Annotated in this window: 42 protein-coding genes, 3 tRNA genes and 1 pseudogene; 34 read left to right on the plus strand and 12 right to left on the minus strand. The window is 41.4% G+C overall.

What is annotated here, in order from left to right; translation table 11 throughout:
- Nucleotides 1–1,450: 1,450 nt before the first annotated feature.
- The 26 genes from BN161_RS22575 to BN161_RS22700 all read left to right on the plus strand — a co-directional run bounded on the left by BN161_RS22575 (nt 1,451) and on the right by BN161_RS22700 (nt 28,863).
- A complete protein-coding gene (locus BN161_RS22575) occupies nt 1,451–2,023 on the plus strand; it encodes a UpxY family transcription antiterminator (protein WP_034753688.1) in 573 nt (190 codons plus the stop codon).
- 18 nt (nt 2,024–2,041) lie between these two features.
- Nucleotides 2,042–2,518 carry a UpxZ family transcription anti-terminator antagonist gene (locus BN161_RS22580; protein WP_044270461.1) on the plus strand — a complete coding sequence of 159 codons (477 nt, stop codon included), beginning with the start codon at nt 2,042–2,044 and terminating at the stop codon, nt 2,516–2,518.
- A 49-nt stretch (nt 2,519–2,567) separates the two neighbouring features.
- Nucleotides 2,568–3,650 (plus strand): GDP-mannose 4,6-dehydratase, encoded by a 1,083-nt coding sequence (gene gmd / locus BN161_RS22585; protein ID WP_044270463.1) that lies wholly within the window; start codon nt 2,568–2,570, stop codon nt 3,648–3,650.
- A 135-nt stretch (nt 3,651–3,785) separates the two neighbouring features.
- The gene (locus BN161_RS22590) at nt 3,786–5,105 is read left to right on the plus strand and encodes a nucleotide sugar dehydrogenase (protein ID WP_044270465.1); all 1,320 of its coding nucleotides are present in this window, start codon (nt 3,786–3,788) and stop codon (nt 5,103–5,105) included.
- A gap of 220 nt (nt 5,106–5,325) precedes the next feature.
- Nucleotides 5,326–6,417 (plus strand): polysaccharide biosynthesis protein, encoded by a 1,092-nt coding sequence (locus BN161_RS22595; RefSeq protein WP_044270467.1) that lies wholly within the window; start codon nt 5,326–5,328, stop codon nt 6,415–6,417.
- Between the two features lie 16 nt (nt 6,418–6,433).
- Nucleotides 6,434–7,291 (plus strand): SDR family oxidoreductase, encoded by an 858-nt coding sequence (locus BN161_RS22600; protein ID WP_044270469.1) that lies wholly within the window; start codon nt 6,434–6,436, stop codon nt 7,289–7,291.
- A gap of 2 nt (nt 7,292–7,293) precedes the next feature.
- Nucleotides 7,294–8,421, plus strand: a complete 1,128-nt coding sequence (gene wecB / locus BN161_RS22605) for a non-hydrolyzing UDP-N-acetylglucosamine 2-epimerase (RefSeq protein WP_044270471.1) — start codon at nt 7,294–7,296, stop codon at nt 8,419–8,421.
- A gap of 246 nt (nt 8,422–8,667) precedes the next feature.
- The gene (locus BN161_RS22610) at nt 8,668–10,215 is read left to right on the plus strand and encodes an MATE family efflux transporter (RefSeq protein WP_044270473.1); all 1,548 of its coding nucleotides are present in this window, start codon (nt 8,668–8,670) and stop codon (nt 10,213–10,215) included.
- Between the two features lie 61 nt (nt 10,216–10,276).
- On the plus strand, nt 10,277–11,176 hold the full coding sequence (locus tag BN161_RS22615; RefSeq protein ID WP_209441921.1) for a polysaccharide pyruvyl transferase family protein: 900 nt from the start codon (nt 10,277–10,279) through the stop codon (nt 11,174–11,176).
- A gap of 35 nt (nt 11,177–11,211) precedes the next feature.
- Nucleotides 11,212–12,402, plus strand: a complete 1,191-nt coding sequence (locus tag BN161_RS22620; RefSeq protein WP_044270478.1) for a glycosyltransferase — start codon at nt 11,212–11,214, stop codon at nt 12,400–12,402.
- Complete coding sequence (locus tag BN161_RS22625) at nt 12,399–13,100, plus strand: EpsG family protein (RefSeq protein ID WP_044270479.1); 702 nt, start codon at nt 12,399–12,401, stop codon at nt 13,098–13,100. The genes BN161_RS22620 and BN161_RS22625 overlap by 4 nt, the downstream gene beginning before the upstream one ends.
- Nucleotides 13,061–13,486: an EpsG family protein gene (locus BN161_RS22630; protein ID WP_044270482.1), complete on the plus strand. Its 426-nt coding sequence runs from the start codon at nt 13,061–13,063 to the stop codon at nt 13,484–13,486. Before BN161_RS22625 ends, BN161_RS22630 begins: the two co-directional genes overlap by 40 nt.
- Nucleotides 13,487–13,492: 6 nt before the next feature.
- Nucleotides 13,493–13,903, plus strand: coding sequence for a hypothetical protein (locus tag BN161_RS22635; protein ID WP_125910911.1), 411 nt, complete (start codon nt 13,493–13,495; stop codon nt 13,901–13,903).
- Complete coding sequence (locus BN161_RS22640; protein WP_044270486.1) at nt 13,888–14,736, plus strand: glycosyltransferase family protein; 849 nt, start codon at nt 13,888–13,890, stop codon at nt 14,734–14,736. The genes BN161_RS22635 and BN161_RS22640 overlap by 16 nt, the downstream gene beginning before the upstream one ends.
- A 247-nt stretch (nt 14,737–14,983) precedes the next feature.
- On the plus strand, nt 14,984–15,889 hold the full coding sequence (locus BN161_RS22645; RefSeq protein ID WP_044270488.1) for a glycosyltransferase family protein: 906 nt from the start codon (nt 14,984–14,986) through the stop codon (nt 15,887–15,889).
- Nucleotides 15,890–16,212: 323 nt separating this feature from the next.
- Entirely contained in the window at nt 16,213–16,938 is a 726-nt protein-coding gene (locus BN161_RS22650; protein ID WP_167332568.1) for a WecB/TagA/CpsF family glycosyltransferase, read from the plus strand.
- Nucleotides 16,899–17,456 carry an acyltransferase gene (locus BN161_RS22655; RefSeq protein ID WP_044270490.1) on the plus strand — a complete coding sequence of 186 codons (558 nt, stop codon included), beginning with the start codon at nt 16,899–16,901 and terminating at the stop codon, nt 17,454–17,456. The genes BN161_RS22650 and BN161_RS22655 overlap by 40 nt, the downstream gene beginning before the upstream one ends.
- A 33-nt stretch (nt 17,457–17,489) precedes the next feature.
- On the plus strand, nt 17,490–18,341 hold the full coding sequence (locus BN161_RS22660) for a polysaccharide deacetylase family protein (protein WP_044270492.1): 852 nt from the start codon (nt 17,490–17,492) through the stop codon (nt 18,339–18,341).
- Nucleotides 18,342–18,351: 10 nt separating this feature from the next.
- Nucleotides 18,352–19,326 carry an NAD-dependent epimerase/dehydratase family protein gene (locus BN161_RS22665; protein ID WP_044270494.1) on the plus strand — a complete coding sequence of 325 codons (975 nt, stop codon included), beginning with the start codon at nt 18,352–18,354 and terminating at the stop codon, nt 19,324–19,326.
- A 21-nt stretch (nt 19,327–19,347) separates the two neighbouring features.
- Nucleotides 19,348–20,304 (plus strand): MraY family glycosyltransferase, encoded by a 957-nt coding sequence (locus tag BN161_RS22670; RefSeq protein WP_044270496.1) that lies wholly within the window; start codon nt 19,348–19,350, stop codon nt 20,302–20,304.
- A 364-nt stretch (nt 20,305–20,668) separates the two neighbouring features.
- Nucleotides 20,669–22,441 carry a sensor histidine kinase gene (locus tag BN161_RS22675; protein WP_244436598.1) on the plus strand — a complete coding sequence of 591 codons (1,773 nt, stop codon included), beginning with the start codon at nt 20,669–20,671 and terminating at the stop codon, nt 22,439–22,441.
- Nucleotides 22,442–22,479: 38 nt separating this feature from the next.
- Nucleotides 22,480–24,195 (plus strand): bifunctional metallophosphatase/5'-nucleotidase, encoded by a 1,716-nt coding sequence (locus tag BN161_RS22680; protein ID WP_209441923.1) that lies wholly within the window; start codon nt 22,480–22,482, stop codon nt 24,193–24,195.
- A 55-nt stretch (nt 24,196–24,250) separates the two neighbouring features.
- Entirely contained in the window at nt 24,251–24,580 is a 330-nt protein-coding gene (locus BN161_RS22685; RefSeq protein ID WP_044270499.1) for a hypothetical protein, read from the plus strand.
- A gap of 78 nt (nt 24,581–24,658) precedes the next feature.
- A complete protein-coding gene (locus tag BN161_RS22690) occupies nt 24,659–26,980 on the plus strand; it encodes a TonB-dependent receptor (protein ID WP_044270501.1) in 2,322 nt (773 codons plus the stop codon).
- A 186-nt stretch (nt 26,981–27,166) separates the two neighbouring features.
- Nucleotides 27,167–28,039 (plus strand): helix-turn-helix domain-containing protein, encoded by an 873-nt coding sequence (locus BN161_RS22695; RefSeq protein ID WP_044270503.1) that lies wholly within the window; start codon nt 27,167–27,169, stop codon nt 28,037–28,039.
- Nucleotides 28,040–28,101: 62 nt separating this feature from the next.
- On the plus strand, nt 28,102–28,863 hold the full coding sequence (locus BN161_RS22700) for a creatininase family protein (protein WP_044270504.1): 762 nt from the start codon (nt 28,102–28,104) through the stop codon (nt 28,861–28,863).
- A 14-nt stretch (nt 28,864–28,877) separates the two neighbouring features.
- Here BN161_RS22700 and BN161_RS22705 read toward each other — a convergent pair whose 3' ends face one another.
- The 5 genes from BN161_RS22705 to BN161_RS22720 form a co-directional block, all read right to left on the minus strand.
- Nucleotides 28,878–29,282 (minus strand): DUF4878 domain-containing protein, encoded by a 405-nt coding sequence (locus BN161_RS22705; RefSeq protein WP_044270505.1) that lies wholly within the window; start codon nt 29,280–29,282, stop codon nt 28,878–28,880.
- A gap of 31 nt (nt 29,283–29,313) precedes the next feature.
- Nucleotides 29,314–29,946: a C40 family peptidase gene (locus BN161_RS22710; RefSeq protein ID WP_044270508.1), complete on the minus strand. Its 633-nt coding sequence runs from the start codon at nt 29,944–29,946 to the stop codon at nt 29,314–29,316.
- Between the two features lie 377 nt (nt 29,947–30,323).
- On the minus strand, nt 30,324–30,476 hold the full coding sequence (locus tag BN161_RS30190) for a hypothetical protein (RefSeq protein ID WP_209441922.1): 153 nt from the start codon (nt 30,474–30,476) through the stop codon (nt 30,324–30,326).
- 140 nt (nt 30,477–30,616) lie between these two features.
- Nucleotides 30,617–31,201 (minus strand): Crp/Fnr family transcriptional regulator, encoded by a 585-nt coding sequence (locus BN161_RS22715; RefSeq protein ID WP_044270509.1) that lies wholly within the window; start codon nt 31,199–31,201, stop codon nt 30,617–30,619.
- 89 nt (nt 31,202–31,290) lie between these two features.
- Entirely contained in the window at nt 31,291–32,631 is a 1,341-nt protein-coding gene (locus tag BN161_RS22720) for an MATE family efflux transporter (RefSeq protein ID WP_044270511.1), read from the minus strand.
- A gap of 265 nt (nt 32,632–32,896) precedes the next feature.
- Between BN161_RS22720 and BN161_RS22725 the strand changes: the two genes are divergently transcribed.
- From BN161_RS22725 to BN161_RS22745, 5 genes are all read left to right on the plus strand, one after another.
- Nucleotides 32,897–32,983 (plus strand) — tRNA-Ser (locus tag BN161_RS22725).
- Between the two features lie 9 nt (nt 32,984–32,992).
- A tRNA-Glu gene (locus tag BN161_RS22730) sits at nt 32,993–33,064 on the plus strand.
- Nucleotides 33,065–33,082: 18 nt separating this feature from the next.
- Nucleotides 33,083–33,155 (plus strand) — tRNA-Lys (locus BN161_RS22735).
- Nucleotides 33,156–33,271: 116 nt separating this feature from the next.
- Entirely contained in the window at nt 33,272–34,936 is a 1,665-nt protein-coding gene (locus tag BN161_RS22740) for a putative transporter (protein ID WP_044270513.1), read from the plus strand.
- A gap of 118 nt (nt 34,937–35,054) precedes the next feature.
- A complete protein-coding gene (locus tag BN161_RS22745; RefSeq protein WP_044270514.1) occupies nt 35,055–37,037 on the plus strand; it encodes a fructose-bisphosphatase class III in 1,983 nt (660 codons plus the stop codon).
- 1 nt (nt 37,038) lies between these two features.
- On the opposite strand, the gene BN161_RS22750 is transcribed toward BN161_RS22745, so the two are convergent.
- From BN161_RS22750 to BN161_RS22775, 6 genes are all read right to left on the minus strand, one after another.
- Nucleotides 37,039–38,271, minus strand: a complete 1,233-nt coding sequence (locus BN161_RS22750) for an LA_2272 family surface repeat-containing protein (protein WP_044270516.1) — start codon at nt 38,269–38,271, stop codon at nt 37,039–37,041.
- Nucleotides 38,272–38,276: 5 nt separating this feature from the next.
- A complete protein-coding gene (locus BN161_RS22755; protein ID WP_044270517.1) occupies nt 38,277–39,833 on the minus strand; it encodes a sulfatase in 1,557 nt (518 codons plus the stop codon).
- Nucleotides 39,834–39,869: 36 nt separating this feature from the next.
- Nucleotides 39,870–41,528 (minus strand): long-chain fatty acid--CoA ligase, encoded by a 1,659-nt coding sequence (locus BN161_RS22760; RefSeq protein WP_044270518.1) that lies wholly within the window; start codon nt 41,526–41,528, stop codon nt 39,870–39,872.
- A 223-nt stretch (nt 41,529–41,751) separates the two neighbouring features.
- A complete protein-coding gene (locus BN161_RS22765; protein WP_044270521.1) occupies nt 41,752–42,828 on the minus strand; it encodes a GDP-L-fucose synthase family protein in 1,077 nt (358 codons plus the stop codon).
- 21 nt (nt 42,829–42,849) lie between these two features.
- Nucleotides 42,850–43,926 (minus strand): GDP-mannose 4,6-dehydratase, encoded by a 1,077-nt coding sequence (gene gmd, locus BN161_RS22770; protein ID WP_007213539.1) that lies wholly within the window; start codon nt 43,924–43,926, stop codon nt 42,850–42,852.
- 153 nt (nt 43,927–44,079) lie between these two features.
- The gene (locus BN161_RS22775) at nt 44,080–45,234 is read right to left on the minus strand and encodes a dicarboxylate/amino acid:cation symporter (RefSeq protein WP_044270535.1); all 1,155 of its coding nucleotides are present in this window, start codon (nt 45,232–45,234) and stop codon (nt 44,080–44,082) included.
- A gap of 126 nt (nt 45,235–45,360) precedes the next feature.
- On the opposite strand from BN161_RS22775, the pseudogene gnd reads away from it, so the two are divergent.
- The 3 genes and pseudogenes from gnd (at nt 45,361) to pgl (ending at nt 49,150) form a co-directional block, all read left to right on the plus strand.
- Nucleotides 45,361–46,847: pseudogene (gnd, locus tag BN161_RS22780) on the plus strand (decarboxylating NADP(+)-dependent phosphogluconate dehydrogenase).
- 93 nt (nt 46,848–46,940) lie between these two features.
- Complete coding sequence (gene zwf / locus BN161_RS22785) at nt 46,941–48,428, plus strand: glucose-6-phosphate dehydrogenase (protein ID WP_044270523.1); 1,488 nt, start codon at nt 46,941–46,943, stop codon at nt 48,426–48,428.
- On the plus strand, nt 48,425–49,150 hold the full coding sequence (gene pgl, locus BN161_RS22790; RefSeq protein WP_044270525.1) for a 6-phosphogluconolactonase: 726 nt from the start codon (nt 48,425–48,427) through the stop codon (nt 49,148–49,150). The genes zwf and pgl overlap by 4 nt, the downstream gene beginning before the upstream one ends.
- A gap of 20 nt (nt 49,151–49,170) precedes the next feature.
- On the opposite strand, the gene BN161_RS22795 is transcribed toward pgl, so the two are convergent.
- Nucleotides 49,171–50,214 carry a DUF2776 family protein gene (locus BN161_RS22795; protein ID WP_044270526.1) on the minus strand — a complete coding sequence of 348 codons (1,044 nt, stop codon included), beginning with the start codon at nt 50,212–50,214 and terminating at the stop codon, nt 49,171–49,173.
- Between the last annotated feature and the right edge of the window lie 1,260 nt (nt 50,215–51,474).

Raw genomic sequence — 51,474 nt, forward strand, 5'->3', positions numbered from 1 at the left:
TTCAGCTCTATCTGGAGTTTATGCACACTTTTACCTACACGCTTACACTCACCTTCTGCATCGCCCTGTTCATCGGCAATAGAGTGGAGTGTAGGTAAGTGTAGGCAGAGTGTAGGCAAATTTACCTACACTCCACCTATATCAGAGATATATCTTTGATTATCTTTCCGTTACCCCTCTTTTTTGCCTACACTATTCGTTTTTACACCCTTTCATTTCAGGCGTTTTTCCACCTACTTTTGTCCATCCAAAGCAGGGATTGTAAGTGTCAATCCCTTATGTCCATTGCGCAAACTACGCATGTATACTCTGTTGACATAGAGTGTTTTAGATATGACTACGATCGTGAACATCGTGACTCACAGTAGTGATACACGTGCTTTACAGCAGTGAAGCACGTGCACTACAACTGTACGCACATCCAAATGCAACATTCTAAAACAAAGGAGAAAGGATCTGAATCCAAAGAAAAAGCTATGTAATAACAAGTAAAAGGGCATGTAATTCATAAGGAAGTAGGTACCAAGCGTTCATCAACAGACTATTGTAGCAGTGTATTTCAGCAGGTAAACGTTTGTAAGGCTATTGAGGTGAATAATGATTTAACTACGCATTTTTTTTAATAGACCTTTCTTACTTCTTCAATTTTAGTAATTGTATTCTTCGGTAATATCTATTAATGTCTGTATTAATAGCTTTATGTTTATTATTATTGTTTATAGATATTCCTTTTTTGCACAAGAAATGTGTAATCACAGTCAATCTGTTTTTCCATATGTACACAGGAGGTTCGTTGTGTATAGCTCTATTAAATTTGTTCTTTACCATACTTCTATGATTTTTAATGTCTGAATTAGTGATGGAAAAATATGTTTCAAGCTACGAAGATTAGTGTAAAAAAGAAAGAGTAAGTAAGAATCTTAGAATAATATTGATTATATATACTGATTTACGGCGATTAATTGGCTGATATATAATTTATTGGAGTAAAAATGGATAGGTGTTCAAAAAACGTTCGTTTAATGGACACCAATATTTGTAAAGAAAATGTCTCTTATAAAAACATCAAGTTGAATAGATATTAATGATATTTTTTCAGAATGTAAAATCTTACACATGAGATACTTACATAAAAAAAAGAGGGTCTGAGAAAATATTTTTATCAAACATTTTGGTCATTCAAAAAATACCTTTTACCTTTGCGCCCATTAAACGAACGATTAAAAGACAACTAATCTTCCTTAATCACCCGTTTATAGCTTTTGACTCCAGAAGCTCCACATAGATGTTTCACAGCTTCTTTTTCCGCGATGGTAGGAAGTTCTGAAATGAAATGAATGCAGCATAAGTTATTTAAAATAATCGCATTACATAATTTGACCGGTAGGTATTTCACTACTCCGGTGTCCCTAAAAAATATCCTTACGCGAAGTTGCTTTGCGAAAATATCATGACTGAAAGTACTCACTCTCAGCTTTCAACTTTCAACTCTCAAAATCTCCATTGGTTTGCTGTTCGTGTCTCTTATAGTCGTGAACTGACTCTTAAGTCTATTCTTGATAAGGAGAACATAGAGAGCTTTATTCCTATGTGCTATGGAATGGTGATGAAAGGTGGTAAGCGTGTCCGTAGATTGGTGCCCGCCATACATAATCTTGTCTTCGTTCATTCTACGCGCAAACGTATTGATGCTTTGAAGGACGAGCTTGAGGGAACGATGCCTATACGTTTCATTATGAATCGTGAACATTGCCGTCCGGTAGTTATTCCTGATGCGCAGATGCGCAGTTTTATTCTGGTAGCGGGTAGTCACGATGAGCCAATTCTTTATATGGAAGCAGCCGAACTGAATTTGGTAAAAGGTCAGAAGGTTCGTATCACTGATGGTGTTTTCAAAGGCGTAATCGGTGAGTTTGTCCGTATTCGCCATGATCGCCGTGTGGTAGTCAATATTGAAGGTGTCATGGCTGTAGCTACTACCTTTATCCCGCCTTCGCTTGTTGAGCCGTTAACTGTTGATTGAAATAAAACATTTAATAATATGAATTCTAATTCTTCATCATTATTTTCCTTAGCCCATGATCTTCTAACCTACGGGCTTGATGGAAGTCCCATTTATGCGGACCAATTTACGCGTTTGAACCGTGATGTTTACGAACAGGCTATCGAACTTTACAACATTCATGGAGCTACGGCCGAAGAGGAGGCTGAACTTTGCCTTGGTTTGTTAGTGGCTTTCGCTGCAACGATTTATGATAATGGCTGCAAACAGGAATATATTCAGAATGTTCTGGATCGTAGCTGGGAGGTACTTCCGAAGCTTTCTGCGTCATTGCTGAAGGTGCGTTTGTTAACTTATTGTTATAGTGAGTGTTATGATGAGAGTTTGGCAAAGGAGGCTCATGAAATTATAAATACTTGGGATAAGGCAGGGTTGAGCTTGGAGCAGGCGGAGATTGCAGAGGAGTTGAAGGGGTTTGAGGAGAATCAGTATCCGTGGGAAGCGGTGGAAGAATAGTTATTCTATTTAGGAATAAGATTCACAATTGAGCATTATATAGTATAATATGAAAAAAATAGCATTAATTACAGGTATCACTGGACAAGACGGTTCTTTTCTTGCTGAATTTTTAATAGAAAAAGGTTACGAAGTTCATGGTATTCTTCGACGTTCTTCCTCTTTCAACACTGGGCGTATCGAGCACCTTTATTTGGATGAATGGGTACGCGATATGAAGAAAGATCGTCTGATAAATCTTCATTATGGAGACATGACGGATAGTAGTTCACTAATTCGAATTATTCAGTTGGTTCAGCCAAACGAAATATACAACCTTGCTGCACAAAGTCATGTGAAGGTCAGTTTTGATGTACCTGAATATACTGCGGAATCGGATGCAATTGGTACTCTCCGGATGTTGGAGGCTGTCCGTATTTTGGGATTGGAGAAAAAGACAAAGATTTATCAGGCCTCCACTTCGGAACTTTACGGTAAAGTGCAGGAAGTTCCCCAATCGGAAACTACTCCTTTCTATCCCCGTAGTCCATATGGAGTAGCTAAACAATACGGCTTTTGGATAACGAAGAATTATCGTGAGAGCTACAATATGTTTGCTGTTAACGGTATTCTGTTCAATCATGAGAGTGAACGGAGAGGAGAGACGTTTGTTACGCGTAAGATTACATTAGCAGCCGCCCGAATAGCTCAGGGCTTTCAGGATAAACTGTACCTGGGTAATTTATCTGCCCGTCGTGACTGGGGGTATGCCAAAGATTATGTGGAGTGTATGTGGTTGATCCTTCAGCATGATGTTCCCGAAGATTTTGTAATAGCTACAGGTGAGATGCATACAGTTCGTGAATTTGCTACTTTGGCCTTCGGGGAGGTGAATATTGAACTTCGTTGGGAAGGTGAAGGAGTGAATGAAAAAGGGATTGATATGAAGACCGGTAAGGTATTAGTTGAAGTTGATCCTAAATATTTCCGTCCTTGTGAAGTTGAACAGCTATTGGGAGATCCTACTAAAGCCAAGACTTTGCTTGGTTGGAATCCTACAAAAACAAGTTTATCTGAATTGGTGAAGATAATGGTAGAGCATGATCTGAAATTTGTGAGAAAATTGCATCTGAAAGTACAAATTGCAGAATAATTATTAGGATATTTCAATATTCTTGGTGGATAAACATAAGTAATTACCTTAGGCTGAAATGGGTATAAAGTGGCTGCTTATGAAAATAATAAGAGAAGTTCATTTTTTACTCTATACTTAATTATATCTAAAATTATGCCCAGAGAAATAAAAATAGCTGTAGCCGGTACTGGCTACGTCGGACTGAGTATTGCCACTTTGTTGGCACAACATCATTCGGTGATAGCAGTGGATGTGATACCCAAAAAGGTAGAGATGTTGAACCGCAAGCAGTCACCTATTCAAGATGAATATATTGAAAAGTATTTATTGGAGAAGGAACTGAACCTCACAGCTACTCTTGATGGAGCAGCTGCTTATCGTAATGCAGATTTTGTCATTATTGCAGCACCTACTAATTATGATCCGATTAGAAATTATTTTGATACTCACCACATTGAGGATGTGATTGATTTGGTGTTGAGTGTAAATCCAGATGCTGTAATGGTAATTAAATCTACTATTCCTGTGGGATACTGTCGCAGTCTCTATGTAAAGTATGCGCAGAAAGGATTACAGAAATTGAATTTACTATTCTCACCGGAGTTCCTACGTGAGAGTAAGGCGCTTTACGATAACCTTTATCCTAGTCGCATTATTGTGGGATATCCCAAGCTCATTGTAGATGAACAGTTTAAGGAGGAGAACGAAGCTATTTGTCACATTGCTGATATTCCGGCATTAAAACAAGCTGCTTATACTTTTGCAGGTCTATTACAGGAGGGGGCCATTAAACAGGATATTCCTACACTCTTCATGGGTATGAAGGAGGCGGAAGCTGTGAAACTCTTTGCTAATACCTATCTTGCTCTTCGTGTCAGTTATTTTAACGAGTTGGATACCTATGCAGAAGTTAAAGGTTTGGACTCACAGTCCATTATTCAGGGCGTGGGCCTTGATCCTCGTATTGGTACACATTACAACAATCCCAGTTTTGGCTATGGTGGCTATTGTCTGCCGAAGGATACCAAACAGCTGCTGACTAATTATCAAGATGTTCCGCAGAATATGATGAGTGCTATCGTGGAAAGTAACCGCACGCGTAAGGATTTTATAGCCGACAGGGTTCTACGTATGGCTAGATATTATGACTATTATAATAAAGGCGATTATAAACCATCTGAGGAAAAAAAATGTGTGATTGGAGTTTATCGCCTCACTATGAAATCAAACTCTGACAATTTTCGTCAATCCTCTATTCAAGGAGTAATGAAACGTATTAAAGCTAAAGGAGCAGAAGTGATTATTTACGAACCTACTTTAGAAAATGAAACAACTTTTTTTGGTAGTAGAGTGGTAAATGATTTGGCTAAATTCAAGCAACAGTGTCAAGCCATTATAGCTAATCGCTATGATGTATGTTTGAATGATGTGAAGGAGAAGGTGTATACGAGAGATATTTTTCAGCGAGACTAAGAATTTAATAATTTGTTGTTAGAAGCGTAGACTTTATTGACTTAAAACTTATAGAAAGATTTATTCTCGAAATCTATTTTTTCTTCCAAAAAGGGAAACGCTTTAATCAAAATATAAGTAATAACATTAAAAAAAGCGTCGCTCCTGCAGGTGAATAAATCACAAGCATGAGCTCTACTTGCACTGCAGGAGGGGCGATATATAAAATATAGAAATCAAAATGTCAGTATTTCAAGACAAAGTCCTGCTTATCACAGGCGGCACAGGTAGTTTCGGTAATGCTGTGCTTCGTCGTTTCCTTACAAGCGACATTCGCGAAGTTCGTATTTTCTCACGCGATGAGAAGAAGCAAGACGATATGCGCCATCACCTTCAAGCACAGTATCCTGAAGCTGCTAACAAAGTCAAATTCTATATTGGTAATGTTCGCGAAAAAACATCTGTAGACATAGCTATGCGGGGCGTAGATTATGTATTTGCAGCCGCTGCTCTCAAACAAGTACCATCATGTGAGTTTTTTCCAATAGAAGCTACTATGACCAATGTAGTAGGTACTAACAATGTTCTTCTCTCAGCTATCCAGCATGGAGTCAAGAACGTTGTAGTCCTTTCTACCGATAAGGCAGCTTATCCGATCAATGCCATGGGCATTTCCAAAGCTCTTATGGAGAAAGTAGCTATAGCCAAAGGACGTGAACTCGGTCTGAATGCACAGACCACTATCTGTTGTACCCGTTATGGTAATGTCATGGCTAGCCGAGGTTCGGTTATTCCACTTTGGGTAGAGCAGATGGAACAAGGTAAACCTATCACTATTACCGATCCCCATATGACACGCTTTATGATGACATTGGATGATGCCGTGGATTTGGTGATTTATGCCTTTACTCATGCTGAGAATGGTGATCTCTTTATACAAAAAGCTCCTGCTGCTACTCTTGATGTTCTTGCCGAAGCCCTCAAGCAGACCTATGCTAAAATCGATCCTAAATATGGCGAAACAGAAGTGCGCATTATTGGTACCCGTCATGGCGAGAAACTCTATGAAACTCTTGTTACTTGTGAAGAGATGGCTAAAGCCATCGATATGGGTGATTATTATCGTATTCCATGTGATACTCGTGACCTTAACTATGATAAATACTTCACAGTAGGAAATGAAAGTGTAAATAAAGTGAAAGATTACCACTCTCACAATACAAGACGTTTAAATGTTGAGGGAATGAAGGAACTTCTGCTGAAATTGAGATTCATTCAAGAAGATCTTGGAATGCTTCCACGAATAAAGGCAAGAGAAATTCGCTCAGAATAATAACGGAAGGCGGATAATGAAATTTTTTATTTTAGGATGTAATGGTATGGCAGGTCATGTCATTGCATTATATTTGAAAGAGCAAGGCCATGAAGTAATTGGCTTTGCTAGAAATAAGTCTGATCATGTTGATACTGTAATAGGCGATGCATACGACACAAACTTTATTGTGAAAAATCTTACAGAAGGTAAATATGACGTAGTGATTAATTGTATTGGAATCCTTAATCAGTTTGCTGAGAATAATAAGGCAGCAGCAGTATTCTTGAATAGTTATTTGCCACACTGTCTTGTAAAAGCAACTGAAGGTTCCAGCACTCGGGTAATTCATATGAGTACAGATTGTGTTTTTTCAGGTAAGACTGGACCATATACAGAAACCTCCTTCCCTGATGGAGCAACTTTCTATGATAGAAGTAAGGCTTTGGGAGAAATCAATGATGATAAAAATCTTACTCTTCGCAACTCCATTGTAGGACCGGATATCAGGCAAAAAGGTATTGGACTTCTTAACTGGTTTATGCAGCAGGAGGGAGTTGTAAATGGTTTTACAGGAGCTATGTGGACAGGTCAGACTACGATACAGTTGGCTAAAACCATGGAAGTAGCTGCCATGACTAAGGTTAGTGGACTTATCAATATGGTTCCTGCTACCAATATTTCCAAATACGAGCTTTTAAAACTGTTCAATCACTATTTGCGTAATGATGAACTCACCATCTATCCTGTGGAAGGAGTTGTGGCAGATAAGACTCTTGTTCGTACCAACAACAAGTTTAACTACCAGATTCCGGATTATGATAGTATGGTTCGGGAAATGGCTGAATGGATAAGAGCTCATAAAGAATTATATCCTCATTATAACTTGAAATAGGTATGAAGAAACTGAAACTGATGACGATTGTCGGCACTCGCCCTGAGATTATTAAGATGTCTGCAATCATAAAGAAAAGTGATAAATATTTCAATCATGTACTTGTGCATACAGGTCAGAACTATGATTATAATCTCAATGAAGTTTTTTTTAAAGACCTGGGACTTCGTGAACCGGACTATTACTTAGGTGTAGTAGGTGTCAACATTGGAGAGACTATGGGTAATGTCATTTCAAAGGCTTATAATCTGATGGTGGAGGTGAAACCAGATGCAGTGATCGTACTTGGTGACACTAATTCATGTCTTAGTGTTATTGCTGCAAAACGTCTTAAAATACCTATTTTCCATATGGAAGCTGGAAATCGTTGCAAAGATGAGAATCTTCCTGAAGAGGTAATTCGTAGAATTGTTGACGTTACTAGCGATGTTAATCTTTGCTACTCAGAACATGCTCGTAGATATATTCTTCAGTCTGGAGTTAAGCCAGAGTACACCTATGTAGTCGGTTCACCTATGGCAGAAGTTCTCACAGAAGTTCTGCCTCAGATTGAAGCAAGTGATATTCTTGAACGTCTTGGACTTAAGAAAGGCAAATATATTCTTCTTTCGGCTCATCGAGAAGAGAACATTGATATTGAATCAAACTTCTTTTCACTGATGAATGCAGTTAATTCGATGGCGGAGACGTATGATATGCCAGTTTTGTACAGTTGCCATCCCCGTAGCCGGAAAATGATTGAGAAGAGGGGGGTTAAGTTCAATGACAAAGTTATTCAGCATACACCTCTTGGATTCTTTGATTACAATAAACTTCAGCAAAATGCCTTTTGTGTGGTTTCAGACTCTGGTACAGTACCTGAAGAAAGCGCATTCTTTCATTTTCCAGCGGTAAGTGTTCGTACTTCTACAGAACGTCCTGAGGCTATGGATAAGGGGGTATTTACAATTGGCTCTATTTCGTCGGATCTTGTACTTCAAGCTGTGAATATGGCCGTAGAGATGCACTCTAATGAGGATGATATTTCTGATGTTCCTGCTTATGTGGAGATCAATGTTTCTACTAAAGTTGTGAAGTTGATTCAGAGCTATGTGGGGATTATTAATCATATGGTTTGGAGGAAAAGTTAATCTTTGTATTTTTTCTAATGAATTAATATTTTTAGTTCAACAGTTGATTGGGTGAATCACTTATTCAACTGATGTTTGTTGTGATTGAAATCTTGGATTTTATGCTATTATGAAGAACTTTTTATGTAGTTCGTGTTCGTTCAGTAAGCGAGATTTATGGATTGATGATTATTTGTTTTGAAATTAAATCCTTAGATTTACTACTATTTTATTGATTTGGCTTAGGTATAGAAGTGGCTATTTGTCATGACAGAAAGCGTTAATGTGATTACAACAGAAAATAATAAACGTATAGCAAAAAATACATCTTTACTATATCTTCGAATGATATTAGTTATGGGTGTATCTTTCTTTACCTCTAGAATTGTAATACAATCATTAGGAGTTGAAGATTATGGTATTTATAGTGTAGTAGGTGGAATTATTGCTATGTTTTCATTTATTAATGGGAGTATGGTTGTTTCTACTCAGCGTTATATTACTTTTGAATTGGGAAAAGGTGATATTTGTCTGTTAAGAAAAGTTTTTTCTACCTCCATTCAAATACATGGACTAATTTCATTTATCATTGTTTGTTTGGGAGAGACTATTGGTTTATGGTTTCTTCAAAATAAAATGATTATTCCAGAAGATCGTATGGTTGCGGCTATGTGGGTATACCAATGTTCTATTGTAGTGTGTGTGATTAACATTATGTCTGTTCCGTATAATGCAGACATAATAGCACATGAGAAAATGTCGGCGTTTGCTTATATTTCGATATTTGAAGTATTAACAAAATTAGCTATAGTTTATTTGTTATATATTTCTCCATGGGATGATAGACTTATTGTATATGCAGTACTGTTATTAATAGTACAATTGATTATACGTTCTATGTATATGTGTTATTGTCATAAACATTTTGAAGAATCAAACTACCAACATCAATTTGATAAAACTCTTTTGAAGGAAATGGCAGGTTTTGCGGGCTGGAGCTTTTGGGGTAATTTGGCTGGTGTGCTTAGTACTCAAGGTGTGAATATTATGTTGAACGTCTTTTTTGGTCCTGTAGTAAATGCAGCTCGTGGAATTGCCGTTCAGGTTCAAGCTGTAGTACAGCAGTTTGTGACAAATTTTCAAATGGCTATAAATCCACAGATTACAAAAAGTTATGCAACAGATAATTTAGAGACAACATACATGCTTATGTTTAGAAGTGCTAGATATTCTTTCTATTTATTGTTTGTTTTTGCGCTACCTATTTTTTTAGAAACAGAATATTTATTGGCTTTATGGTTAACGGAGGTTCCTAAGAATACTGTGGAATTTGCTAGAATAATGATTTTGATATCACTGATATATGCTATATCTAATCCATATGTAATAGCAAACCAAGCAACAGGCAAAGTAAGAAGATATCAAATTATTGTAGGAGGTTCACTTCTACTGACACTGCCTATATCGTACATAGTACTAAAATTAGGTGCACCTGCTTTTTCTGTTTTTGTTGTCCAGTTTTTTATTGAATGTGTAGCTCAAATTCTGCGTATTGTGTTATTAAAGCAAAATATTGATTTGTCTATTATGAAAAGTATAGCAAATATTTATTTACCGATATTGTTAGTTATTGTTATATCATCAATACTTCCGGTTATTGTATGTTGTTCTTTACCATGCAATTTTATTAGACTTATTGCTGTTGTTTGTACCTCTATACTGTCTGTATGTGTAACAGCTTTTTTAGTCGGAATAAAGAAAAATGAGAGATTATTTATTTCTAAAAAGTTGATTCAACTTTTTAGAAATAAATAATAATGGTGATAGTTTCTATAGCTTTGTTGTGGTAATTTGAAGCAGTATGATTATATTGAGGATGAAATCAATAGTGAATTATTGTATAGGCTACTATATAATACGAAACATTAGAAAACTTTATAATACAATATATTATTATTTAGGATCTTCTGAGGATTTTTTAATAGTTAATTGCTCATTTAAACAGTGGGGACGTAAGGTTGTTCCATTTAATATCGGTGACGATATTAATGCTGTATTGTTTCAAGGACTATCTGGGAAAAAAGTATTGAATATAGATGAATTCTTCCACAACCGAATGGTTAACATAATGGGTATTGGTTCTATAATTGAATGGAAATCAACTAATGAATCTATTGTATGGGGTAGCGGCATAATGGATAGTAATGTCTGCCTTCCCAAAGAAAGAAGACCATTAAAGGTAGTTGCAGTGAGAGGGAGGTTAACAAAACAGTTGCTTGTTAACAACGGGATTAGTTGTCCTGATGTATTTGGTGATCCGGCTTTACTACTACCACATCTTTATAAACCTGTAATCGAACAGAATGATATTATTGGAATTATTCCTCATTATGTAGATCTAAGAGACCCTATATTGATAGAACTCTTAAATAAAAATAAGAGAATTCGACTTATAGATATTCAGCATTATAAAGACTGGAAAGAAATTATAAATCAGATCTGTTCATGTAGATATATATTGTCCAGTTCTTTACATGGACTGATACTGTCTGATGCTTATGGTATACCTAATTTATGGGTTAAATTTTCTGAAAAAATTGTAGGCGATGGTTTTAAATACTTAGACTATTTCTCTGCAGTAGAAAGAGTTTGTAATTGTATTGATTTAAGAGAGGAATATAGTGTAACGTCATTTGAGAATAGTATTAAAGACTATAAACCTATTATTTTTTCAAAAGAAGAACTCTTAAAATCTTGTCCGTTTAAGGTTGTGTGATTTTTTATCAACAAAGAGTTTTTGTAAATTAATATATGAGAAAAACAACACTTTTTCTTCATCACTCTTCAGTAATAGGAGGAGGAAGTTTCTGTTTACTGAATATTCTGAAAGTAATTGATCGAACTTATATAGAACCGATTGTTGCATTATGTGTAGATGGACCTTTACGTTTGGAGATTGAGAAGTTAGGTATAAAAGTGGTATTGTTTTCCAAAATGACAGCAATACCCTATAATCACACATTGTATAGTATCTCTTCCTTAAAATCATATAGTATGGTAATACTATCGATTCCTACATTTAAACAACTGCTGAAGAGGTATAAAATAGATATAGTATATCTTAATAATATGATGATATACAATTATCTGAAGCCAGCAAAAGAATATGGCTGTAAAACCATAATTCATATTCGTGAACACTGGCCGCTAACTGAACATAAGCACCAGCTTAAATGGGCTCAGGAGGCTGTAAGGCAATATGCAGATGCTGTGATAGCTATCAATAAATATAGTGCTTCAATGTTTGCGTCCTCATATAATAAAATATCTATAGTTTATGATTGGATAGATATGGATTCTCGTTTTGAGTATCGGCCCATATCAGAGATTTTAGGAGAAGATGCGACTAATCTAAAAGTTTACCTTTACACTGGAGGCGTACAGAAAATCAAGGGTGCAGTAGAAATATTAGATGCTTTTTCAAAGTGTATAAAAAATGAGAATGCACGATTGTTGGTATTGGGTATTGATCCCAATTGTGTAGGGACTGGGGTGAGAGAAAAAGTAAAGAAAGTACTTGCTTCATTTGGAATTAAAAGTTATTATTATCAAGTGCGCGAAGCTATTTTACAAGATATCCGTATTCGTTGTATACCGGCTACCTATATGTTAGGTCATATTATGCAGCAGTGTTATTGTAATCTTAGTTATTTTACCATTCCTCATGCAAATCTTGCAATGGCTGAATGTGGAATTATGGGTTTACCTTCTATTGCAGCTTGTTCTGAAGAATCACAAGAGTATTCATATAATGGTCGCTTGGCTTTGCTTTTTCCCATAAATTCGAAAGAAGCGTTTCATCGAGCTATTAGTGATTACAATGCTGACTTCATTGATTTAAAGCGACAACTTAATTCTTGTAATTCAGCACTAAAAGAGATGTTTTCTAAAGAAAGAAATGTGGTAATTTTGAATAGTGTATTGAATAGTATTGCTAAATGATAATATTATATATAGGAATATTTCTTATTATTGTTAGTTTTGTTTTGAGGAAAAAAATGCCCCTCTTCTTGGGATTTGCTTTCGTTTTTCTCATTATGGGATTTCAAAGTAATGTAGAAGGGGATTATGATGGGTATAAGATAGGATTTTCTATGATTGATACCCGAACGGCTGAAGATGAACCGTTGTGGGTCTTTTTATATAAGATATTCCAACCGTTTGGTTTCGAGTTCTTTGTGTGCTGTATAGCTCTGTTTGAAGTTTTTGTTCTTACAAAACTTGCCCAAAGATTCTCATCTCATTCTTATAAGTGGTTACCAGCTATATTATTTTTCTTTATGTTTGGAATGATGCTTATTCAAATGAAAGCTTTGCGTCAAGGATTAGCTGTGGAAGTTTGTATGTTACCATTTATTCTAGCTGTAGAGAAAAGAAAATTTAAATTATTATATTGTTTTATCCCTCTCTTTACAGCTTTTTTAATTCATAATTCAGCATTAGTAATGTTTCCTGCTATCTTGCTTTACTATTTGAACGTATCTATAGGTTTTTTAGAACCAAAGAAGAGCAATCATAGATTGGGATTTAAACTTCCTATGATTTTTTTGTTTTTTTTGTTTTTGTATATTACTTGCGGACTGAAATTTTTCACACATACTTGCTGCAATTATCTGTTTTATTTGGTGATTTTAGGTTAGGTGACTATCTTGAAAATGAAAATGAAACTTTTGAACTTTCTAAACTTCTTGTACTTGCTGATGCTGTTTTTGTATTTCTTTCTGTTTGGTATTATCAGTATACAAAAGGTGCTATGCGTATCCTTTCAATTATGACAACTATAGCAATATTTGCAGATGTAACGTTTTTTGGGGTGGGGTCACTTCCTCGGATGGGATATTATTATTTAGTATCTACAATAGTGGTCTATCCTAATATTGCTCAACTTCTGTCGGTGAAGTATGGGAAAATAGTTGCTTTGATCTTTATTGTAATGTGTATAGGATATGCAGTTAAGACATCATTACCTTGGCTTACAGAACTAGATACCACAGGTTATCGATATTATGAATTTGTATTTTTATAGTAGTTTATGTATAAAGGAGTCGTACTAACAAGGTCTTTTTTAATTAATGATTCGCCAGGAGGACAAATACTGCGTGTTTTATTCTCCCATGTTAATTCAAAATGTTGTTCTCTTACGTATTATATTTCAGATATCGGAAAACATGTGATAAATCATTCATTTGATGTAGTAAATATTCATGAAAAAGTATGGGTGAGATATATAGCAGCGTTTGTTCGCCGTATTTTATCTGATTTGACATTTCTTCCTGGATATGAATGGTGGTCATGGGGGGTAAAAACAGTCAAGGTTATGGAACGAGAGATTGCTTGGGAGGATATTGATTATATACATTCTGTAAGTTATCCTTGTGCTTCACATTGGGCAGCATTTCAACTAAAAAAAAGACGGGAAAACCTTGGGTGGCTCATTTCTTAGATCCATGGGTAGAAAACCCATATCGCCCATTTAAAACAAAATATTTTAAGGACAAAGATTATGCAATGGAGCGAGATATCGCAACTTATGCAGATTTGATAATCCATAATAGTCAGTCAATGGTTGACTCTTGGATAAGCAGATATGGAGATTTAGTGAGAAACAAGATTGTTATTTTATCGATGCCTATTAGTTTACCTGATAATTATTTATATGTAAATAAGTATGGAATATCCGATAAGAAAAAAAGAATTATTTCTCACATTGGTTCTTTGACAAGTGGCAGAACTTCTGAAGTCTTTATAAGAGCTGTAAAGTCATTCGTGTGTAAATATCCTGAGTTGAGTAATCTGTTGGAAGTAAAATATGTAGGATATGTTTGTAATAAGGATAAAAGTCTTATATCTAAACTTGGTCTTCAAAAATACTTTAATTTGCTTGGTCAGGTATCTGAAGAAGAGTGTGTTGAATGTTATATTAATAGTGATGCTTTTCTTGCTATTGACAGTTCTGGAAGCCTTTTTTATCCTTCTAAAATATTGAAATACTTTTATTTTGAACGCCCGATTTTAGGGATAGCATGTTCTGGTAGTGTACTTGAAAATGAGATGTGTGAGTCAAAAAATACTTTTTGTCCTATTGATAAAACTGAAAATATTGAATTGTTTCTGCTTAAATTACTTTCTGCATATGATACCATAACTATAAATGATAGAAATTACTGGAGGAAATTTCTTCCTGAACAGATGGCGAGTCAATATGAAAGCCTGATATGTTCTTTGTTAGAGAAAAGTAAGTACACAGATTTATCTTGTGTGAATTTGAAAATTTAAATGAGATAAGAAGGAGAAATGAAGTACAGAAAAATTTCGATGATTTGGAATTTATGATGTTTGAGGTTTTATGATTAAGATTTTAGTTGATTTTTAGGGGATTATTACTTGTAAGATGGTAAATCTTATGTTTTTTGAATGAAGAACATATTGTTGTGAGTTTTTTAATTTAGGATGTGTATTGCTTATGTAACATATCTTAATCTTACTCACAAGGAATATGAAATGTATTATGAAATAATTGTTTATGTTAGCTCCTATTGTAATATTTGCCTTTAATAGGTTGGAGGTATTAAAGAATGCTGTTTCCTCTTTGCTTCAGAATAGAGAAGCTATTGATTGTGATCTATTTATCTTTGTGGATGGAGTTCGAAATCATAAAGAAGGTGAAGCTGAAAAAGTTTATGCTGTGCAGGAATACGTTAAAACTATTGAAGGGTTTAAGTCAGTGCATTATACCTTCAGTGAGGTTAATAAGGGACTTGCTAAAAGCATAATAAGTGGTGTCTCGGAAATTTTGGATAAGTATGGTAAGGCTATAGTTGTTGAGGACGATCTCTATACATCGCGTAGTTTTTTACGGTTCATGAATGATATGTTGAATAAATATGAATTGGATGAACGCGTTATGCAAGTGTCTGGCTATGGATGTAAACTTACTCGTTTGAGAAATTATCCTCATGACGCATATTTAAATGAAAGAGCTCAATGTTGGAGTTGGGCAACATGGAAGGACAGATGGGAAACTATTGACTGGAATGTAACAGACTTTGAGGAACTATCAGCGTCTCCTACCTTACAAAAAGCGTTCAATAAGAGGGGAAGTGATCTCTTTGGTATGCTGAAAGGGTATATGGAACATAAGGTTGACTCTTGGTATATTCGTTTTCATTATTCAATGTATAAACAATGTCGGTATTGTATAACACCAGTGAGGTCACTTGTACGTAATGATGGTTTTGGAGAAGAGGCCACTCATTGTAAATCATACAATCGATACAAAGTAGACTTTGAGATAGAGCACTCTGGAGAATTTAGAGTGCCGGATCGTCTTGAACCATGTGAGAGGATTATTGCAAATTCTGTTCGCTATTGGCAGATATTATACCGTGTATATGGAAAAATTGTGACGATTCTGATGCGATTGAGGTAATGTCTCAAGATTCCTAATGTTAGGATGACGCTTCTTTTGTTGTCTAGTAAGGAATTTGGGTTAATAGTGGTTCGCTTTTATGTCCTTGAGTGAAGTATAAAGTTTTATTGGAATACTGTTAAACATTAATGTGGGTTATAGATTTATTAGTTTTAAAGAATTTGTACAATAATATTCAAGATGAGTGTGAGTATGCAGAAGATGCTTGATTTGGTAAGATATATAGCACATTTTGATTGTTTATAAGTTCGATATTTTTTATGTGAAAAATGGTTAGTAGATTTAAAGTTGGGAAAGTAGGCATATCAAGAATTAATTTGGTAATGGCAATCGATAGCCTAAATCAGTATATTTTACAAGGAAAAATAGGATATATATGTGTAACAAATACACGTACTGCATATTTATCAAATGTTAATGATAAATATTGCGATGTCCAAAATAATTCGCTTTTAACAGTGCCAGATGGGATGCCTTTAATTTGGATAGCCCATAATTTAGGATTTTTGGAAGTGGGGCGTACATGTGGACCTGATTTGTTTTTGGCTGTATTGGAAGAGTCTAAAATAAAAAAATATTCTCACTATTTTTTTGGAAGTACTCCACAAACAATAACCGCTATAAAAAGAAAACTATCTTTGGAATATTCTTCTGTCGTAATAAAGAATGCAGTTTCTCCTCCTTTTCAACCTATAGAAGAGTATGATATTGATGCTTTAGCAGATGATATTAATAAGTTAAGACCTACTTTTTTCTGGTGTGGACTCGGTGCACCTAAGCAAGAGCAATTAATGGCGATGTTGCAGCCTAAATTGGAGGCTACAATTTGTATTGGCGTTGGTTTGGTCTTTGAATATTTTGCAGGAACAGTAGAAAGAGCTCCTTTATGGGCTCAAAAATCAGGTTTAGAGGGAATTTATCGTTTATTACAACAGCCTAAGAAAATTATTAGAATAATAAAACCTTTTTCTTGGATTATTTTACAATATTTAAAATCAATTATTTGTAGATGGAAGTCAAACATCAACCATGGTATGAAGAAAAAATAAGCTTAATTTTTTCGGAAATATTTACTGGATTTTTTTCTTTTTCTTTCGTAAAAGCTTTCTTCTCTTCTTTTGCTTATTTTCTGCATGAGCAGGTCATTTGGCGAAAAAGAATACATCACAAAGGAAATTATCGCATTCATGCACGTGCTTCGCTTCGTAATTCACAAAATATCTATTTAGGGGAAAATGTTCGTATTACAATGGATTGTTGTATTTGGGCAGAGCAACATTCTAAAATTGTATTTGGTGATAATGTTTTAGTTGGTCCTGGTGTGAAAATGTTTTGTGGTAATCATGGTATAAAACTGTGTGGTATTCCAATGGTTTATCAAGAGAGGAGTGAAAAAGATATTATTATTGGAAATGATGTATGGATTGGTGCCAATTCTATTCTTGTTTCTGGTGCAAAGATAAATGACGGAGCTATTGTTGCAGCCGGTTCGGTGGTGACAAAAGAAGTACCAGCAAATGCTATAGTAGCTGGATCACCGGCTAAGGTTATCAAATACCGTTCTTAATAATAATAAATATCTTTTTTCTATATTTCTTTTATGAACCTATTAACCTTCGACATTGAAGACTGGTATAATTGCGACTTTATCTCAGGTGATTTCAATTGGGATAAACATGAAGTGCGTATATATCAGGGAGTAGACCGTATTCTCACAGAATTAGAGAAACGGAATCAAAAAGGAACATTTTTTTGCCTTGGCTGGATTGCGGAAAGACATCCAGATGTGATTCGTTCTATTCAAAAGCAGGGGCATCATATAGGTTGTCATTCCTATCAGCATGAGTTGTCTTTCCGTTTTGATGAGAAGGCATTTAAAGCAGATACATTGAAGGCGAAATGCCTGATAGAAGATGTGACGGGAGAGGAAGTGAATGCATTTCGTGCTCCGGGTTTTTCTATTACCAAGAATAATACTTGGGCGCTTTATTGTTTGGCAGAGATGGGATTCAGATATGATTGTTCGATGTTTCCTGCTCCTCATGATTATGGTGGTATGCCAAGTTATGGAGAAGGTGTTCCGAAACGTATTGATGTTGGTGATGGAAGGATTATTAAAGAGTTTCCTATAAATATCCATCGGATAATGGGCAAACATATTGTTTTTTCCGGTGGTGGTTTCTTCCGTTTGTTTCCTTACTGGTTAATTAATCATTGGGGAAGACATAGTGATTACATGATGACTTATTTTCATCCGAGAGATTTTGATGAAGGACAACCTGTCATGAAGAACTTACCTGCCGTACGTCGTTTTAAAAGTTATGTAGGTATAAAAGGTGCGTTTACTAAGTTTCAACGACTATTGGATCACTATGAATTCTATAATGTGGAACAGGCGGATGAACTGATAAATTGGGATACTATTCCTGTAATACAATTAGATAGTTTATAATAAGAGAATCATGAATATATTAATTACAGGTATTCACGGTTTTGTGGGCTCCAATCTTGTTCTTGCCTTAAAAGGACATCATTCCCTTTATGGTCTTGATATTATCGCCCCTGAAAAGGAGGGAGTAGTAAAAACTTTTGCTTGGAAAGATATTGAAACGACTTCTTTTCCGATGCAGCTGTTACCCAAATTTGATGCTATCATTCATTTGGCAGGCAAAGCGCATGATACAAAGAATCAGTCTGCTTCTCAGGTATATTTTGATATCAATACAGGGCTGACGCAGAAGATATTTGATTTCTTTTTAGAATCATCTGCGAAGAAGTTTATCTTTTTCAGTTCTGTGAAAGCTGCTGCAGACAGTGTAGTGGGGGATATGCTGACAGAAGATGTGATACCTACTCCGGTTGGTCCTTATGGAGAAAGTAAGATTGCAGCTGAAGAATATATTCTTAGTAAGTTGAGAAGTGAACATGGAGAATTAAAAGTTGCTATGCAGCGCGATAAACAGGTGTATATACTTCGTCCTTGTATGATTCACGGTCCTGGTAATAAGGGTAATCTGAACTTGCTTTATAATGTAGTAAAGAAAGGTATCCCCTGGCCTTTAGGTGATTTTGAAAATAAGCGCTCGTTTACTTCTATAGATAATCTTTGCTATGTAGTAGAAGGCTTATTGACAAAAGACGTAGCGAGCGGTATTTATCACATGGGTGATGATGAAGCCTTGTCTACGAATGAACTGATAGCCCTTATGTGTGAAGCTATGGGTAAGGAGCCTCACATCTGGAAAATGAACAGGAAAATGATGGAAGGTTGCGCAGGGCTTGGTACGCTGCTTCATTTGCCTTTGAATACAGAACGGCTGAGAAAACTGACTGAGAATTATGTGGTAAGTAATGAGAAGATAAAATCTGCTCTTGGCATTGACCGGATGCCCGTCCGTGCGGCGGATGGAATAATGAAAACAATACGGAGTTTCTAACCTATTTATAAATTGTAAATCGTGTATTATATCATTATATTAGTTCTGCTCTTTGTAGCAGAACTTTTTTATTTTAGAGTGGCCGATAAGTGTAATATCATTGATAAGCCCAATGAGCGTAGTTCTCATTCACGGATAACTTTGCGTGGTGGCGGTATAATCTTCTATTTTGGAGCTTTGGCCTATTTCCTGAGTAACCATTGGGAGTATCCATGGTTTATGTTGGCATTGACTCTGATCACTTTTATCAGTTTTGTAGATGATATCCGTTCTACTTCCCAAGGCCTGAGGTTGGTGTTTCACTTTACTGCTATGGCTCTAATGTTTTACCAATGGGGCTTGTTTTCGCTTTCTTGGTGGTGGATCATTATAGCTTTGATTATTTGTACGGGTATCATTAATGCTTATAACTTTATGGATGGCATCAATGGCATCACGGGTGGTTATTCATTGGTTATCCTTGGTGCATTAGCATATATCAATTCTGAGATCACTACGTTCGTAGAACCGGTTTTGATCAATACCGTTCTTTGTTCCGTCTTGGTCTTTTGTTTCTTCAATTTTCGTAAGAAAGCGAAGTGTTTTGCGGGTGATGTCGGTTCTGTGAGTATCGCTTTTATTCTCCTTTTTCTGATAGGGAGACTTATAATTAAAACAGAAGATTTCAGTTGGATAATCCTGTTATCCGTTTATGGTGTCGATAGTGTCCTGACTATTATTCATCGCCTGATGCTTCATGAGAACATCGGTTTGCCCCACCGAAAACACATGTATCAATTGATGGCAAACGAGTTGAAAATACCTCATGTTGGGGTATCATTAATTTATATGGCGGCACAGGCTTTGGTCATATTGGGTTATTTCTGTTTCGTGGGATATGGTTATTGGTATTTGTTGGGGATAATTGTATTATTGAGTGGCATTTATGTGTTGTTTATGAGAAGGTATTTTCATTTGCATATTCAAAAGAGAAAATAAAAATGAGTCTTCGGCTTTAGGAAGCAATGCGATGAATATCTGATAAAAACATTCTTTTTTTAAATAATAACGGGCGGTAAGGCGGTAGTTTGATGAACTATCTCTTACCGCCCGTTTCTTTTTTATAGTTTAAAATTCTACAACTTTATTTCTATCCTTATAACTTTATTGTATATTTGCCAAAACAATTCTATATTCACTGAATGGGCTTATTTAGGAAAATAATATATAGTTTTTTCTTTTCTTACTGGTATCCATTTTGGGGCTTTCATCAGTTTTTGCAGTGACTGGGGAACACCCGGTACTGATTATCAGTTCGTATAATCCGGATGCTCGTCAGACTTCCGGAAATATATACGATTTCATGGAAGAGTTTGAGCGTCTGGGTGGAAAAGCTCCGATAGCTTTGGAAAACATGAACTGCAAAAGCTTCTCCGAGTCGCCACAGTGGAAATCGAAAATGGCGGAGATACTGGATAAGTATGAGGGAAAGCATGCGCCTGTATTACTTGTTTTAATTGGTCAGGAGGCATGGGCTGCCTATCTGTCACAAGCAGACTCTATACGCGGAAAGTTCCCGGTACTGACTTCATTGGCAAGCCGCAATGCCATTATTCTTCCGGATGATTCTGTAAATCTGAAAACATGGATGCCTGATGCAGTGGATTTCTTTAATGACTTTACTGATTCTTCTGTCAAAGCCGGTTTTGTTTACGAATATGATGTGGAAGCCAATATCAATCTGATAAAACACTTATATCCGAATACTAAGAATATAGCTTTTGTTTCTGATAACAGTTATGGAGGCGTTTCCTTGCAAGCCCATGTAGTAGCGGAGATGAAGAAACATCCGGAGTTAAATCTGATTCTACTGGATGGACGTACCAATACGATTTATACCATCAGTGATAAACTTCATGAATTGCCCCCGAACACAGCTTTGTTGATGGGTACCTGGCGTGTGGATATGTACGACGGATATTTTATGCGTAATGCAACTTATACCATGATGGAAGCTGCGGGTGATGTACCTACATTTTCCATTAGTTCTGTCGGTATCGGTTATTGGGCTATAGGTGGAGTGACACCCTCTTACCGGCCATTGGGCAAGGATATGGCGTATCAGGCAGTCCGTCTGCTGCAAGGAGTTGACAGTGATCGTATAGAAGTAGAAGTCATCCCTAATAAAGTGATGATGGATAGTAAGATTGTGAAGGAAAAGCGTCTGGATCTGTCTTTTATTCATCAGCCGATAGAAATGGTGAATGAGAATCCATCATTCTACGAACAATATAAATATCATATCTGGACTGTTGCAACCATTTTAGTCGTGTTATCTGCGGGGTTGTTTGTTTCATTGTACTTCTATTACCATACCAAAAAGCTGAAAGATGAACTGCAAGAGTCGGAGAGCGCTTTGAGAGATGCGAAAGACCGTGCAGAAGAGTCCAGCCGTCTGAAGAGTGCCTTCCTCGCAAATATGAGTCATGAAATCCGTACTCCGCTGAATGCAATTGTGGGATTCTCGGATGTATTGGCTTCCGGGGGAAGTTCGGAAGATGAACAGCAGGGGTATGTTGATATCATCAAAACCAATTCTGATTTACTGCTTCGCCTGATAAATGATATTCTGGATGTTTCCCGTCTGGAGGCGGACCGGGTTACGTTTACATTTGAGGAATGTGATGTAGTGCCGTTGTGCCAACGCGTTTTGGCTTCCGTCAGTCAGGCTCGCAAGTCGGAAAATGAATTTATCTTTGAGTGCGACTGTGAAAGCATGGATATGCGCACTGACACTCAGCGTCTGCAACAGGTTATCATCAATCTGCTTTCCAATGCCGATAAGTTTACCCGGAACGGTAAGATTACTTTGGGGCTGAAAGTGGATGAGAAGCAGAGCGAAGTCCTGTTTTCTGTCTCGGATACGGGTACAGGTATTCCTTTGGAAAAACAGAAGCTTGTATTTGAGCGATTTGAAAAACTGAACGAGTACGTACAGGGCACAGGATTGGGACTTTCCATCTGCAAGTTGACCGTAGAGAAGTGGGGAGGAGAGATCTGGGTGGATCCGGGATATACGGATGGGGCAAGATTTGTATTTACACATCCATTAGACATCGAACAACCAAAGAAATAACTGATAACGATGAAGAGAGTTTCCTTTTTTTAGGGTGGATATTCCTCCTGATAGTAGCTGTATCAGCTCAGGATAAGATCGTAAAGCTGAAAATAGTAGAGACCAGTGATATACATGGGAACTATTATCCTTATGATTTCATACTCCGCCATGAGGCTGGAGGAAGTTTGGCGCGCATACATGCTTTTGTGCAGAAAGAGCGTGAAGTCTATAAAGATAACCTGCTTCTATTAGATAACGGGGATATTCTGCAAGGCCAGCCTTGTGCCTATTATTACAATTATATTGACACTATTTCTCCGCATCTGGCAGCTGAAGTGTTGAACTATATGCAGTATAATATCGGCAATATGGGTAATCATGATGTGGAGACCGGGCGTGCCGTGTTCGACCGTTGGGCAGGAGACTGCAAGTTTCCCATTTTAGGCGCTAATATTATTGATACGGCTACGGGAAAGACTCATTTCAAACCTTATGAAGTCCTGGAGCGAGATGGCGTGAAGATCGTAGTGTTGGGTATGATTACTCCTGCTATTCCTGTATGGTTGTCGGAGAACTTATGGAAAGGACTGCGTTTTGATGATATGGAAGAAACGGCTCGCAAATGGATGAAGATTATCCGGGAAAAAGAGAAGCCTGATCTGGTGATCGGTATTTTCCATGCCGGACAGGATGCATTGCTGATGGGCGGTAAGTATCGTGAGAATGCTTCCGTAGAAGTAGCTCGTAACGTTCCCGGATTCGATATCGTCCTGATGGGACACGATCATGCCCATGAATTGAAGAAGATTAAAAATATAGCCGGAGATTCTGTCTTGATTATGGATCCCGCAAGCAAGGGAATTGTTGTGGCAAACGCAGATGTTACTTTGAAACTTCGAAAAGGAAAAGTCATAGAGAAGCATATCGACGGCGCTTTGACGGATATGAAAGATTATGCTGCAAGTGAGGATTTCATGAAGCATTTTGCTCCCCAGCTTAATGCGGTGCAGGATTTCGTATCCAAGAAAATAGGCAGCTTCACAGAGACCATTTCCACGCGTCCTGCCTATTTCGGATCTTCTGCCTTTATTGACCTGATTCATTTGTTGCAGCTTGAAATAACCAATGCTGATATATCGCTTGCTGCGCCCCTGTCGTATGATACGGAAATTAACAAGGGGGATGTGTTTGTGAGCGATATGTTCAACTTATATAAGTATGAGAACATGCTCTATACCATGAAATTGTCCGGTAAGGAAGTGAAGGATGCTCTGGAAATGTCATATAACTTGTGGACGAATCAGATGAAATCAGCTGATGACCATCTGTTATTGTTCCGCAAACAGCGTCGTGAAGGCGCAACGGATCGTGCTTCTTTCCAGAATTTAAGTTTTAACTTCGATTCGGCAGCCGGCATCATATATACGGTAGATGTAACAAAACCGAAAGGGGAGAAGGTTACTATTATCAGCATGGCTGACGGCACTCCTTTTTCTATGGACAAGATGTATAAAGTAGCACTGAATTCATATCGTGGTAATGGTGGTGGAGAATTGTTGACTAAGGGAGCCGGGATTCTTCAAGATGAATTGAAAGGGCGTATCTTGTTCTCTACAGATAAAGATCTGCGTTATTACTTGATGCAGTATATAGAGAAAAAGGGAGTGATTGAACCGCATGCGTTAGGGCAATGGAAATTTATTCCCGAAGAATGGGTGGAGCCTGCCGCCAAAAGGGATTATGAATACTTGTTTGGAAAAGTGGAAAAATAATCGCTATCTTTGCAGTCGCAAATTTTAAAAGGGTGGTAGAAACGTGAACAAAGAGATGAAAAGAATTATAGGAGCTGTATGCTTGTTGGTGCTGTTTGTGGCATATCAGACAAGTATTACAGCTTTTACTCATGTTCACTATGTTAATGGAGTGATCATTACGCACTCTCATCCATTTCACGGTAAACATACACACTCCAAATCCGAACTTCTCGTTATTGGTCGTTTGTCAACTTTCCAGGCCCCGGAGGTTGATGTATATGAAGATCTGCACCCCATGCGAATACTTCTGGCAGTGCTGGAAGCTGAACAGGTGTCGCCTTTGGTAAAAGGAGGGGAAGAGCAGACAATTTCTCTTCGTGCTCCGCCGGCGCTCGCGGCGTAAATGGGAATTTATTTAAATTATCATTTCTCTTTCCTCTTTTAATTTTATCAATACATACATTTTTTTGAGCGCAAATTAATGAAAAAACATATACTTGCGCTGGTGCTTACGGTGGTTTGCATCAGCCTCTATGCTGTAAATCCTATAAAGGAAGGCAACATGATTTCCGGTCACGTGATTGTGAAAGGAACAGAAGAAAATATACCTTATGCAACTATACTGATTAAAGAAAACGGCCAGGGAACAGTCTCAAATGAAGAAGGCCAATTCGAATTTCGCAAGCTTCCTGCCGGAAAATATACGCTTCGTGTATCAGCTGTAGGTTATAAGACGCAGGAAAAAGAAGTAACTGTCAGTAAGGATTTTACCGCAGTTGTGCACTTCCCGATGGCGGAGGAAAGCTTCATGACTGATGAAGTGGTTGTATCTGCCAATCGCAATGAAGTGAGCCGGAAGAATGCCCCGGTTGTGGTGAATGTGATGAGTGCCAAACTTTTTGAGATGGTGAACTCCACCGACTTGGCAAAGACTCTGAATTACCAGTCCGGCTTGCGTGTAGAGAACAATTGTCAGAATTGCGGTTTTCCCCAGGTGCGTATCAATGGTTTGGAAGGTCCGTATTCTCAGATTCTGATTAATAGTCGTCCGATCATTAGTGCCCTTAGCGGCGTGTATGGACTGGAGCAAATTCCTGTAAATATGATAGAGCGGGTAGAAGTTGTACGTGGTGGTGGGTCTGCCCTGTTCGGAGCGAATGCAGTGGGAGGTACTATCAATATTATCACCAAAGACCCTATCAGTAATTCCTTCCAAGTTTCCAGTATGTTTTCGTGCATGGACGGACAGTCGTGGGAACAATATATGGGCGGTAATGTCTCCCTGGTTGCTAAAGATAACTCCTATGGTATTGCCTTGTATGAAAGCTATCGCAACCGTAACCCCTATGACCGTGACGATGACGGCTTCTCCGAACTTGGTAAGCTGAACATGAATACCTTTGGTTTCCGTGCTTACTATCGTCCTACACACTTCAGCCGCGTCAATTTGGAATATCATACAACCAACGAGTTCCGGCGCGGTGGCAATAAGTTTGATTTGCAGCCCCATGAGTCCGACATCACAGAACAGACCAAGCACATCATCAATAGTGGAGGTGCCAGCTACGATCTGTTCTGGCGTGAATATAAGCATAAAATATCTCTTTACGGCTCTGTGCAGCATACAGACAGAAACAGTTACTATGGGGCTCAGCAAGACTTGAATGCTTATGGTAAGACTGATGATCTGACCTGGGTTGCCGGTGGTATGTATGTTGGTAATATGAATAACTGTTTCTTTGCTCCGGCTACTTTTACCGGTGGATTGGAATATCAGAATAACTCCCTGCATGATGTCATGACCGGTTATCACCGTGATATGAAGCAGGATGTACGCATTGCCAGTGCTTTTGTCCAGAATGAATGGAAGATGAGTCAACTTACCATGCTGGTAGGTGCCCGCCTCGACAAGCATAATCTGATAGACAAACTAATTTTCAGTCCGCGCGTCAATTTCCTCTATAAGCCGACTGAAGATTTTCAGGCTCGTCTGACGTATTCTACCGGTTTCCGTGCACCGCAGGCTTATGATGAAGACTTGCACGTGACCGCTGTAGGCGGTGAGGGCGTTCAGATTAAGCTGGCTGACAATCTGCGTGAAGAGCGCTCTAATAGTTACAGCGGTTCTATAGATTGGAGTACATACCTCGGACACTGGCAGGCAAACGTTCTGTTGGAAGGTTTCTACACAGATCTGCGCCATGTATTCGTGTTGGAAGATATCGGTAAAGATGAGAACGGTGACAAGATAAAAGAACGTCGCAATGGTAGTGGCGCACGTGTATACGGTGTCAATCTGGATGCAAAGCTGGCTCATGGCAAAGAGGCGCAGTTCCAGTTAGGTTTCACGGCACAGCGTAGCCGCTATACGAAAGCTGAAGTTTGGACCGAAGTAGATGATGAAGAGTTGACCACCAAACGTATGATGCGTACACCGGATTACTACGGTTATTTTACTTTCTCTTCTGCGCCGTTGAAGAACTTTGATTTCTCTTTGTCCGGTATCTACACCGGTAAGATGATCGTTCCTCACTATGCACCGGTAGATGCTCCTGAAGGAGCTTTCTGTAATATCGAGAAAGACCGTATGGAGAATACTTCCGATTTCTTCGATCTCAATCTGAAGTTGAATTACACTTTTGTTTTGCATGACCATATCAAGTTGCAACTCAATGCCGGTGTACAAAATATCTTTAATAGTTTCCAAAAAGACCTGGATAAAGGGGAGTTCCGTGATTCCGGTTACTTCTACGGACCTACACAGCCGAGAACGTTCTTTATCGGTTTTAAGATTATGAATTAGATTAAGGTCTAAATTTAATATTGCGGGGGCTTCCGAAATTATTGCAAGGGCTTATGAATTTATTGTAAGAGCATAATTTCAGAAGCCCTTTCTTATACAAATGTTCCTTTTTTCTTTTTTTTAGGAGATTTCGGACGGTTTTCAGCGAAATATTGCTTATGTTTGCCGCGTAATTAAGAAAGGGAGATGAAAAATATAAAGAACGTAGACATAGCAACTATTCGCCGTTTTCCGGCAATGGATTTTATCGGGAATGATTTTGCCATATTCGACAATATAGGAGATATTCCTTTGTTTGGTTACCCTACGCGTCTGAATGCGTCTTGCCTGACACTTTGCCTGAAAGGGCATTGCCGGATACGCATCAATCTGAAAGAGCATGAACTAACCGCAGGTGTCCTGGTGGTCACACTGCCCGAGCAGATATTGCAGCAAGTGGAGCGCTCGGATGATTTTACCGGAGTTTTCATTGTAGTATCCGGACAGTTCATTGATGATGTACTTCCTACGGTGCAGCAGTTGTTCCCTTTGTTTTTCATGATTAAGGAACAGCCCTGTGTACACCTTAAACCGGAAGAGATGGATGCCATTCAGGAATATTATTCTTTCCTTCAGAAGAAAGTAAAACTGAAAGACAATCCTTTCCGTAAAGAGATTACACAAGGATTGATTCTTTCTTTGTTTTATGAGATATACGGTATCTATCAGGGTAATGAACCTGCGGTCAGAAAAACGAAAACCCGGAAAGAAGATCTCTTTGAACGTTTTATCCGTTCGATTTCCGAATCATATAAAGTAGAACGAAGTGTAGCTTATTATGCCGACAAGATGTTCCTCACAGCCAAGCATCTTTCTACGGCTGTAAAAGAAGTGAGCGGAAAGACAGCCGGTGAATGGATTGACAGTCTCGTTATTCTGGAAGCTAAAGCTCTGTTGAAATCTTCTGAAATGAGTATTCAGGAGATCTCAGACGAGCTTCATTTTGCCAATCAGTCTTTCTTTGGCAAATATTTTAAGCATCACACAGGTATGTCTCCGAAAGAATATCGTAAGCAATAGTACACAGTATCGGAATATTCTTTATTTTTGCAAGTATCAAATACCCTCAAAAATAAGAAAGCATGGAAAAAAGAGAAATTGATCTTACTGTATCCTGCTATGGAAAAGTAAAGGATGTGGAGTATGATGTTGTTATACTTCCCTGGGGAGCTACGGAACCCCATAATCTGCATCTTCCGTATCTTACTGATTGTATTCTGCCCCATGATATAGCCGTAGATGCCGCTGCTTTGGCACTGGAGCATTCAGGTGTGCGCTGTATGGTGATGCCTCCCGTACCTTTTGGTGCTCATAATCCCGGACAGCGTGAACTTCCTTTCTGCATACACACCCGCTACTCTACCCAGCAGGCCATTCTGGAAGATATTGTAGCTTCCCTGTATGCTCAGGGGATGCGTAAATTGATTATTATCAGCGGGCATGGAGGCAATAACTTCAAAGGCATGATACGTGACCTTGCTTTTGTCTATCCGGATTTCCTGATTATAGCCACTGACTGGTTCAGTATTGTTTCTCCCAAAGGCTACTTTGAAGCTGAAATAGACGATCATGCCGGTGAATCGGAAACTTCTGTGATGATGTATTACCATCCGGAATTAGTGAATCTGGATGAAGCAGGCGATGGAGAATCCAAGCCGTTTGCCATTCCTTCGCTGAATGAGAAGGTGGGCTGGGCACCTCGTCATTGGGATAAAGCTACGATAGATAGTGGGGTAGGGAATCCCAGGAAAGCTTCAGCAGAAAAAGGAGCACATTATGTAAAACCAGTAATAGAAAAGCTCGCCCAACTCTTTACGGAAGTTGGGCAAGGTGAGCTCTACTAAGCAAAGTGAAAAGCTTACTTATCTACTGACATTAGCCATTTGCCATCTCTTTTTACCATTGATTGCGTACCATCCTGCGTTTCTCCGTTTCCGTAGGTTTGCTTAATCTTTACTGTTGCGGTGTTTCCATCTTCCGATATTTCTTCTGATATGACCTCTATACTCTTCAGTCCGTCCTTTTTTTCATACTCTTTGGAAACTTTCTCTTTCAGCATGGACACAAGCCCGTCCTTTTGCTCTTTCATTTTCTCCGCACCTACGCTCTCATCGAATGCAAGTCCGTCTACAAACTTTTCATAGTCACCTTTGATGAGATAATTACCATACTTTTTCATAGCATCTCCCGGGCCACTTGAAGAGCAAGCTGTCATTAAAAACATAGTCATAACCATCAGACTAAAATAAAATACCTTTTTCATACGCTTTTTTTTTAAAGTGATTAATGTGTATTTAAAAATAGTATATCAAACAGAGACGCTTGCTCTGCGCAATATCGTTGGGCAGGAGATAATCTCCTCTGAATCCGGGAATATTTACGTGGCTGACACGCCCTTCAGGTAAATCTATTCCCTCTTTTCTGTATACAAAGTCTATCAACTCCGTGCAATACATCTTGGTGGTGTCTGCCAAATCATAATCATGATCGAATAACACATGGCTCTCATAAAGATGTTCCGCGTGAGTTGCTGCCCGGTATCTGGCTACCGAATCCCCTGATACACGCATGATAGCTCCGTTAACAGCTTTTCTTTTCTCAAAGAACACTTCTACGGTTTCCATTTTTACACGGTCAGGGTCGTCCTTAAAATCCGGTTCACCAGGTACGGCATGTATCACATACCATTGTCCGGCTTTCTTTTTCAGGATGCCGGTATGCGAATAAGTACCTTCCCGGTCTGCAGCCAACACTACTCTACTGGTAATCCCTGTTCCTCTTCTGAAAGCGATATCTCCATCCCGGAATAGTTCTTGTGGTAGCTCTACCGGAGGTGTCTCTTTATCTGAACTTCCCTGGCATCCGACTAGTACAAGGGTAAGAAACAATATTGTTTTCAGTAGTGATACGTGTGTCTTCATTTCCATCCGTACAAATATATAAATTAATTTGCATCATTACATGTTTTTTAAATGATTTTTGTAGTGTAAACGAAAAAAGAGGCAACAACCTTACTCAGTTGTTACCTCTTTTTTAATTTATACCCTAAAAACTAATCTCTTTTACCTATAAAAACTAATTCTATTTCTTTTCTGATGGCGCAAAGGTAGAGAGTTTCAGGGAAAAATGATTTGATATAAATCAAAAACTATGAGTTTATGTGATTTGATCTAGCAATTTTTTCCATCTCCTGAAGACGACTTCCGAACTATACTCTCTGTTTACTTTTTCATAAGCCCTTCTTCCCAGGGTATTGTGGCGGCGTCCTTGTTTCAGCAGGTTTTCTTCATATTGCTTGATTATCTCAGGGGTGACTGCGCGAAAGGTCAGTTTGATGTTCTCTGTGAAGCGAAGGAAACTGTTGACGGCGCATATTGTATATGCCGGCAGTGCTGTATCGACCGGATTTCCGGATGTTTTCTACCAAAGATTTGGTGTATGTATATATAGTTGTCATATTACTGAATATTTATATTAAACTTTGTGTGGTAAACACAACGAACCCCGAAAAGATTTTTGCTTTTAACAAATGTTTTTTTGGGGAAAGAGTAAACTTTTAGTATATTCAGTAATGACCCGCCGGGCAGACAGGAGCGGTTACAGTATGCCCGCACGTACGCGGCTCAGAGTTTCGGGCGTCATCAGTAAATAAGACGCGATATGCGACAATGGTGCCCGTTTGATGACTTCCGGATGGGTATGCATCAGCATGTTGTAGCGTTCGCGTGCTGTTTCAAACCGCCAGGAGTCGGCCTTTACTTGGGACACTATGAGTGAATACTCCAGTATCTTGCGGTAGAACATATTGATTTCCCAGGAGATTTCGGTCAATCTCATGAATTTGTCGTAGGGGAGAAGGTAAACGGTGCAAGGTTCCAGCGCTTCTGCCATCAGGCGGGTAGGCTCTTGTTTCAGGGTGCTCTCTATGCAGATAAGAATGCATCCCTCGTAGGAAAAGTGTTCGGTGACATCCTTGCCGTTTTTATAATAGAATTGGCGCATCAAGCCCTTGCCTACAAAGACCATGTGGTGGCATACTTGTCCTTCTTTAAACAGGAGCTCACCCTTTTCCAGCTCTTTGCGGATCAGAATATCTTCTATCAGTTTTCTACCTTCAGGTGCCATGCCCGGATAACGGGAGTTCACAGTGGCATCAACTGTTTCTTTTAATAATGTATCCATAATTGTTCGCTGGCATTTGTAACCGTTTCCGGGGACAAAGGTAAGAAAGATTTGATTTATATCAAATCTTATTAAGTGATTAGTGATAATCACTTAACAAACCCTTTCGTCGTCCACTTCATGCTATACCAGCGTCGTACGAAAATGGCTCCTCGGATATTCTCGTCCAGCAGGAACGCAACCCACATGCCGCAGATACCCCATTCCAGAGGGATGCCAAAGATATATCCCAAGCCGACGGCAACGCTCCACTGAACCACCAGACCGACATAGAAGGGGTAGGTGACATCTCCGGCGGCACGCAAGGCGTTGGTTGCGAAGATGTTGATGGGACGTCCGATTTCAAGAATGACGTCAATGATGAGGATGGTGGTTCCGAGCCGGATGATTTCCTCATTGGTAGTAAGCCAATGGAAGATCGTGTTTCCGAATATAGCAAGGATGGTGGAGAGTATAACGGTGATCATGACGGATTTCTTCATAACATATTTACCCATGAGGAAAGCGGCACGAGGTTTCTTTTCTCCGATAAGGTGTCCGATGCAAATGGCACCGCCCTGCGCTATGGAGATGCTGAACAGATAGGCAAACATGATGATATTGACACAATAGGTGCGTGTGGCAAGAGCTTCGACTCCCAGCATATTGATGAAGAAGGTAATCACTACTTGCGAAGAACTGTAAGAAAGTTGTTCGCCGGCGGAGGGAAGGCCGATTTTCATCAGATTCTTCAGTTCTATCCACGGGAACGGTCGGAAATAGGCAAGAGGGAAGCGGTGGATGTGTTTACGGAACAAGATAATGAATAAGATGACCATGGATACACCCCGGCTGAAAGCAGTAGAGATGGCAGCTCCTTCTACGCCGAGTTCAGGAAAACCAAATCGACCGAAGATGAGTGAGTAGTTACCTATTATATTTAGGATATTGACAACGACGGTTACCAGCATCGGATAAACAGCTTTGTTGGCACTGCGCAGTGAGGCGGAAAGGGTGAGGAAAATGGCTTGGAAGAAGGCGAAGGTGCCTACAATACGCATATAGTCCATGCCGTCAGTCATCAGTTCGGAAGTCAGTCCCATCAGGCGGAGAATGGGGCCGGCAAGAGAGAAGAGGAAGAGGCTGACGGAGACACCTATTATAATATTCACTATCAGGGAGACACCTACTACTTGTACTACTTTCTTTTGCAATCGGGCACCGAGGTATTGTGAACAGAGAACAGAAGTACCCAGGTTGATGACCTCGAATACAAGAAAGGTGAGCATGATAATCTGGTTGACCACTCCAACAGCGGCAACACTACTATCTGAGTGACGGCTCAGCATAATAGTATCTACGGCACCCAGCATCATGATGAGCAGGGTTTCTATAAAGATGGGAGCGGCAAGCTTGGCAAGCCGCTTTTTTAAGCTTTCCTGATGTATCATTTCGTATGTGTTTGGAACCTGGTGATGAAAATCGCGCAAAGGTACGGAAAGGGAGAAAAGAGGGAATTGATATGAATCAAATAAATGTGGTAAAATGATAGGGTGATAAAGTGATAGGGTAATTTTTTCTCCCCATTAACTTTTGACTTTTAGCCTCTTACATCTTTTTGTAGAAAAAGTCAGAAAAAAATATGATGGAAAGATTTGCATAGTCCAAAAGTTTCCCATACATTTGCACCGCATTTGAGAAACAATGCAGGTTTAAGGAAGTGTGGGTGAGTGGCTGAAACCACCAGTTTGCTAAACTGACGTACGGGTAACTGTACCGGGGGTTCGAATCCCCCCGCTTCCGCAAACAGCCGGTGGATTCGTCTAACGGTTAGGACACATGCCTCTCACGCATGTAATACGAGTTCGATTCTCGTATCCACTACGGTAAAAAAAACATAATGCACTCTTAGCTCAGCTGGTAGAGCAATTGACTCTTAATCAATGGGTCCAGGGTTCGAGTCCCTGAGGGTGTACAAGGTATAAGGCGGTTATCAAATAATGATGACCGCTTTTTTTATGCAATTAATTCTCATTCTCCGGGAATACTTCCTATCTTTGCACTCCGAAATCAATTAAAAGCGTAAACACATTGGATTGGTTATACAGTTTATTCATTGAACATTCCGCTCTACAGGCGGTTGTGGTACTCTCGTTGATCTCCGCTATCGGCTTGGGACTGGGAAAAATACACATCTGCGGCATATCGTTAGGCGTGACGTTTGTATTTTTTGCAGGTATCATTGCCGGACATTTCGGGTTGTCTATCGACCCGCAAATGCTGAACTATGCGGAGAGTTTCGGGTTGGTAATCTTTGTGTATGCGTTGGGCCTACAGGTCGGCCCCGGTTTCTTCAGTTCGTTCCGTACGGGCGGCGTACAACTGAATATGCTGGCTGTGGGGGTGGTGCTGATTGGCACGGTGATGACACTCTTAGGAAGTTACGGACTGGGAATATCGCTGCCGGATATGGTGGGAATTCTTTGTGGTGCTACTACTAACACACCTGCGCTGGGTGCTGCACAGCAAACTCTGAAACAGATGGGTATTGAAGCGAATACGCCGGCTTTGGGGTGTGCGGTGGCATATCCATTGGGCGTAGTGGGAGTAATTCTTGGCATTCTGATGATACGCAAGGCACTGGCTCGTAAGGAAGATCTGGAGGTCAAAGAGAAGGATGATGTGAACAAACCGTATATCGTTGCATTCCAGGTGCATAATCCGGCGATCTTTAATATGAGTGTGAAGGATATAGCTCAATTGAGTTATCCTAAATTCGTAATATCCCGTTTGTGGCGGGATGGGAATGTGAGTATTCCCACTTCTGAGAAAGTGATAAAAGAAGGCGACCGCCTGCTGGTCATCACTTCGGAAAAGAATGTGCCTGCACTAACCGTACTGTTTGGTGAGCAGGAAAATACGGACTGGAACAAGGAAGACATTGATTGGAATGCCATCGACAGCCAGCTGATTTCACAGCGCATTGTGGTGACACGTCCGGAACTGAACGGAAAGAAATTGGGTTCGCTTCATCTGCGCAATCATTATGGAATCAATATCAGTCGTGTATATCGTAGCGGAGTATTGCTGCTGGCTACGGCAGAGCTTACCTTGCAATTGGGCGACCGGTTGACGGTAGTAGGTGAGGCCGCTGCTATACAGAATGTGGAAAGAGTACTGGGAAATGCAGTGAAGAGCCTGAAAGAACCTAATCTCGTGGCTGTATTTGTTGGCATCATCCTGGGACTTGCCCTGGGTGCTATCCCTATTGCTATTCCGGGTGTAAGCACTCCGGTGAAGCTGGGATTGGCAGGCGGACCGATTATCGTAGGTATCCTTATCGGTACTTTCGGCCCCAGAATGCACATGGTTACGTATACCACACGCAGTGCGAACCTGATGCTTCGTGCACTGGGCTTGTCGCTTTATCTGGCTTGTCTGGGCCTGGACGCGGGTGCTCATTTCTTCGATACAGTCTTTCGCCCCGAAGGATTGCTGTGGATAGCTGTGGGCTGTGCGTTGACGGTAGTTCCTGTATTGATTATGGGAGTTATTGCTTTTCGTTGGATGAAGGTGGACTTCGGTTCGGTAGCCGGTATGTTGTGTGGAAGTATGGCGAATCCGATGGCATTGAATTATGTGAATGATACCATTCCCGGTGATAATCCTTCAGTTTCTTATGCTACGGTTTATCCTTTGTGCATGTTCCTGCGTGTGATTATTGCCCAGGTGCTGTTGATGTTCTTTTTAAGTTGAGAATTTAGAGTTGAGAGTTGGGAACGTAGAGTTGAGGTTTAGAAACGTAGAGTTGAGGTTTGGAATGAAGACACAAGCCCATATATAATTTGTAAATTGTAATTTGTAATTAGATATCATGAGTAATATTACCCCTGAAAGTATCATGAGCGACTTGCGTTATTTGCAGTTGCTGTCACGCAGTTTCCCTACAATTGCGGATGCCAGTACAGAAATTATTAATTTGGAAGCTATACTGAACCTCCCGAAGGGGACAGAACACTTCCTGACCGATATTCATGGTGAATACGAAGCCTTTCAGCATGTGTTGAAAAACGCTTCGGGAGCCGTGAAGCGAAAAGTGAATGAAATCTTCGGGCATACCCTGCGTGAAAGTGAGAAGAAAGAGATATGTACGCTGATTTACTATCCCGAAGAGAAGCTGCAACTGATTAAAGAACAGGAGGCTGACCTGGACGACTGGTATCTGATAACATTGAACCAACTGGTGAAAGTTTGCCAGAATGTATCTTCCAAATATACACGCTCAAAGGTACGCAAGGCACTTCCGGCAGAATTTTCGTATATCATTCAGGAATTGCTGCATGAGTCGAGTGTAGAGCCTAATAAGCATGCCTATATCAATGTGATTATCAGCACTATCATCTCTACCAAGCGTTCAGATGATTTCATCATCGCGATGTGTAATCTTATCCAGCGGCTGACGATTGATTCCCTGCACATCGTAGGAGATATCTACGACCGTGGTCCGGGAGCGCATATCATTATGGATACACTCTGCGATTATCATAACTTCGATATCCAGTGGGGAAACCATGACATTCTTTGGATGGGAGCAGCGTCGGGTAATGACGCCTGTATTGCCAACGTGATCCGTATGTCGATGCGTTACGCTAATCTGGCGACATTGGAAGACGGGTATGGCATCAACTTGCTGCCGCTTGCCACGTTTGCCATGGATACCTATGCGGATGATCCCTGTACAATCTTTGCACCGAAGATGAACTTCGCAGATGGTAACTATAACGAGAAGACTTTACGGTTGATTACCCAGATGCATAAAGCCATTACGGTGATACAGTTCAAACTGGAAGCGGAGATTATAGATCGTCGTCCTGAGTTTGGCATGCAGAACCGAAAGTTGCTGGAAAAGATTGATTTCGAGAAAGGCGTCTTTGTGTACGAAGGAAAGGAATATCCGCTTCGCGACACCAACTTCCCGACGATTGATCCGGCTGATCCGTATCGCCTGTCAGATGAAGAACGGGAGTTGATTGATAAGATTCATGCTTCGTTCATGAACAGTGAAAAACTGAAGAAGCACATGCGTTGTTTGTTTACGTATGGTGGTATGTATCTGATTTGTAATAGTAACCTGTTGTATCATGCTTCGATGCCTCTGAATGAAGATGGCAGTTTCAAGCGTGTCCGCATCGGAAAGAAAGAATATTGGGGCAAGAAATTATTGTGTAAAACGGATCAGCTGATACGTACAGCTTATTTTGATGAAGACGGTACGGAGGAGAAGAGTTTTGCGCTGGATTATGTGTGGTATATGTGGTGTGGTCCAAATGCTCCATCGTTTGACAAGGATAAGATGGCAACGTTTGAACGCTATTTCATCGGAGATAAAGAACTGTCTAAGGAGACCAAAGGATATTATTATACTTTGCGTAACCGTGCGGATATTTGCGAGCGTATTCTTGCGGAATTTGAGGTTACAGGTCCTCATTCACACATTATTAACGGGCATGTGCCTGTGAAGATTATCAAAGGTGAGAAGCCGATAAAAGCAGACGGTAAACTGCTGGTGATTGACGGTGGATTCTCCAAAGCATATCAGCCGGAAACCGGAATTGCCGGATATACGCTGGTATATCATTCGCATGGCTTGCAGTTAGTCCAACATGAACCGTTCCAAAGCCGTCAGAAAGCAATAGAAGAGGGGCAGGATATTAAATCCAATACTTTCGTTGTCGAGTTCAATTCACAGCGTATGATGGTGAAAGATACCGATAAGGGAAAAGTACTGGTAACGCAGATACAGGACCTGAAGAAGTTGCTGGTAGCGTATAGGACAGGATTTATAAAGGAAAAGTGATTTAGTATTTAAACACCACCACTCCTCCTTCCAGGATCACTCCTTTATCGTAAGTAACTCCCTTGTTGTAGTAGCGGCTGCCGCCGTAACCACCGGTGACAAATATACCGAGGCGGTCTGTTAAGCGATATTCCAGATTGACACGTGCTTGGAGGGCATAGAGGCGTGCAGGGAAACCGTAATCTTTATTCTTGAAGTTTTCGATGTGCTGGAAGCCCAGGTCACCGCTGATGAACAACTGCTTGTACAAGGGTAATTCGAGGCCGGCACGATAGAAGAGGGAGGCGGAAAACTTATCGCTGAAATCCAGATAGTGTGTGCCACCGCCTAAGATGGTATAGAACAACTTGTTCTTGAAACGGGCACCTACATTCAGCTTCGTAGTGTTTCCTCCGAAAAGCATTAGCTGTACTTTCGTATCCGGATTGGCATTTACCAGACCTAACTGGAAGCCATCGAAGTTCTCCTTATAGTAATTGAATAATCCGATTTGCAATCCTTTTCCGCTTTTTGCCATGTTCATGGGGGCAAGTTGTGCACCGGTAAAACTTCCGCCTACCACGTTACCGAGTCCGGATATTTGCATACCGTGCATGTTTTCTCCTGTGATGTTGCCCAAGCCGCTGATTTGTATGCCTCGCAGACTTTGGCCTACAATATTCAGAAGCCCGGAAGTGGTGATGCCATTGAAGCTCTCACCCGCAATATTGGCTAATCCTGCCAAGTGCACACCCGAAGAGTTCTCACCGCTAATGTTCAGCAGACCACCTATGATAACACCACTGGTGTTGTCTCCTGTTATATTGGTGAGCCCCGAGAAAATGACACCTTGTGCATGATTTCCTGTGATACCGACTAAACCGGATATGGATACGCCACTGAGATTATTCCCATTCACGTTACTGATACCGGCAATCTGGACGCCTCGCATACTGCCTCCTACTAAGTTGGCAAGCCCTGTGATTTGTACACCGTTCATGTCACGCAGCACCACTCCGCCCAGTAGATTGATACCCACGCCGTTCAGGCGGTTCATGGAGGAAAAAATACCGAGGTTTAGGCAGGTACTGCCGACAGTATCAGTCTGTTGTGTAGACATGTTCTTCCACAAGGATAGGTTGATGCCGACAGGCTCTCTGTCTTTCTTTGTTGTTGACGGACTGTCAGTGGTCTGTGCAGGGAGTGTACCCGCAACCATCAGTAATGCAATAATGGATGGAAATAATCGTCTCATTGGTTTCAATCTTTAATTTCGTCCGGCCAGGGGGCTAATTTGCCGGTGGCACGAAGCGTAGGACGCTGCGCATCTACCGACCGGAGATAGTTACTTAATTTCTGTGCTAATTTCTTTACGATACGTGGATTCTTTATAGCCACGTCGTTTTTCTCGCTGATATCTTCCGGAATATTAAACAATTCACGTTTACCGTCCGCAAAGTAATATACAAGTTTCCAGTCACCGGAACGGATGGAGCAGGTGGCCCCAATACCCGGGCCCGAAGGTCCCCAACTATGGGGATAGTGCCAATAGATATCGCGATCCTTGATTTTGCCCTTTCCTGTCAACAACGGCATAAAACTGATACCATCCCGTTGTTGCACGGTAGTGTACTTCTGGACACCTGCTATCTCAAGAATAGTCGGATAGAAATCTTCAATCATCAGATAATCTCTGCATTTTGTATCCGGAGCTACTACACCGGGCCAGCTCACGATCATCGGTTCGCGTACACCGCCCTCGTAAGCGGAACCTTTTCCGCTGTTAAGCGGGTAATTCTGTGTATGCAGTTCTCCGGCACGGGTATGTGCAGCTAGTCCGCCATTATCGGACATGAAAAGAATGACTGTATTTTCTGTCAGATGGTTGCGTTCCAGATAGTCCATCAGATCTCCCAGACTTTTATCCATCCCTTCAATGAGGGTGGCATAGGCGGCCTCTACAGGTGGAAGTCCTTTATCCAGATATTTCTGATAGAAGCGATAGTCCGGTTGTATAGGCGTATGAATGGCATAATGAGCCATATATAAGAAGAATGGTTCATCCTTTTGTTGTGCACTATCCAAAGCCTTCATCGCTTCCAGTGTAAGTGCTTCGCTGAGGAAGGTATCCGTACCATGATATTTTTCCAATCCCGGAACTGCTGCCAACGGACTTTTCCCGTCCGGCTTATTACCGAAATTATTCTTGCCGTAGTAACTGGCCGGTGAACCGGCAGCGTGTCCGGCTATGTTTACTTCAAAGCCCATCGTCAGCGGATCAGCTCCAGGAGTATCATTTGCTCCAAAGTGGGCTTTACCGCAATGAATGGTCTGATATCCGTTCTCTTTAAGCACTTGTGCAAGCGTAGTGACTTGTGTAGTGCGTTCGATTCCCGCTTCCTGACAAATACCATTCACATTCCATTCCGGATAGATCATCACAGAGTCCGGTTGTTCATGCGTTGTATTTTTGCGTAATGTCCAACTTGTCACACGATGCCGCGCGGCATTCATCCCTGTAAAAAGACTGACCCGGGTGGGGGAGCTGATACTACAAGCGTATGCTTGTGTGAACATCTTCCCTTGTGCCGCCAGACGTTCCATGTTCGGCGTGTGGTAAGTGTTGTTGTAATGCGTTCGTTGAGTCCAGAAAGGCAGCGAAGTATCCTGCCATCCCATGTCGTCAACCAAAAACAGAACTATGTTCGGACGTTGCTTTTCTTTCGGCGCTCCCTTTTCCGGAGATGCCGCAATCGCTTCTCCTGCCATACCGCACATGGGCAATATGGCAGCAGATAGTAATAATTCGTTTTTCATTTGAGATGATACTTTATAAAGGTTAGTGTTTTTTCCCTATCCTTTCGCCTCTTGGTACAAGAACCGTTTGATGGAGCGTTTGGGTGTTTTTTCAAATTCTTCGGGATAGATTTTCATTTTGAGTATCTGACTGTATGCCGGAAGCTCTGCGTTTAACGCAACGCGATTTTCTTCCATCACACGTTCGATGTCCGTAGTGGTCAGGCCATGTGCAAAAGCATCGTCAAAATCGGGATATACCAGTCCGACAAGCTTTTCATTTTGCTGTACGATGATGCTTTCGGCAACGTATGGCATATTGTTCAGTTTGTCTTCTATTTCTTCGGGGTAGATATTCTGTCCGCTGGCACCGAGCAGCATGTTCTTGCTGCGTCCCTTGATGGTTACATTGCCCTCGGCATCCATCAGCGCAAGGTCACCGGTGTGCAACCAACCGTCTGCATCAATAGCTTCACGGGTAGCTTCTTCATTTTTATAGTATCCCAGCATGACGTTAGGTCCGCGGCATACGATTTCTCCCGCTATGTTTTCCGGATCAGGAGAAAGGATTTTCACTTCCATACGGGGGACGGCCTTACCGCAGGAACCCGGTTTGAAGCGTGACCAGTCTTCGTAACAGATGATCGGTCCGCATTCCGTCATTCCGTAACCTACCGTGTAGGGGAATTCTATCATGCGTAGGAACTGTTCTACTTCCTGGTTGAAAGCGGCACCCCCTACGATGACTTCCGCAAAACGTCCACCGAAGGCACTGACTACTCCTTCGCGTACGGTTGTCTTGATTTTATCGTTGATAATGGGGACTTTAAGCAATAACTTCATAGTCGGCGTTTCCAGTTTCGGAAGCACGTTTTTCTTGATAATCTTTTCAATGATAAGTGGCACAGCTACTACAAGGTGCGGCTTTACTTCCGAGAATGCCTGGAAGATAATCTTCGGACTTGGCATACGGGTGAGGAAGTATATCTGACATCCTGCGGCGAACTCGTACAAGAATTCGAATGCCAGTCCATACATGTGCGCCATCGGTAGCATGGAGATAATCTTATCTCCGGCCTTCAGTGGCAATACCTCAAATGCAAATGCTGTATTCGACCACAGACTGCGATAGGGCAGCATTACGCCTTTAGAATAACTCGTCGTACCGGAAGTATAGTTGATTACTGCCAGTTCTTCAGGCTGATCCTTGTGATATTCGATGTGTTCCTTGCGGAAATTCTTGGGATATTTCTTGCCGAACAACTCATTCAGATGTTCGCGGGCATAATCCAGTTTTTCTGTACGGGATATCAGGATAGAGAAATCCGTCATCAGGATGATGCCTTCCAGAATGGTCATGGCGGCTTCGTTCAGATTCTCCCATACCTGGTCGCCCACAAACAGTAATTTGGCTTCGGAATGGTTTACGATATTATGTATATTATCCGCTTTAAATTCGTGCAGGATGGGAACTGCAACAGCCCCGTAGGTCAGTGTAGCGAGGAAAGTAACTCCCCAGTGTGAACTGTTACGTCCGCAGATGGCAATTTTATCTCCTTTCTTGATGCCGCTTGCTTCGAAGATTAAGTGTACTTTCTCTATTTTGCGGGCTACGTCTTTGTATTGCAGGGTAGCCCCATTATAATCGGTCAGGGCATCCAGGTCCCAATTCTGTTTAATGCTGTTCTCAATATAGGCGATAAAACTTTGTTCCATGATATTATATATTGCACATTTAGTTGAAAATTGTGCAAATATAAGGCTTTATAGAAAGAATGCAAATTTTTAACTGAAAAAAGCGGGGGGATATGTACAATTTAGCTTGGGCAGATGAAGCTCACCACAGAGTAACACAGGGTTCCACAGAGTTTAATCAATTTGAGCTCAAGGAAAACAAACTCTGTGGAACTCTGTGTTACTCTGTGGTGAATTTAATGCATTACCGCCCTAAGTACCAGTTGTACATGCGTTGTACGCCTTCTTTGATCTCCACTTTGTGTTGCCAGCCCAGAGCGTGCAGTTTTGAGGGGTCAGTCAGTTTGCGCATGGTTCCGTCCGGTTTGGTGCTGTCGAAAGTCAGCTGACCTTGGTAACCCACGGTGGAAACTATCAGTTCGGCCAGTTCGCGGATAGAGATTTCTTTGCCTGTACCTATATTGATATGGCAGTTACGGATGTCTTTATCACCTTGTTTGTAGGTGTCTTTGAAGTCTACATGCTCCATTACGAAGACGCTGGCATCTGCCATTTCTTCGCTCCAGAGAAATTCGCGAAGAGGTGTGCCTGTGCCCCATAATTTCACTTCGCTGTCGCTGATGCCGTATTTGGCAAGGATGGCAAGGATATCTTCCTTACTGCTGTTGCCGTCGATGCCTTCTACCGGACGCTGGTTCAGGTCTTTGCATATTGCATCCCAGTCGCCTTGCTTCAGGCAATGAGCCAGATGTATCTTACGAATCATGGCAGGGAGCACATGGCTGCGTTCCAGATCGAAGTTGTCATTCGGACCATAGAGGTTGGTAGGCATTACGGCGATGTAATTCGTGCCATATTGCAGGTTGAAGCTCTCGCACATTTTCAGTCCGGCAATCTTGGCGATGGCGTACGGTTCGTTGGTGTATTCCAGCGGAGAGGTGAGGAGCGCTTCTTCTTTCATGGGTTGTTCGGCATCACGCGGATAGATGCAGGTGCTTCCCAGGAAGAGGAGTTTCTTCACATTGTGGCGAAAACTTTCACCGATGACGTTTTGCTGTATTTGCAGGTTTTTGTAGATGAAGTCGGCACGGTAAATGCTGTTTGCCATGATGCCGCCTACGAAAGCAGCGGCAAGGAATACATATTCCGGTTGTTCTTCATCAAAGAATTTACGTACGGAAACGGCATCCAGCAAGTCGAGTTCTTTGTGGGTTTTGCCAATGAGATTGGTATATCCTTTATCTTGCAGGTTTTTCCAGATGGCGGAGCCTACCAGACCACGGTGTCCGGCTACGTAGATTTTGGCGTTCTTGTCTAACATTATAGTTCTCTTTTTTATATATTATTTTTCAAGTGATCTCAGATATAGCTTCTTCACAAACTTCATATCGTGTGCTGCCATGATTTTCACCAATTCTTCAAAACTGGTTTGTCTCGGATTCCACCCTAAAAGAGTTTTGGCCTTTGTCGGATTACCTAACAGCTGTTCCACTTCGGCAGGGCGGAAATATTTAGGATCTATTTCTACAAGCGTTTTTCCCGTTTGCACATCGATACCTTTTTCTTCTACACCTTCACCTTCCCATCGCAGTTCGATGCCTACTTCCTTGAAGGCAAGCGTAGCAAATTCGCGGACCGTATGCATTTCGCCTGTGGCGATTACGAAGTCTTCCGGTGTATCGTGCTGAAGAATCAGCCACATACATTCTACATAATCTTTTGCATATCCCCAGTCGCGGCGTGCATCCAGATTACCCAGATACAGTTTGTCCTGGAAACCTTGGGCTATGCGGGCGGCGGCCAGCGTAATCTTACGGGTTACGAATGTTTCTCCTCTACGTTCGCTTTCGTGATTAAAGAGGATACCGTTTACGGCAAACATACCATAACTTTCGCGGTAGTTCTTTGTAATCCAGAAGCCGTATTGTTTGGCTACTCCGTACGGGCTGCGGGGATAGAAAGGAGTTGTTTCCGATTGGGGGACTTCCTGTACTTTACCGTAAAGTTCCGAAGTGGAGGCCTGGTAAATCTTTGTCTTTTTCTCCATGCCGAGGATGCGGACAGCTTCCAGCATACGCAGCGTGCCGATGGCATCTGCCTCTGCGGTGTATTCCGGTACGTCGAAAGATACTTTTACATGGCTTTGTGCAGCGAGGTTATATATTTCGTCCGGCTGTACCTGTTGGATGATGCGGATCAGCGAGCTGCTATCCGTCATGTCACCGTAATGCAGGTTAATGGTGCGCTTTTGCTTCATATCGCGTACCCATTCGTCGAAGTACAGGTGTTCGATGCGCCCTGTATTGAATGAAGAAGAACGGCGGAGAATACCGTGTACTTCATATCCTTTCTGTAATAAGAATTCGGCGAGAAACGAACCGTCCTGGCCTGTTATTCCGGAGATTAAAGCTGTTTTCATATTGTAGGCTTCTTTATTGATTATTTTTTGCGGGGCAAAATTCGTTATTTTTTACGAGAATACAAAACTTATTAGCTACAAGCTACGAGCTACGAGTGACAAGTAGCTGCGCTATGGGTTACAAACAACTTGTAGCTCGTAGCTTGTAGCTCGTCACTTATAGATCTTATCTACCACCAGTGCAATGGCTCCATCTCCCGTTACATTGCATGCAGTACCGAAGCTATCCATTGCAATGTAGAGTGCGATCATCAGTGCCTGTGCCGATTCATCGAAACCGAGCATGGATTGCAGAATACCCAGAGATGCCATGATGGCACCACCGGGAACTCCCGGGGCGGCTACCATCGTGATTCCCAGCATGAAAATGAAACCGGCAAATAAAGGGAAATCAAAAGGTATGCCTTGCATCATCATCAGAGCAAGAGCGCATGCTACGATTTTCAGCGTGCTGCCGGATAAATGTATCGTGGCGCAAAGAGGGATAACAAACCCTGCAATATCGGGTGACACACCATTCTTCTTTGTCTGTTCCAAGGTAACAGGAATGGTGGCAGCGGATGACTGTGTACCTAAAGCCGTGAAATAAGCGGGCAGCATCCGCCCCAACAGTTTAAAGGGATTTTTGCGGACAAACAGCGCAGCGATACAATATTGAAATACCAGCAGGAAGATGTGCAGCAGGAAGATTATGCCGATAATTTTTATAAATACCATTAAGATAGAGAATACCTGTCCCGAATGTGTCATATTAAGGAATATACCGAATATATAAATAGGAAGCAACGGCAGGATCACTGCACTGATCATACGGACAATGATATCCTGAAAATCACGTGCTGCATTCTTAAGTGTATCGTTTTTCAGTTGTGCAAGTCCCAGCCCTAAAGTGAAAGCCAGTACCAGTGCCGTCATTACATTCATGAGCGGTGGAATGGCGACTGAGAAAAACGGCAATATCCCTTGCGCTTCGCTGACCTCTTCCAGCGGGGCACCGGACTCTATCAGATGAGGAAATATAGTTACTCCTGTAAAGTAAGAGAGGAAACCGGAAAACAGGGTTGCCCCGTAAGCTATCAGTGCGGTAATCAACAGCAGTTTCCCGGCACCTTTACCGATGTCGGCAATAGCTACGGTAACCAGTCCCACAATAATCAGCGGTATGGAGAAATTCAGAAATTCGCTGAAGATACCGTTGAATGTAACGAACAGGCGTACCAATTCTCCGGGAAGAAAATTACCAAAAAGAATACCTAATGCGATGGCTATAAGGATACGCGGCAGTAAGCCGATATGTAGTTTTTTCATAAAACTGAATTTAAGTTTCTCCATTGAAATAGAGTTATGTTTGCAAAAGTACGATTTTTATTCGAAATTCATACGAACAAATGCCCTTGACATATTGTTTCCATTTCAATGAAACAATAACAAAAAATGCAAGTTATGACAGAAAAAGGACAAAAGACAGATATCGGCTTAATCGGACTTGCCGTGATGGGGGAGAATTTAGCTTTGAATATGGCGGACAAGGGATGGCATGTGTCCGTGTTTAACCGTACTGTTCCGGGAGTGGAAGAAGGTGTGGTAGAACGCTTTATCAACGGTCGTGCCAAAGGGAAAAGTATTGAAGGATACACTGAAATTCCTGACTTTGTAGAGTCCATTTCCACCCCGCGCAAAATCATGATGATGGTGCGTGCCGGCAGTGCCGTAGATGAACTGATGGAACAACTCTTTCCGCATCTTTCCCCGGGAGATATCTTGATAGATGGAGGCAACTCAAACTATGAAGATACCAACCGCCGTGTGGCATTGGCCGAATCGAAAGGTTTCCGCTTTGTCGGTGCCGGTGTTTCGGGCGGTGAAGAGGGAGCGTTGAACGGTGCTTCTATTATGCCGGGCGGTTCCGTTACTGCCTGGGATGAAGTAAAGCCCATTCTGCAAAGTATTGCTGCACGTGCTGCCGATGGTACTCCTTGCTGTGACTGGATTGGTCCGGCCGGCTCGGGACATTTCGTTAAAATGATACATAATGGTATCGAATACGGTGATATGCAGTTGATTGCCGAAGCCTACTGGGTGATGAAGAATCTTCTGCAACTGAATAATGAAGACATGGCTTCCGTCTTTGCCCACTGGAATGAGGGTAAGTTGCGTAGCTATCTGATAGAAATTACAGCCAATATTCTTCGGCATAAGGATAAGGCGGGCGGTTACCTGATTGACAAGATACTGGACACTGCCGGACAGAAAGGTACCGGCAAATGGTCCGTTATCAATGCAATGGAATTGGGTATGCCCCTGGGACTGATTGCAACGGCTGTTTTTGAGCGTAGTCTTTCAGCGCAGAAAAATCTGCGTGAGGCAGCTTCAAAAAAATCATTTGCCAGCGCTCACAAGTGGTCTATAATAAGCCGGAACTGGTGAAAGATATTTATTCCGCTTTGTATGCTTCTAAACTGGTATCTTATGCACAAGGTTTCGCCGTGTTGCAAAAGGCGTCCGAATCTTTCGGCTGGGATCTCGATCTGGCATCCATTGCCCGTATGTGGCGCGGAGGCTGCATCATCCGCAGTATATTCCTGAATGATATAGCTGCTGCTTTTGAAGCACAGCAGAAGCCGAAGCATTTGCTGCTCGCTCCTTATTTCCGGGAAGAAATCAAAGAGTTGCTCTCCGGCTGGAAACACCTCGTAGCCCATGCGATGAAAGAGGAACTGCCTGTTCCGGCTTTCTCTTCCGCATTGAACTATTTCTATTCGCTGGTATCTGCGAAGCTCCCTGCTAATATGATTCAGGCTCAGCGTGACTATTTCGGCGCACATACCTTTGAGCGTACCGATGAACTCCGCGGACAGTTCTTCCATGAAAACTGGACCGGACATGGCGGAGATACAAAATCAGGTACCTATAATGTATAAAATGAAGCCCTGGCAATAAAATTATAAAGCAAGAGCTAATGAATTTATTACAAGGGCCAATTTGCAGAAGCTAATCAAAAAAAACAAGATTCTATGAGTAAATTTGTAATGATCATATTCGGCGCTTCGGGCGACTTGACGAAACGCAAACTGATGCCGGCACTCTACTCGCTCTACAAGGATAATCGTTTGCCCGAAGGATTTGCCATTCTCGGTATCGGCCGTACCGACTACGCGGATGAAACTTATCGCGACTATATCCTGAACGAGCTGGAACATTTTGTCACACCGGCCGAAGTGGGAATGAAAGAGTTCTGCACTCATTTGCACTACCTTAGTATGGACCCTGCCATAGAAGAAGGTTACGGAACCCTGGACAGCCGTTTGCAGGAAATCACCGGTGAAAAGAAACCAGACAATTTACTGTTCTATCTCGCTACGCCTCCCTCACTTTATGGCGTCATCCCTCTACATCTGAAAACAGCCGGATTGAATCGTAAACATACCCGCATCATCATCGAAAAGCCTTTCGGCTACGACCTGAAGTCGGCACAAGAATTAAACCATATCTATGCTTCCGTTTTCGAAGAGTCTCAGATCTATCGCATCGACCACTTCCTTGGTAAGGAGACGGCACAAAATATCCTTGCTTTCCGTTTTGCCAATGGCATCTTTGAACCGTTGTGGAATCGTAATTACATCGATTATGTAGAGGTTACCGCTGTCGAGAATCTCGGTATCGAACAGCGTGGCGGCTTCTATGACGGTACAGGCGCTTTGCGCGACATGGTACAGAACCACCTTATCCAACTGGTGGCCCTCACTGCCATGGAGCCTCCCGCTGTCTTCACCGCCGATAATTTCCGTAACGAAGTGGTAAAAGTCTACGAGTCATTGAAACCTCTGACGGATGAAGATTTGAATGAACATATAGTCCGCGGACAATATACCGCTTCCGGTTCTAAAAAGGGCTACCGTGAAGAGAAGAACGTCCCCGCCGACTCGCGCACTGAAACTTACATCGCCATGAAGATCGGTATTGATAACTGGCGTTGGAGCGGTGTACCTTTCTACATCCGCACAGGAAAGCAGATGCCTACCAAGGTGACGGAAATCGTAGTGCACTTCCGTGAAACGCCCCATCAGATGTTTCATTGCCATGGCGGACATTGTCCGCGGGCTAACAAACTAATCCTCCGCCTGCAACCCAACGAGGGTATTGTGCTGAAGTTCGGCATGAAAGTTCCCGGACCGGGATTCGATGTGAAGCAAGTGATGATGGACTTCAGTTACGACCAACTGGGCGGACACGCCACGGGCGATGCTTATGCCCGCCTGATTGAAGACTGCATTCAGGGCGACCCGACACTTTTTACCCGCAGTGATGCTGTCGAAGCCTCCTGGCGTTTCTTTGATCCTGTGCTGCGCTATTGGAATGAATATCCTGACGCGCCTCTCTACGGTTATCCTGTCGGAACCTGGGGCCCACTGGAAAGTGAAGCTATGATGCACGAACATGGTGCCGACTGGACCAATCCGTGTAAGAACCTTACGAACACTGATCAATATTGTGAGTTATGAAAACTTATATCTATAGTACAGCTGCTGAAACGGCACGAGCTCTCATCAAGCACCTTATTAGTTTGATGGAGGAAGAGCCGCAGAAGATTTTTCACATAGCATTCAGTGGAGGCAGCACGCCCTCGCTTATGTTCGATTTGTGGGCGGAAGAATTCAAGGATGCCACTCCGTGGAGCCGTATGCGTATTTATTGGGTGGATGAACGGTGTGTACCTGCCGAAGACTCGGAGAGTAACTATGGCAATATGCGTCGGCTGTTGCTGGATGAAGTGGGAATGCCTGAGGAATATATTTTTCCTATTGACGGCAGCAACGATCCCGATGATGAAGCGAATAGCTATTCTCGCATAGTGCGTTGCAATGCGCCACTCTGGCATGGCTTTCCGGCTCTTGATATTGTTCTGCTGGGGGCGGGAGAAGACGGGCATACCTCGTCCATTTTCCCCGGTCAGGAGTATTTGCTTTCATCTTTCCATCCTTATGAGGTAAGCGTTAATCCCTACAATGGGCAGAAGCGCATAGCCATGACCGGCTGTTTGCTTTTTAATGCCAAGCAGCTGATTTTCTTTGTGACAGGCAGAAACAAGTCCAACGTTGTACGCGATATTCTGGATTCGGGTGATACCGGTCCGGCTGCCTATGTGGCGCACCATGCCTGGAATGTGGAAGTGTTTATGGATGAGCTGGCGAAACCCCAACCCATCCATGAGAGTGATTTATAAAAAAAGAGAGTGATTTATCATCAATTGGACGTTCCGCTTTCCAGAATGCTGACGATGGAGAACAGCGTGAAACAGATGCCGCCTAATCCTGCCAATACGCGTGCGGGAACAAAGTAGACATCATTCAGCGTTGTCATTTCAAACAGAAAAGCAGAGAGGAAAAGACAAGTAAGCGCGGTGAGCACCGGAATGAGCGGAATCCGGTTCGCCAGCTTAAAGACGTTCCGCCAAATAACAGCCAGCAGAATTACTTTGCTGGATATACTGTAACAAACTAAACCCAGACCTATCATAATGTATCCGGTGGAAGATTTGCCCGGGTCGGCATTCGTCAGCACCCAAAGTCCCCACAGGATACTCAGTGTGCCCATCACCAATACGAGGGCGGGCCACCATTTCCGTTCGGCACCACTATAAGAGTTACGTATCTGCCGGACAATGGTAGCAACCAGTGCAACCAGGCTCGTACAGATACATGCCAGTCCGGCCATTACGTGTCCGGCCACATAGTAAGCCGTGTGAATATCACTTTGTCCCAATAACCAGAATGCCCAAACCCATGTGATGACGGCGAACACAACAGCCAGAATGATGAGTATGTCCGCCTGTGCCGAAGAGAATGACTTGGCAGGTACGGTATGGTCAGTCTTTTTGGAATTTTGCGTGATGAAGGTGAAGCGGGTGGAAGAGGTGGCGGTAGTGGCTACACATGCAGTGATGAAAGCTACTCCGCAGATGACATGTCCCGCAACGAAATGGGCCACCGTACTGCCGTCATTAATGTATGTCATTCCACCGATGAAACACACCACGGCAGCCAGATAGCCGATGATGGGCAGGGCATATTTTGCCGCCGTACTATACGTGTGGATAATCTGCCGGATGATGGTACCTGCCGTAGCGAACAGCGCGATACATATCATTCCTAAAGAGAAGACCACGGGTCCCGCAACGAATCGGTTCGTGTCCGTCCCCATGTCGAGCACAAAGGCTCCGTAGCCGAAACAAAAAAGGGCCATCAGCAATGGGATAGCCCTGAAAAGGATACTAATACCGTAATTCATAACTGTTATCGTTTTTAAGTTTCCCCTTCCAACAGTATTCCTTACGGTTTGTTTTCGGTTTTAATATTTGTTCACCACAGATTTATTTCTCAACGATGGCATTCATCATTTTGACAATTTGTATTTTTAGTTGACTGAGAATGTACTATTTCTGTCCGGAGGTCAATAGGATTGGAAGCGTGCAAACGAAAATGAATAAACGTCAGATAGTTAATGCGGTATCAAAATACTTACATTTATTCTGGATGAAATAAACGCACTAATAAGTGAGAAATATAATATCAATAAGTCAAATTCCGATATGTAGTAACCCTTTTGTTGGTATGTAGTAACCTTTTTGCCCATATGTAGTAACCATATCAGTCATAAGTAGTAACCCTTTTCTGCATAAAAAGCAGTTAAAACTGCAAGTATATACTGAAATAGCGCATTGTTATAATCATTTTATTCATAGAATATGCTGGAATGTAAATATGTGAAATATAGCATGTCACTAAACATATTGAAATGCTACCATGATGAGTGTATATTAACTGTTTTGCTGTTATTATGATGTTTTGCTTTCTACGTGTGCCGTGAGCACGCAGCCTTTGTACGTTTGCGTGCTTAACTGCAAAAGAGATGGAGGTAGGCCCTCCGCTATCTGCTTGCAGGAGCTGGTAGCAAACCGGAGTATGCTGCTTTAATCAAGAGTTAAGGTAGTGAGCGATACTTTTAAAAGGCGGTCTTAACCGTCAGGTATCCTTTCGGGAGAAGAATGTAATGTGAACCATTGTAAGCATCGTTAGCGAGTAAATTGATGTCAAAACCGTGGAGTTTAGAAATCTATGGGATAAGTTAGGAGGAAACCTGTTTACTGTCCTATCGGCATCCGGTGTAAAAGATGGCTTGACCCGTCAGGAGGCTCTTTTGTGGAACACGGGAACCTGTCATGGAATGTTAAGGGAGCGTTTCAAGAGGAATCGAACCTCAAGAAACTGAGTACCGAAGTCTGTGTCAGGGGCGGATTACCCCGTAGTAGTTTAGAAGTGTCTGTAATGGGCATGGAGCGAAGGGGGTAACTTATTCAACAAATTAGTAATTGTACAACTAAAGTTATTGTTTAGGATGATTCAAGAACGAAATGTAAAACCTTATTCAATTTCCCGTCATTTAATTATGTCGGCTTGGGAAAAGGTTCGTAGCAACCGTGGCAGTGCTGGTATTGACCGTATCGGTATAGAGGAGTTTGAGAGTAATCTCAAGCCCCGTCTTTACAAA

This window comes from Bacteroides timonensis, from assembly GCF_000513195.1.
In the GTDB taxonomy this organism is placed as follows: Bacteria; Bacteroidota; Bacteroidia; order Bacteroidales; family Bacteroidaceae; genus Bacteroides; species Bacteroides timonensis.

Excerpts from the sequence above, each read along its gene's own strand:
- BN161_RS22705 (WP_044270505.1), bottom strand. The coding sequence starts at position 29,282 with ATGAAAAAGGTATTTTATTTTAGTCTGATGGTTATGACTATGTTTTTA.
- BN161_RS22760 (WP_044270518.1), bottom strand. The coding sequence starts at position 41,528 with ATGGAACAAAGTTTTATCGCCTATATTGAGAACAGCATTAAACAGAAT.
- BN161_RS22650 (WP_167332568.1), top strand. The coding sequence starts at position 16,213 with ATGGCAATCGATAGCCTAAATCAGTATATTTTACAAGGAAAAATAGGA.
- BN161_RS22580 (WP_044270461.1), top strand. The coding sequence starts at position 2,042 with ATGAATTCTAATTCTTCATCATTATTTTCCTTAGCCCATGATCTTCTA.
- BN161_RS22755 (WP_044270517.1), bottom strand. The coding sequence starts at position 39,833 with ATGAAAAACGAATTATTACTATCTGCTGCCATATTGCCCATGTGCGGT.
- BN161_RS22625 (WP_044270479.1), top strand. The coding sequence starts at position 12,399 with ATGATAATATTATATATAGGAATATTTCTTATTATTGTTAGTTTTGTT.
- gmd (WP_007213539.1), bottom strand. The coding sequence starts at position 43,926 with ATGAAAACAGCTTTAATCTCCGGAATAACAGGCCAGGACGGTTCGTTT.
- BN161_RS22600 (WP_044270469.1), top strand. The coding sequence starts at position 6,434 with ATGAAATTTTTTATTTTAGGATGTAATGGTATGGCAGGTCATGTCATT.
- BN161_RS22695 (WP_044270503.1), top strand. The coding sequence starts at position 27,167 with ATGAAAAATATAAAGAACGTAGACATAGCAACTATTCGCCGTTTTCCG.
- BN161_RS22595 (WP_044270467.1), top strand. The coding sequence starts at position 5,326 with ATGTCAGTATTTCAAGACAAAGTCCTGCTTATCACAGGCGGCACAGGT.
- BN161_RS22655 (WP_044270490.1), top strand. The coding sequence starts at position 16,899 with ATGGAAGTCAAACATCAACCATGGTATGAAGAAAAAATAAGCTTAATT.
- BN161_RS22620 (WP_044270478.1), top strand. The coding sequence starts at position 11,212 with ATGAGAAAAACAACACTTTTTCTTCATCACTCTTCAGTAATAGGAGGA.
- BN161_RS22700 (WP_044270504.1), top strand. The coding sequence starts at position 28,102 with ATGGAAAAAAGAGAAATTGATCTTACTGTATCCTGCTATGGAAAAGTA.
- gmd (WP_044270463.1), top strand. The coding sequence starts at position 2,568 with ATGAAAAAAATAGCATTAATTACAGGTATCACTGGACAAGACGGTTCT.
- BN161_RS22610 (WP_044270473.1), top strand. The coding sequence starts at position 8,668 with ATGACAGAAAGCGTTAATGTGATTACAACAGAAAATAATAAACGTATA.
- wecB (WP_044270471.1), top strand. The coding sequence starts at position 7,294 with ATGAAGAAACTGAAACTGATGACGATTGTCGGCACTCGCCCTGAGATT.
- BN161_RS22750 (WP_044270516.1), bottom strand. The coding sequence starts at position 38,271 with ATGAGACGATTATTTCCATCCATTATTGCATTACTGATGGTTGCGGGT.
- BN161_RS22675 (WP_244436598.1), top strand. The coding sequence starts at position 20,669 with ATGGAAGAGTTTGAGCGTCTGGGTGGAAAAGCTCCGATAGCTTTGGAA.
- BN161_RS22590 (WP_044270465.1), top strand. The coding sequence starts at position 3,786 with ATGCCCAGAGAAATAAAAATAGCTGTAGCCGGTACTGGCTACGTCGGA.
- BN161_RS22710 (WP_044270508.1), bottom strand. The coding sequence starts at position 29,946 with ATGGAAATGAAGACACACGTATCACTACTGAAAACAATATTGTTTCTT.
- BN161_RS22575 (WP_034753688.1), top strand. The coding sequence starts at position 1,451 with ATGACTGAAAGTACTCACTCTCAGCTTTCAACTTTCAACTCTCAAAAT.
- zwf (WP_044270523.1), top strand. The coding sequence starts at position 46,941 with ATGAGTAAATTTGTAATGATCATATTCGGCGCTTCGGGCGACTTGACG.
- BN161_RS22795 (WP_044270526.1), bottom strand. The coding sequence starts at position 50,214 with ATGAATTACGGTATTAGTATCCTTTTCAGGGCTATCCCATTGCTGATG.
- BN161_RS22615 (WP_209441921.1), top strand. The coding sequence starts at position 10,277 with ATGAAATCAATAGTGAATTATTGTATAGGCTACTATATAATACGAAAC.
- BN161_RS22715 (WP_044270509.1), bottom strand. The coding sequence starts at position 31,201 with ATGGATACATTATTAAAAGAAACAGTTGATGCCACTGTGAACTCCCGT.
- BN161_RS30190 (WP_209441922.1), bottom strand. The coding sequence starts at position 30,476 with ATGACAACTATATATACATACACCAAATCTTTGGTAGAAAACATCCGG.
- BN161_RS22645 (WP_044270488.1), top strand. The coding sequence starts at position 14,984 with ATGTTAGCTCCTATTGTAATATTTGCCTTTAATAGGTTGGAGGTATTA.
- BN161_RS22745 (WP_044270514.1), top strand. The coding sequence starts at position 35,055 with ATGAGTAATATTACCCCTGAAAGTATCATGAGCGACTTGCGTTATTTG.
- BN161_RS22720 (WP_044270511.1), bottom strand. The coding sequence starts at position 32,631 with ATGATACATCAGGAAAGCTTAAAAAAGCGGCTTGCCAAGCTTGCCGCT.
- BN161_RS22635 (WP_125910911.1), top strand. The coding sequence starts at position 13,493 with ATGTATAAAGGAGTCGTACTAACAAGGTCTTTTTTAATTAATGATTCG.
- BN161_RS22690 (WP_044270501.1), top strand. The coding sequence starts at position 24,659 with ATGAAAAAACATATACTTGCGCTGGTGCTTACGGTGGTTTGCATCAGC.
- BN161_RS22775 (WP_044270535.1), bottom strand. The coding sequence starts at position 45,234 with ATGAAAAAACTACATATCGGCTTACTGCCGCGTATCCTTATAGCCATC.
- BN161_RS22665 (WP_044270494.1), top strand. The coding sequence starts at position 18,352 with ATGAATATATTAATTACAGGTATTCACGGTTTTGTGGGCTCCAATCTT.
- BN161_RS22765 (WP_044270521.1), bottom strand. The coding sequence starts at position 42,828 with ATGTTAGACAAGAACGCCAAAATCTACGTAGCCGGACACCGTGGTCTG.
- BN161_RS22660 (WP_044270492.1), top strand. The coding sequence starts at position 17,490 with ATGAACCTATTAACCTTCGACATTGAAGACTGGTATAATTGCGACTTT.
- pgl (WP_044270525.1), top strand. The coding sequence starts at position 48,425 with ATGAAAACTTATATCTATAGTACAGCTGCTGAAACGGCACGAGCTCTC.
- BN161_RS22685 (WP_044270499.1), top strand. The coding sequence starts at position 24,251 with ATGAAAAGAATTATAGGAGCTGTATGCTTGTTGGTGCTGTTTGTGGCA.